Consider the following 57,671-nt stretch of genomic DNA (forward strand, 5'->3'; position numbering starts at 1 on the left):
TTTTCTTCTTTATATTTGGGAACTAGCTCACAAAAACGATACCTACTAATTGTAGCACTATTTTATGAAATTGGTATGAGTCTTTCAAGGTTTTGACAAAAGCAGGAATAGCAGGAAGAGCAATTTGTCTTAGAACCTCAGCAGCACTTTGGCCGACTGACAAATTCTGAGCCTGCAAAGCTTCCATCCAATCAGGGATGGCTGGTTCACCTATTTTTCGTAACAGCTTAATAGCTGGATCAAGTGCCGTTTCATCGTTACTCTTTAACTTCTCGGTGAGGGAGGCAATCTGTTTGGGATTAGCTGTGGGTTCGTCCTTAATTCCAGCCGCAGCATTGCGAGTCAACAGCAAAGGGGATGTGAAAGATAGAAACGAGAGGGCAATTACGGCAACTAATCTTTGTCGGTAGTGCTTCGTCATGGGCCAGAATCCTTGTATTTGATGAGCCGTCTCAGCCATTTGAATAATTGTGTATACATTCTCATCAAACTGTTTCAGGACTCCGGGCGATCTAAATTTGTGCTTGTCTGTTGTGAAATCGATCGCCCTAAATACTGCTTAAAAAGCGCCACTTTAAGAAGATTCTGGTTCTTTCCTTGAAAAACCCTTCTTTACGTGTAACTCTTGCTGGGAATTTGAATATACGAATCGGGCATTTCATTCTGCTGGTGAATCGCAAAGAAACGGCGCTCAATTTCTTTGAGAACTGCTGCATCATAATAAATCATGCCACACTCAACACAAATCTCTACTGGCGTGTTAGGAACTAGCAAGTATTTACCTTTATGACTGTAAAGGTAATCGATTCTACGTTCCTCATAGCGGTTGCTACCGCAAGTATTGCATCGGATTTCTCGCATGGGTCTATCCTCTAGTTCTAGGGTTAATAAAATTGGGGGGACTGGGAATATATACAGTTATAATTGCTACTCTTTCACCGCGCCAACCACAGACTATATGAATAGGAATCTCACCTGCATAACCTAATATTAGACAACTTTCACCTCGACCAGTGTTAGGATATTGCTCAAGGATCTCTCCGTTGAGTAAAGCTTCCTCAACCTGAGTAAAGGTTAACCCATCAGCCTGACGCTCGATATCTCCATGACCTGTGTAAACATACAGATTTTGGCGAACTCTTGCTTTAATTTCCTCTACTTTCATTTATACTTAAGTCTAAGGCATAATTAGAGAATCACTATTTTATCATATTTGATGATTTCCGAACCCCTTACCCTCTCAACAAGCAATCCGGTTTTAGCAGCCAAAGGATTAACTCGTCGTTTTGGTGGTTTAATTGCCGTAAACAACGTATCTTTTACAGTTGAAAAACACGAAATTTTTGGATTAATCGGCCCTAACGGCGCGGGCAAGACAACTCTATTTAATCTAATGACTGGACTGATACCTGCTTCTAGCGGCAACCTGATTTATCAAAATGAAAATATTTCCCAATTGAAGCCTTATCAAATTGCTAATAAAGGTATTGCCAGAACTTTTCAAAATATCCGGTTGTTTGGGGAACTTTCTGCTGTGGAAAATGTGGCGATCGCCCGACACATCCACAGTCGATCGGGAAATCCAGTTTTATCGGTGCTAGCGGGGATTTTCGGGTTGCCAGCATCTAACGCAATGGAACGCAAAACCCAGCGAAAAGCCTTAGAATTGTTGGATTTAGTCGGATTGGGCGATCGCGCGGGCGAACAAGCCAAAAACTTGGCCTACGGCGACCAGAGGCGCTTAGAAATTGCCCGCGCTTTAGCCCTAGAACCGCAAATATTGCTGTTAGATGAACCTGCCGCAGGGATGAATCCCAGTGAAAAGCACAAATTAAGCGAATTTATCCGAGAAGTGCGCCAACAATTCAATTTAACTGTAATATTGATCGAGCATCATGTACCGCTAGTTATGGGGTTGTGCGATCGCATTGCCGTCTTGCATTTCGGTCAGCTTATTGCTTTGGGAGAACCTGCTGTTGTGAGGAATGACCCGGCGGTAATTGAGGCTTATTTGGGAGATGACACGTAGAAATTGTAAATGTTTCTCAGGCTCAGGCGGGGAACGAGTAAAATTAATAGTTAGCCTTAAATGAATCTTCCAGCCCTCTTAAGAGTAATTCAGCTATGAGCCAGGTTTCAGCCCCTGGAGGACTGCTGGAAAAGAGACAGTTTGGTCATCAAAAATCAAGTCACAAAAAATGCAACATAGCCCACCCAAAACAACCCAAAACATCCTCTTAGAACTCAAAAATGTTTCTGTAAGTTATGGGGGAATTCAAGCCATACAAAATATTAATCTCACGATTAATGCAGGCGAGGTTGTCAGTCTCATCGGTGCCAACGGTGCGGGCAAAAGTACCACCCTGAGAGCGATTTCTAAAATAGTTAATTTGCGGCAAGGACAAATTCTTTATAGCGGGCGCGATATTAGCCGCCGCCAAGCTCACGAAGTTGTGAAATTGGGAATCGCTCACAGTCCAGAAGGGCGGCGGGTTTTGGCGCAGCAAACGGTGTTGACTAACTTGGAATTGGGGGCCTATATTCGATCGGACTCGGCGGCAGTAAAAGCAGATTTAGAGCGCCAATTTGAGATATTTCCGCGCTTAGCAGAAAGACGCCGCCAGCTAGCAGGAACCCTCAGCGGCGGGGAACAGCAAATGCTGGCGATCGCCCGCGCTCTGATGAGTCGCCCGAAGCTGCTATTATTAGACGAGCCTAGTTTAGGCTTAGCACCTGCGATCGTCAAAGAAATTTTTGCAATTATTCAAAACCTCCGCTCCACAGGCGTTACAATCCTCTTAGTCGAACAAAACGCCAGTTTAGCACTGCAAATTGCCGATCGGGGTTACGTACTAGAAGCTGGTAATATTACCCTCACAGGTATAGGAGCGGATTTGCTAAACGACGAGCGAGTCAGGAGCGCATATTTAGGTTGACTTGGTTAATTTTTGGAATTTTGACCGCTTTCTTTGAAGCCGTCAAAGACGTTTTTGGCAAACAAAACCTCAAAAAAAGTGACGAATATGTTGTAGCTTGGTCTCTCTCATGTTTTTCAGTCATCTTTTTGATTCCCTGGGTATTATATACAGGAATTCCGCCATTAAACTCTCAATTTTGGCTCGCCCTATTAATCGGAGGTAGCATCAACGCTGTCACAGCCCTCCTCTACATCAAAGCCATCAAAGTATCTGATTTATCCCTGACAATACCGCTGGTAGCTTTGACACCCTTATTCATGTTGGTAACTTCACCGTTAATTGTCGGTGAATATCCCAATCTTTTTGATTATATTGGCATTTTACTAATCGTAGCAGGCTCTTATTTATTAAATCTCAAAGAGAAATCTAAAGGATATTTAGCCCCATTCAAAGCACTGATCGAGGAACCAGGCCCCAAATTCATGTTAATCGTAGCCTTTCTCTGGAGTATTGCCTCAAATTGTGACAAAATAGGAGTTACAAATTCCCACCCTATTTTTTGGGTATTCTCTTTGTTTGGTACAATGACTGTCTTGCTACTGCCAGTTTTATTGTACAAAACCCCAAATCCAGGGCTAAAAATTATCAAACAATTACCAATGCTAGCTGCTATGGGGTTTTTCAATGCTATTGGAATAATTTTTCAAATGCAAGCTTTGACATTAACTTTGGTAGTGCAAGTGATCGCAATTAAGCGTACTAGCGTGTTAATGGGTGTATTGTTCGGTCATTTCATTTTTAAGGAAAAAGATATTCAAGAAAGATTATTAGGGGCCGGAATCATGATTTTGGGAGTTTTATTTATCAGTTTATAGGTTGAGATTTCCGGGACTTTGACGCTCATTCTCTCCCCGAATGTAGGGGCGGTGCCCCCGTGCCCGCCCTTTCTCGGTTGGGCGGGAATGTCCGGGTTGGGAAACACGCCCTAGCCTTTATTTATGTATAAGTCATGTTATAGTAAAGGCGATCGCACTTCCTCTCACTATTTATTAACATAAAAAAATTAATGCACAAAATAGCCGCCACACCCGGAGGTTGGAGCCCTCAAGCAGAAGGAGTAATTTTTATTCAGCAAACCCCAGCACCAATAGTATTTATTAGTGCTGCTGACACCGACATTCAAACTCTCGCAGCCGCCGCATCCAAAATGCCGGCAAAATTTCCCAAAGTGCGGGCAGTAAACCTGCTTCAGTTGCAGCAACAACTAACAATTGATACTTATGCCGAGGAAGTTTTAGAACGCGCCGAGGTCATAATCTTAAGACTGTTAGGAGGGCGTTCTTATTGGTCTTACGGGTTAGAAATCCTGCGAGAAACTGTGGAGAAAACTAACGCAGCACTGATTGTAATGCCGGGAGAAGACAGTCCAGATCCAGATTTAATCAGCCATTCAAATGTATCGCTATCAGCAGTCAATCAACTTTGGCGCTATTTCACAGAAGGCGGAGTCCAAAACTTTGTTAATGCACTAAAATTTGCTGCCGATACTTGCCTGAAAACTGCTTATAATCCGCCTCTACCTCAAACAGTTTCCCGCGTCGGAATTTATGATGGGAAAAAGCCAATTGACTCGTCCCCAACTTGCGAACACGGGGACATTACTTCTAAATCTAAAGTAGGAATTTTATTTTATCGGGCTCATTATTTATCAGGAAACTTAGCACCAATTGATGCACTTTGTCAAGCTCTATCCGAGCGAAACTTAGTGCCAGTTCCCGTCTTTGTGTCTTCTCTGCGGGAACCAGATTTGCAAATAGAATTGCTGGAATACTTCCAGCCAAAAGAATCAGAACCCATTCAATTATTGCTCAACACCACAAGTTTTGCAGTCTCCGGTTTCAGCAGCCAAGAACCGGAACAAAACAGCTTAAAATCCTTAGACGTTCCCGTATTGCAAGCAATCTTCAGCGGTGGCGGTTTGGAACAGTGGGAAACTGAGTTACAAGGACTTTCGCCCCGCGATGTGGCGATGAATGTAGCATTGCCGGAAGTAGACGGAAAAATCATTACTAGGGCTGTTTCTTTTAAAGCCGTACAGACTTGGAACAGCGAATTAGAAACAGATGTAGTAGGCTATGTAGCAGCGGGCGATCGCATTTCATTTGTAGCAGATTTAACCGCTAATTGGGTGAAAATGAAACAAACCCCAGCCGCCAACAGACGCATCGCCATAATTTTAGCAAATTACCCCACTCGCAATGCGCGCTTAGCCAACGGCGTCGGCTTAGATACGCCCGCTAGCTGTGTCGAAATCCTCAAAGCTATGCAGGAAGCTGGCTATCAAATTGAAAACATCCCTGCTAGCGGCAATGAGTTAATTGAACTCCTGACTTCTGGCGTGACAAATGACCCGGAAGGACGCGAATTGCGGCCTGTTCATCAATCTTTGGATTTGGCAGAATATGAAGAATATTTTGCTAGTTTGCCGCAGCAAGTGCAAGATGGGATTTGTAAAAGATGGGGGCTTCCGGGAAGCTATGCACAAGATTTTATAAGTAACAATACGTCTTTTCCGATTCCGGGGATTCAGTTTGGGAATGTGTTTGTGGGAATTCAACCATCGCGGGGATACGAACTTGACCCAAGTTTGAACTATCATGCACCAGACTTAGAACCCACTCACAATTATCTAGCTTACTATTATTGGCTGCGAGAAAAGTTTGGAATTGACGCTATAATTCATGCCGGAAAACACGGCAATTTAGAATGGCTTCCCGGTAAAAGTATAGCATTGTCTAACCAATGTTATCCAGAAGTAGCATTAGGCGCGATGCCGAATTTTTATCCCTTCATTGTCAACGATCCGGGGGAAGGTTCCCAAGCAAAAAGACGATCGCAAGCCGTGATAATCGACCACCTGACACCGCCGATGACTCGCGCCGAACTCTACGGGCCTTTGCAGCAGTTGGAAACCTTAATTGATGAGTATTGCGAAGCCCAAAGTTTAGATCCGTCCAGATTGCCCATGATTCGCGATCGCATTCTCGCCCTCACCAACAAAGAAAACTTGGATCGAGAGTTAGGAATACAACTAAATAAATCGGAATTTACAGAATTTATCACCCGCACAGACGGCTATCTTTGCGAACTCAAAGAATCCCAAATTCGCGACGGATTGCACATTTTTGGGCAGTGTCCCGAAGGTAGACAGTTGAGAGATTTGATAATTGCGATCGCCCGCCATCCCACCAACGGGCGATCGGGCTTAACGCGCGCCCTAGCTGAAGACTCAGGCTACGATTTCGACCCCTTAACCTGCGATTCAACCTCGATAATTCAGCACCGCACAGCAGGCGATTTAAAAGCAGAACTCGAAGAAAAAGCCGCTGAATTAGTAGATAATTTAATCGAAAACATCCGCGTTAATCCGCGTTCATCTGCGGTTAAAAATATCCAACTAGGAGAAGCAACCCAACAAGAATTAGACTGGATAAGTAACTATCTTTTACCTTCACTCCTCCAAACAGACCAAGAAATTACCAACCTTTTGCGCGGACTAGATGGGCGGCACATACCAAGCGGCGCATCCGGCGCGCCCACGCGCGGCAGACCAGATGTATTGCCCACCGGTCGGAATTTTTACTCAGTAGATATCCGCGCTATTCCCACAGAAACGGCCTGGAGAGTTGGCAGAGTTGCTGCAGAAACTTTAATCGAAAGATACACCCAAGAAAACGGCGAATATCCGAAAACTTTGGGTTTGTCAGTGTGGGGAACATCCACCATGCGGACGGGGGGAGATGACATCGCCGAAGCCTTGGCGCTGATAGGAGTTCAACCAGTTTGGGATGGGCCTTCGCGCCGGGTTGTAGATTTTGAAATCTTGCCAGTTTCTGTTTTGGGGCGGCCGCGCGTTGATGTTACTTTGCGAATCTCTGGCTTTTTCCGCGATGCTTTTTTTAATTTAATTGATTTGTTTGACAGTGCAGTAAAAGCTGTGGCAGATTTAGACGAATCGGAAGAAAATAATCCTTTAGCAGCACAAGTTCAAGCAGAGATTCAGTATTGGGAATCTACAGGTTTGAGTCAGGAAGAGGCGCAAGGGCGATCGCAATTTCGAGTCTTTGGCTCAAAACCGGGTGCTTACGGCGCAGGACTTCAAGGCATAATTGAAGCTCAAAACTGGACAGACGACAGCGATTTAGCAAAAGCTTACATTAATTGGAGCAGTTACGCCTATACCTCCTCTAGTTCCTCTAATTTGCCGGGAGATATAGCAGGAGTTAAACAGAGTGAATGGGGATGTTCTGCACCCGAAGCATTTGAAAAACGCCTCGGCCAAATGCAAATAGTTCTGCAAAACCAAGACAACCGCGAACACGACATCCTAGACTCGGATGATTATTATCAATTCCAAGGCGGAATGACTGCCGCAATTCGCAATTTGCAAGGCAAAAACCCTGAAACCTATTTCGGAGACAATTCAATTCCTGAAAATCCGAAAGTGCGGCAATTGCGGGAGGAAATTGCGCGGGTTTATCGCAGCAGGGCTGTGAATCCCAAATGGATAGAAGGTGCGATGCGCCACGGTTACAAAGGTGCTTTTGAAATTGCAGCAACTGTTGATTTTTTGTTTGCTTACGATGCTACGGCAAATTGTGTAGAGGATTTTATGTATGAAGGAATCGCAGAGGCTTACATTTTTGATGAGAAAGTGCAGACATTTATTCAAGAAAACAATCCTTGGGCACTGCGAGATATGGCGGAAAGATTGCTAGAAGCTCGTCAGCGGGGGTTATGGCAGAGTGCGAAGCAGGATACATTGGATAAATTGAGGTCGATCGCGCTGGAAGCCGAAGCAGTCATCGAATCCCATACATAAATACTCAAAACGTCACCATCGCCGCTGCAGACGAATGGCTGGTTGCGGTAATATCTACTAATGTTTCGCGATCGCTGAAAGCTTTATGATTCGCCGCTACATTGCTAGCATCAGCACCAGCATCTTAAAACGTACCTGCGCCGCAACCGCCTTGCTAGCCTTAACTTTGGGATGTTCGTCTACCAAGCCGCCCAACACCGCAGCGCCATCGGGTTCGATCGAATCCGCAGTCCTAGCGCAGTCGTCAACTTCTCTGTTAGCCCGAAACCCCAACAAATCCAAAAAATCCGTCAGCGTTTCTTCATGCCCTCAAAACGATGGCTTCACCGAGGCCGTTAACTTTGCCACCCAAGCTTCTAATTTGGCTCAATCAGCCAATTCAAAACAAGACTGGGACGAAGTAGCCGCCCTGTGGGTGCAGGCCGTCGCTTGGATGCAAGCCGTTCCCGCCGGCAGTCCCAGACGGGCGTTTGCTGAGAAAAAAGTAATCGAGTACATGAGAAACCTGGTGTATTCCCAGCAGCAAGCGAGCGCAACCAGATCGCAAGCCAGTACAGTCAGCTTCAGCAGCGATTTGCTAAACGAACAACTACAACTTTACCTATCCTACGTTGCTGCGGTCGGGCCGCCAGATGTTTTGATTGTCGGTAGTTCCCGGGCATTGCAGGGCGTCGATCCCAAACAGCTAAAACAATCTTTGGCCCAAAGGGGCCGTCCGAGCTTAAAAGTATTTAACTTTTCAGTCAACGGCGCAACTGCACAAGTAGTTGACTTTCAACTGCGGCGGCTTTTGAAGCCGGAGCATTTGCCTCAAATGATTGTCTGGGCGGATGGTGTGCGGGCATTTAACAGCGGCCGGGACGATCGCACTTTTAATTCGATCGTCGATTCTGAAGGCAGCCAACTTTTAGCAGCAGGCATTCGCCCCGAACTAGAGTTGGATGAACCCAACGAGATTCCGCTGTGTTACAGATTCCCGCAGCCCTGCGCTAACAACACTTTCCGCAAAGCATTGGCATCTGTCGATCGACCTTTCAGGGGCGGGCAAGATGCCCACCCCAAAATCAAATTCCCGTCCAGTGGAACAGGCATCTTGCCCGTTGCTGACACCCACCCTACACTCAAATTCCTGTCCAGTAAAACGGGCATCTTGCCCGTTGCTGACACCCACCCTACACTCAAATTCCTGTCCAGTGGAACGGGCATCTTGCCCGTTGCTGAGAATGCTGCAAGATATGAGTTAAAACCGATCGCAGCGAATGCAGCAACCCAAAAAGCACAATTGATTCCAGTCTCGCGACGCACAACAGTAGCCATCAGACAACTCAACCAATTGGCAGATTCGATCGACTCTAACGGATTCATGGCTATGTCGGGCAGGTACAATCCCAACACTTATTATCGAGAACGCGCTTACGTTTCAGGCCAGTACGATCGCGACTACGAAAACTTCAACCTCGGAGGCAAACAAGCAACAGCCTTTAATTCAGTTGTAGCATTTACCAAAGCTCGAAAAATTCCCCTTATTTTCGTCAATTTGCCCCTCACAGACGACTACTTAGACGGGACTCGCTTGTGGGCAGAACAGCAGTTTCGGCAGCGAATGCAGCAACTCTCGCGGCAAAAAGGCTTCGCTTTCCGCGACTTTTCGCAGCGGTGGCCGGGCCGTAACGACTATTTTGTTGACCCCAGCCACCTCAACCGCTTTGGGGCGATCGCAGTTTCTCGCCTACTCGCGGCTGATTCCAGCATTATCTGGCCGCGGCCCAAATCCAGCCGCAGCGACGGGTGAAGGAAGAAGGAAGAAGGAAGATGTAGAAATGCAGTCATAATAATATTTTTTATTCCCGGCTTTCTTTTTACCAGGCAGAGCCTGGTAACGCAGATCCACAGGCTCTGCCTCGCAATGCTCAAAAATAGTTTAAAATCTAACCTGATGTCCAAAACCAATTTGTGCGATCGAACATTTTAAGATATTTCACTCAGCCTAAAATCTAACAATCAAAAATCCAAAATCGGTAGATTGTGAGCTCACTCTAAAATCTAACAATCCCAAATCCCAAATCCCAAATCTAAAATCGATAGATTGTGAGTTCACTCTAAAATCTAACAATCCCAAATCCCAAATCTAAAATCGATAGGTTGTGCAACTAAAACAAGTAATTATCGCCCACAAAGCCAGAGATACCCTCAGCCAGCGGTGGGCAGAACAGTGTTCCCGCCAATTAGAAAGTCGCGGGTGTCAGGTTTTAATGGGGCCCAGTGGCCCGAAAGATAACCCGTATCCGGTTTTTTTAGCTTCTAGTAACAGCCCAATTGATTTAGCGGTGGTGCTCGGCGGCGACGGTACGGCCCTAGCTGCCGCGCGGAATTTGGCGGCAGATGGCATCCCGATTTTGGCAGCGAATGTGGGGGGACATCTGGGGTTTTTAACCGAGTCTTTTGAGGATTTCCAAAATACTGAGGAGATTTGGGACAGACTTTCGGAAGATAGGTATGCTGTGCAGAAGCGGATGATGTTGCAGGCAACAGTTTTTGAGGGAAACAGAAGCAATCTCGAACCCCAAAGCGATCGATTTTTGGCACTAAATGAAATGTGTGTCAAACCTGCTTCAGCCGATCGAATGCCGAGCTGTATTCTAGAAATGGAAGTTGATGGCGAAGTAGTCGATCAGTATCAAGGCGACGGTTTAATTGTGGCAACTCCCACCGGTTCGACTTGCTACACCGCATCTGCCAACGGGCCGATTATGCACTCGGGAATGGAGGCGATCGCAGTTACTCCGATTTGCCCTTTGAGTTTATCCAGCCGGGCGATCGTCCTCCCGCCGGGTTCAGTCGTCAGCATTTGGCCTTTAGCAGATTACGAACTCAGTACCAAACTCTGGACAGACGGCATTTTAGGTACTGCAATTTGGCCGGGACAGCGCGTAGACGTGCGGAGGGCAGACTGCGAAGCCCAGTTTATTATTTTGCGGGAAAACTATTCTTATTACAACACTTTGAGGGAAAAACTTCACTGGGCAGGAGCCAGAATTCGCTACAGCAACAATCACCGCAATTAATCCGAATCATCCACCATGAAACTGCCTTAACCCCTAGGACACGTAAGCGTGAAAAAACCTGTTAAATCACCAACAATCTAGATACAAAAACCGCCCTCAGCCAACCCATAATCTCTGTACTTTGTTAAGATCGCTCAATATCTTGACAAACAGCCTGATCCATGCAGATTTCCCAAAAATCAACCAGACCTTTCAACCCTCAAGATACATATCCCTGTCCCGTGTGCCGCACCGGTCAAATTTCTACCATGCCGATGATGGACGCCCTAGCTTGCAACTTCTGCCAGCACATTTATACCGCAAGCGTTGAAAGACAATCGCTCCAAATGGCCGATCGCCAACCGCCCGTAACTTGGCACTGGAACGGCAAACAGTGGATAGGAGCCCACCTCGAAGGCGTAGAATTCGGATGGCCCTACTTTGCAGCGGCTTTTGGTCTAATTTTCCTTCCCACTACCTTGCTCGGACTTTCAGCTTACTATTTTCCCCCGGTTCCCGGCAGCCGGTTGTCGTGGCTGCCCGTAGCTTGGACAGGCTTAGCTTTTTTGTCGCATTTAGGCATTGTGCTGTGGTTGGTAGGTGAATTTTATCAATTCCCGGTGGTCACTTACTTCAGAGCTTGGGGGCGCAGGATTAGCCGGCGCTAGCTTAAATGCTCTCTAACAGCCGATCGCCCTCCGGCGGTCCACCGACATCGATCCAGGTAAAATTAGAGGCGATCGCAAAATTCAATTCCCAATCAGCACTGAAACAGCTATAATCGTTAGCTATTCTAAATAGTCAGATACAAACGCATTGCGATTTGTGAGGAGACGAATGAACATACTTGGAATCTCGGCGTACTATCACGACAGCGCCGCAGCCTTAATTCGCGACGGAGAAATTATAGCAGCAGCGCAGGAAGAAAGATTTTCCCGCAAAAAGCATGACGCCAGATTCCCTAAGAATGCGATCGCTTATTGCTTGAAAGAAGCGAAAATAGATTTGCGGGAACTCGATCACATAGTCTTTTACGACAAACCTTTAGTCAAATTCGAGCGCCTTCTCGAAACCTATTTAGCCTACGCACCCCAAGGTTTTCGCTCTTTCCTAGCAGCCATGCCGATATGGCTCAAAGAAAAGCTTTACCTCAAAACCATGCTCAAAAGAGATCTGGCAGCAATAGCAAACTGCAAAACGAATAAACTGCCATCTCTGCTATTTACCGAACACCACCAATCGCACGCAGCATCGGCATTTTTTCCCAGCCCCTTTGAAAAAGCAGCCGTTTTGTGCCTCGACGGCGTGGGCGAGTGGGCCACAACCTCAGTTTGGTTGGGAGACGGGAACCAACTGACACCTCAGTGGGAAATCGATTTTCCCCACTCCTTGGGTTTGCTTTATTCAGCTTTCACCTATTACACCGGCTTCAAAGTTAACTCTGGTGAATACAAACTCATGGGTTTAGCTCCTTATGGCGAACCCAAGTATGTAGACAAAATTCTCAACTATTTAATCGACCTCAAAGATGACGGAACTTTTCGTTTGAACATGGATTATTTCAACTATACAGTTGGCTTAACCATGACAAACAAGAAGTTTGACGAACTGTTTGAAGGGCCCCCACGTCAAGCTGAAGGAAAATTGACTCAGCGAGAAATGGACATTGCTGCTTCCATTCAAGTTGTTACCGAAGAAGTTGTTTTGCGGCTTTGCAGAACAGTTAAAAAAGAATTGGATGTCGATTATCTTTGTATGGCGGGCGGCGTTGCTCTCAACTGTGTCGCTAACGGCAGACTCTTGCGGGAAGGTATTTTCAAAGATATTTGGATTCAGCCGGCGGCAGGAGATGCTGGCGGTGCTTTGGGCGCGGCTTTGGCGATTTGGTATCAGTATTGCGAACAAACTCGCACTGTGAGCGCCAACACGACAGCAAATAGTATAGAATCCCTCAAAATTGAACTTGTCACCACAAACTCAGCGGTTGAGGAGAGGACTGAAGTTCTCACTGCCAACCCAGCGGTGGCAACTGTGGCGAAGTCGGTTGCTCATTTAACTTGTCACGATCAAATGCGCGGCTCATATTTGGGCCCAAGGTTTACTGACGCAGAAATTATCGAATATTTGGATGCTGTCAAAGCTAGCTATCACCGATTGGACGATGCCGAATTAATGCCGCAGTTGGCGGAAATTTTGGAACAGGGAAATGTGGTGGGATGGTTCCAAGGGCGGATGGAATTTGGGCCGCGGGCTCTGGGCGGTCGATCGATCATTGGCGATCCCCGCAGTGCTAAAATGCAGTCCGTGATGAACCTGAAAATAAAATATCGGGAATCATTTCGACCTTTTGCGCCGTCAATCTTAGCCGAACGAGTTGCGGATTATTTCGAGATTGACCATTCTAGCCCTTATATGCTATTGGTAGCACCTGTCAAGTCCAGTCTCCGTATTCCGATGACTCCCGAACAAGAGCAGTTGTTTGGCATTGAAAAGCTCAACATTCCGCGATCGGAGATTCCGGCTGTCACCCACGTCGATTACTCGGCTCGCATCCAAACTGTTCACAAAGAAACCAATCCTCGGTACTATGACTTGATCCGCCATTTTGAAGAGCGATCGGGCTGTTCTATTGTGGTAAATACTTCTTTCAACGTCCGAGGCGAACCCATTGTTTGCACTCCAGAGGATGCTTACCGCTGTTTCATGCGAACCGAAATGGACTATCTGGTTTTGGAAAATTACTTGCTTCCAAAGTCCGAACAAATTCCTTGGAAACAAGATGATGCTTGGAAAAATGAATTTGAACTAGATTAGTCATTAGTTATTAGTTATTAGTTGGAACGAATAACTAATAACTAATTCCCAATTCCCAATTCCCAACTCCCCATTTCTAATGAGCGACGAAATTAAAAAACTCGACAAAAAAGGCTTGCGCGATTTCGGGCTGCTAATTGGCAGCTTGATTGCAGTGCTGTTCGGTTTAGCAGTACCTTTACTGCGGCGGCATTCTCTACCTTGGTGGCCTTGGGCAATCTGCGGAGTGCTGGTGCTGCTAGCATTGGTTGCGCCGAAATCGCTGAATCCCGTTTATCACGGGTGGATGCGCTTTGGAATTATTCTTAACAAAATCGAAACGCCGATCGTCCTAGGGATAGTTTTTTACCTGATAGTTTGGCCGATGGGAGTTATTAAAAACTTCTTGGGCGAAGATGCCATGCGGCGAAAACTCAATCCGAAAATGGATACTTACCGCGTCCCAAGTAAAGCAAGAACAAAAGTTAGTATGGAGCGTCCTTTCTAAGTGTTTGAATCAACATTAGATTTTCTCAAAGATTTGTGGGCGTTTATGAAAGAACGCCAAAAGTATTGGCTGTTGCCGCTCATTGTGACTTTAGTCTTTTTGGGAGCTTTGATTGTATTGAGTCAGGGTTCTGTGATTGCTCCATTTATTTACACGCTGTTTTGAAATAATGAGCAAGTTGAAAAATTTGGGTGTCAATTTGGGTTTGACACTCGGCGGTTTATTGATGGGGGTGGTAATTGGTGAAGTTGGGTTGCGAGTTGCTAGAGTTGAGGGCTATCCAAAAATAGGAGATTTCGTAGAGTCGGCGCCAACTCGTTTCCACACTTCCGATCCAAATGTGGGCTGGAAGCTGAAACCGGGTGCGTCGGGGGAGTGGAATGGGGAAGGTGCGAGTTTTGTGCAGGTGAATAGCGAGGGTTTGCGCGATCGCGAACATACAAAAGCAAAACCTCCAAATACTTTGCGCGTGGCGGTTTTGGGCGATTCTTTCACCGAAGCAATTCACGTACCTGTCGAACAAACTTTCTGGTCGAAATTGGAGCGAAAGTTAGGCAACTGCGAGGCCGTTAAGGGACGCAAAAATGTTGAGGTCATGAATTTCGGGGTGCAGGGCTACGGTACTGCTCAACAATTAATTATGCTGCGAAAAAAAGTGTGGGATTACAGTCCTGATATTGTAATTCTTGCTTTTTTTATTGGCAATGATGTGATAAATAATTCTCCGAAACTGGAATACGATCGCTACCGACCATTTTTTGCTTATGATGCTAGCGGCAAGTTAGTACCGGATATGTCTTTTCGCAATCTGGCGCCGATCGATCGCAACGAAAGAGCAGTTTCCTTTGTAGACCGGATGCCCAGTTTGATCGTCAACAATTCGCGCATTTTGCAGGTCATTAAAAAAGTAGACTTAGAGCGGAAAAAGCGGGAGTTATCGGGGCACTTTACCACTTTAAGTACCCTGAACCTCAAGAAACCTCAAGATGCAGCTTGGCAAGAGGCTTGGAAGGTGACAGAGGGTTTGATTGTGACGATGCGGAATGAAGTCGTGCAGAAAAATGCTGATTTCTTGGTTGTGACAATCGGCGATCCGATGCAAGTTCGACCGGAGGCAGAGAGGCGAAAAAATTTTATGAGAAAGAACAACATTCAGGATTTGTTTTATCCCGATAGGCGGCTGGAAAAATTGGGCGCGCGCGAGGGTTTTCGGGTACTTAATTTATCCGAACAGATCCAAGGTTACACTGAAAAATATCAAGTTTGCGCCCACGGTTTTGAGAATTCTGTACCCTGTGGGGGTCACTGGAATGAACTCGGACACCGACTGGCTAGTATCCTGATTAACCGAAATTTGTGCGAAAATTTGAAGCAGTCTCAACTCCCCAAAAAACCCTAAGCCGTCAAATTTTATGAAAGATTCAACGGTACTCAAAAAAAGCAAAAATATATTAATTATAATCGCGGTTAATGTGGCGATCGCCTTTATTTGTCTGGAAGCTTTATCGCTTGCTTTTTATTTTATCAACCAAAAACAGTTTTTTTATACCAGAACTAAAGCCAAAGAAAAAGTAGTAGAAGATATTGAAAGGATCGGCATTAGACTTGATGAATCTATCGTAGAAAGACTGCACCCACTTTTTGGCTATGTACTCAAACAAGGTGCTTTCACTAATGAAAAATTAAAGTTAAAAGTCAACAAACACGGTTTTTTTTCACTCTACGAATATCCGTTTATTAAAACCAATAGAAATCAAGTTATTATCGGAGTTTTTGGCGGTTCAGTTGCGAATAACTTTGCAGTCGATGAATACGTAAATCGCCGATTGTCTAACAAATTGAAGACTTATCCAGAATTTGCCAACAAGGAAATTATTGTTTTAAATTTTGGCAACGGTGGCTACAAACAGCCCCAACAATTATTAATTTTAAATTACTTTCTGGCGTTGGGTCAAGAATTAGATTTAGTCATCAATATTGACGGTTTTAACGAAGTAGCACTGTCAAATTTAAACAACAAAGCCCAAGTAGAAATAGGAATGCCCAGCGTTCAGCACATACAGCCTCTGACTGGTTTAGCCAACAACAGCTTGTCACCGGAAGCGATGAGTTCGATCGTGCAAATTAACGAAAACAAAAAACAGTTGAAAGCAGGTATTGACAAATTGCAAACTTGTCAACTTGCTTTGTGTCACGCTGTTACCTCGCTACAGGTGCAACAATTAGTCAACAATTACCAGCAAGCCGTTGTCAAGTACGATTCGCAAGTCAAACAATCCAACCCAGACACGGCAAATAGCGGTATAGTATATATTCCCAAAGCTGACTTTGTTTTGCAGGATGCCGCTGCTTTTGACAAAATGGCATCGATGTGGTATCAATCGTCGATCGGGATGAATCAAATTTTATCAAGTAGAAAGATTAAGTATTTTCACTTTATCCAGCCCAACCAGTATTATCCCACTAAGCGAGCGTTTACCGCCAAGGAAAACGAAATTGCGATCGACCAAAATAGCCCTTACATTGAAGGTGTGAAAAAAGGTTATCCGGTGCTATTGTCCAAAGTCGATGATTTGCAAAAAGCTGGGGTTGATGTTTTTAACGCAGTGAATATTTTAGATAATACAAAAGAGACGGTTTACAAAGATGCCTGCTGCCACTATAATTCAGTGGGAGAAGAAGTATTGGTAAACTATGTTTCTAGTTCCATTATTAAAGTAGTAAGAGAGTCGAAATAGAGGTTTATGAAAAATTTAAAATTCCTAAAAAAAGGACAAGAATTTCTCAAGATAACTTTGATTAATTTAGGGCTTTTACTGGTTTTCCTCGAACTTGGCTCCTTGGGATGGTATTTTGTCAAGAACAAGCAATTTTTCTATACGAGAGAAAAGACGCAAGATAAATCTGCCTTGGGAATTAATTTAGAAGGAGTGCGACTCAATGAGTCTATAGTCGAAAGATTTCATCCTTTTTTTGGGTTTATTCAGAAACCAGGCCTTGACTTTCGCCCCGGTTTTAAAAATAACAACTATGGGTTTATCTCACCTTACGATTACCCTTTCAAAAAGACTAAACCCAATCAATTTATTATCGGAGTTTTTGGCGGTTCTGTGGCTTCTAATTATGGAATATTTGAAGTTCAAAATAAAATTTTACCTCAATACCTCAAGCAGCTTCCGGGTTGGAAAGATAAAGAATTTGTAATTTTGTCTTTTGCTACCGGCGGCTACAAACAACCCCAGCAATTATTGATTTTAAACTATTTTTTGGCTTTAGGGCAAGAACTGGATCTGGTCGTCAATATAGATGGTTTTAATGAAGTAGCACTTTCTAACTTAAACAATAAAAATCAAGTCGATTTGGCGATGCCAAGCATTCAGCATATTTTGCCGCTGACTAGCTTGGCGAATAATAGCCTTTCTACCAAAGCGATGAAAGCAACTATCAGAATCCAAGAAAATAAAGCTAGGATTAATCAGGGTTTGGAACGTTTGCAAAACTGTTCTTTCGCTGCGTGCGATGCTTTGACTTCTGTTTACGTTCAAAATCTAGTTAATAACTATAAAACCGATGTTATTAAGTTTGAAAAAGAACGGACTAAACAAAAAAAAGATGACAGTGGAAGCGTTATTTATATCAATACTAATAAGTCGGTTTTACAGGATTCAGTAGCTTTTCAAGAAATGGCGTTAAATTGGGCAAAAAGTTCAATTTTTATGCACAAAGTTCTGTCTGCTAGTAATGTGCCTTATTTTCATGTTCTTCAGCCTAATCAATACTATCAGACGAAAAGAGTGTTTGGTGAAACCGAAAAGCAGATTGCTTTTAACAAGGATACTCCTTATGCTAAAGCTGTGGAAATTGGATATCCGGCTCTTTTCAAAAAGTTTCCTAATTTGGAAAAAAATAATATCAATTTAGTGAATGCTGTTAATGTTTTTGACAAGACTAAAGAGGCTGTTTATGTAGATAGCTGCTGCCACTACAATCAAGCTGGAGAGGTGGTTTTCAGCAATTATGTAGGTCGTTCTATTCTGGAATCTTTGCGGAAAGATGAGGCTAGAAGCAAAAAGAAGTAGGTCTAAAATATCCGCTGAATGGTTGATGTAGGGTGCGGCTAGCGCACCTTACCGCTGAGTTTAAATTTTAGGTTTTTGGTTGGGTTTTAGATCGATCGCCCGCTGAGTCGATCGGCATCACCAAGATTTTATCAACTCGGTTCCCGTCCATATCGACTACTTCCACGCGCAAACCATTCCACTCAAAATGCTCGGCTGCTGTGGGAATTTTGCCCAAATTAGTAATCACAAAACCGCCCATTGTGTGGTAACTTCCTTTGTGTTCTGCTGACTCTTCGATTCCAAACAGCTCAAAAAAATCTTCGACTGCTAGCATTCCGTCTAACAGCCAAGAACCGTCTTCGCGCTGTACGGCTTGAGGCTCGTCTGCATCTTCAATAGAGGGAAAGTCCCCCACCAATTCGACTAAAATGTCGTTGACTGTAACCAATCCTTGAATGACGCCGTATTCGTCTACTACCAAGGCAATTTGATTGCTAGATTGTTTGAACAGTTCTAATACTTTTAGACCCCGCGTGCTTTCCGGTACAAATAACGGTCGCCGTAAAGAAGCGCTTAAATCCAGGGGTTGACCAGTTAAAGTCCGCGACAGCATATCAGTAACGTGTACTAAACCGACAACGTTGTCGAGTCCTCCCTGACACACGGGAAACCGAGAATGACCGCTGCCGAGCATTTTTTGGCGATTTTCTTCTACTGAGTCGTCGAGGTCGAGCCAAGTAAGATCGGGACGCGGGGTCATTAAGGCGCTGACTCGCCGATCGCCCAAACGAAACACTCTTTCTACCATATCTTGTTCGGCTTCTTCAAAGGTTCCGGCTTCGGTTCCTTGCTCGATTAAAACTTTAATTTCCTCTTCTGTAACTTGCGGTTCTGTCGAGGGTGATATCCTCATCAGTCGCATCACTAAGTCAGTGGAATGACTTAACAAATAAACCGCAGGAGCGCCAATTTTTGAGAGCATTCGCATGGGAATTGCTACGCTTGAGGCGATCGGCTCCGGGTTGTTGAGCGCCAGCCGCTTCGGCACAAGTTCGCCGATAATTAGGGTTAGATAAGTGATGGTTAAAACTGCTACTACTGAGGCGATCGTCTGAGAATAGGGCGCGAGGGCAGGAATCAGCCGCAACAAAGGCTCTACTCTTCTAGAAATCGTCGTTTCTCCGAAAGCGCCCGACAGAATGGCCAGCATCGTAATCCCGATTTGAACTGTCGGCAAGAACTGATTGGGGGCATTAGCCAGATCCAAGGCTACGCGGGCATTGGCTGAACCTTGGTTGGCCATCTGTTGCAGTCTCACCTTCCGTACAGAGATGATGGCCATCTCTGACATCACAAACAAGCCATTGAGGAAAATCAGCAGGAGAACAATCAGAATATCGGTACTTGGGGACATTTCTAAAATTTTCGGTAGTAACGGCGAAGCGCTCTGCCCGGTTAAAGGAGAGGTCTGGAAGCTGCTAATCTCGATCGCAAAATCGAAATTTTTTCTAAACCTGTCACTAGATTAACGGAACTGGCTCAATCGCGATCGCAGGATCGACATATTAAAGCAGAAATCTATCTCCAGTTAAGTTCCCAGGCGTCAACAGCAGAGCGGCACAATCATGGATGTTTGTCGTACAATCTCCTTAACAGGCAAAGGGAAAGAGCCTTAGCCGATCAGGGATTAAAATTAAAAGCGCATGACTTTCTCTTCAATAATTCGTACCCTCGGGCGATCGCCCCTAGCCACAGAACTCCTCAACAAGCTCAAGCGCCATCGCTGCTTGCAACTGTCCGGCATAGCTCGCTTGCCCAAAGGTTTAGTAGCTTCCGCCCTCGCACAGCAAGAAGGGCGGAGTTTACTGGTAGTGACGGCAACTCTAGAAGAAGCCGGTCGTTGGGTGGCAGGGCTGGAGGCGATGGGCTGGCAAACCGTACATTTTTACCCGACTTCGGAAGCTTCGCCCTACGAGCTATCTTACTCCGACGAGAATGAAATGACGTGGGGGCAAATGCAGGTGCTGGCGGATTTGGTGGATAAGGAAGAAAAAACCGCCAATCAGTCGAAGCCAATCGCGATTGTAGCTACCGAAAGAGCTCTCCAGTCTCACTTGCCGCCACCTGATGCTTTTGAACCCTACTGTCTGACGCTGAAGCGAGGTGCGGTTCAAGACTCGAAGATACTAGATCGCCAACTCGTTTCGATGGGGTACGATCGGGTGGCTCTGGTGGAAATGGAGGGTCAATGGAGCCGTCGGGGTGATATTGTCGATGTATTTCCGGTGGCGGCTGAGTTGCCGGTGCGGCTGGAGTGGTTTGGGGATGATTTAGAGCAAATTCGGGAGTTCGATCCGTCTTCCCAGCGATCGCTCGATAAGGTCGATCGCTTAGTTTTAACTCCTACTAATTTTAACGCAATTATTAAAGCAGTTTTAGCTGAAAAAAATATTGACGAAATTAACCAACTAGGCTCTGTAGACACAGAAAATGAAGCCGAAAAATTTGTCCGCAGGCTGTTGGGCTTAGCTTTCGAGAAACCTGCATCTTTGTTAGATTATTTGCCAAAAAATACTTTAGTTGTAGTTGACGAACCGCAAGGGTGCGAAGGTCACAGCGACCGCTGGTTTGAGAATGCACAGGAACAGTGGAATAGTTGTAATCGCGAATCGGAAGTTGCTGGTGAGGGAACAGAAAAATTGCCAATTTCTAACTTGAAAGTTCCGAAAATTCACCGCACTTTTGCAGAATCTATGGCAGATGCTGCAGCTTTCGACAGGCTAGAACTTTCAGAATTGGCAGAAGATTCTACTACTAAAAAAATTCAAAACTCTGCCGAGAGTGACCAGCTACCGTCTGCGATTAATTTGGCTTCTCGGCCTGTGCCGGTGATGCCTCACCAATTTGCTAAGTTGTCTCAAATGCTCAGGGAAGAGCGCGATCGAGGTTTTACCATTTTTCTGGTTTCTGCTCAACCCAGCCGTTCTGTTTCTCTGCTGTCGGAACACGACTGTCCGGCTCAGTTTGTGGTGAATCCGCGCGATTATTTGGCGATCGACAAGTTGCAATTGCAGCACGTTCCGGTTGCTTTGAAGTACAGCGGGCTGGCAGAATTGGAAGGTTTTATTCTGCCGACTTTTCGGATTGTTTTAATTACCGATCGGGAATTTTACGGTCAGCATTCTCTTGCTACTTTTAGCTACGTCCGCAAGCGCCGCCGTGCTGCTTCTAAGCAAGTAGACCCGAATAAATTAAGCCCTGGTGATTATGTGGTTCACCGCCAGCACGGAGTGGGTAAATTTCTCAAGTTGGAACGTTTGACGATCGATCGGGAAACTCGCGAATATTTATTGATTCAATACGCTGACGGTACTCTGAGAGTGGCGGCAGATCAATTGGGGGCTTTGTCGAGGTTTCGGACTGTAGGCGATAAAGTACCGGATTTAAACAAGCTGACAGGCCAAACTTGGGAAAAAACTAAAACAAAGGTTCGCAAAGCTGTTAAAAAATTGGCAGTGGATTTGCTGAATCTTTATGCTAAAAGAGCTAAACAAACAGGTTACGCTTTTCCTCCTGATATGCCTTGGCAACAAGAATTAGAGGATTCTTTTCCTTACCAGCCAACCCCCGATCAGTTAAAGGCAACTCAGGATGTGAAACGCGACATGGAGGGCGATCGACCGATGGATCGCTTGGTCTGCGGCGATGTCGGTTTTGGCAAGACAGAAGTGGCTCTGAGAGCGATTTTTAAGGCGGTCACGGCGGGCAAGCAGGTGGCTTTGCTCGCGCCGACAACGATTTTGACCCAACAGCACTATCACACGCTCTCGGAGCGTTTTTCCCCTTATCCGATCGAAGTTGGTTTGCTCAATCGCTTTCGCACTGAAACCGAGCGCCGGGAGATTCACAAGCGTTTGGCGACTGGGGAATTAGATGTGATTGTCGGTACTCAAGCTGTTTTGAGCAAAGCGATTAAATTTCGGGATTTGGGCTTGTTGGTGGTGGATGAAGAACAGCGGTTTGGAGTTAAGCAAAAGGAAGCGATTAAAGCTCTCAAAACAGAGGTAGATGTTCTGACTCTGACAGCAACGCCGATTCCCCGGACTTTGTATATGTCGCTGTCGGGGATTCGCGAGATGAGTTTGATTTCGACTCCGCCTCCCAGCAGGCGCCCGATTCAGACGCATTTGGCTCCCTATAACCCGGAAGTGGTGCGATCGGCAATTCGTCAAGAATTGGACAGGGGCGGTCAGGTTTTTTACGTGGTGCCGCGGATTGAGGGGATTGATGAGTTGGCCGCTCAGTTGCAGGAGATGGTTCCGTCTGCCAGAATTGCGATCGCCCACGGTCAAATGGATGCTTCGGAATTAGAATCGGTCATGCTGACTTTCAGTGCGGCAGATTTCGATATTTTGGTGTGTACGACGATTATTGAGTCGGGTTTGGATATTCCGCGAGTCAATACTATTTTAATTGAAGACGCGCAGAAGTTTGGTTTGGGTCAGCTTTACCAGTTGCGGGGACGGGTGGGACGCGCGGGGATTCAAGCTCATGCTTGGCTGTTTTATCCGAAGCAGAACAAGCTGTCTGATGCTGCAAGGCAGAGGCTGCGCGCAATTCAAGAGTTTGCCCAGTTGGGTTCGGGCTATCAGTTGGCCGTCCGAGATATGGAAATTCGCGGTTCGGGTGATGTTTTGGGTACTGAACAATCTGGTCAAATGGAGGCGATCGGTTTTGATTTGTATGCTGAAATGTTAGAGGAGGCTATTCGGGAAATTAAGGGTCAGGAAATTCCGAAAGTGGAGGACGCGCAAATTGACCTAACTTTGACGGCGTTTATTCCTGCCGATTACATCGCAGATTTGGATCAAAAGATGAGCGCTTACCGGTCTGTGGCTTCTGCTAATACTCCTGAAGAATTACAGCAGATTCAGGCTGATTGGTGCGATCGTTATGGGCCAATTCCTCTTCCAGCCCAGCAACTTATCCGTGTGGTCGAACTAAAACAAATTGCTAAAAAAATCGGTTTTTCTCGGATTAAACCGGAGAATAAGCAGAACATAGTTTTGGAAACTGCGATGGAAGAGCCTGCTTGGAATTTGCTCAAGGCTAATTTGCCGGAACATTTGCGCTCTCGTTTTGTCTACAGCAAGGGGAAGGTTACTATTCGAGGTATGGCGGTTTTGACGGCCCAAAAGCAATTGGATAATTTGATTGATTGGCTGGGTAAAATGCAGGGCGCTTTGCCGGAAGCAAATGTTTGATTTTAATATATAATCCTCAAATCTCGCGCACCGCCGAAACCACAGAATAATACCGATGGAACCATAAAAAATATTACTGCTGTTTTCATGATGGTTTTAGCGACAGAAAGGATTAAAATCGTGAAAAAGTTAGTGAGTATTTTTTTGGCGATCGCGCTAGTGCAAGGAGTCCCAATGGCGGTTCAATCTCAACAAATAATTGACCCGATCGATCGGGTTGTGAGTGCAGGATTGATGAATAAAGATGCTAGTGGTAATTTTAATGCTGAGGGCTTTGTAAGTCGCGCCGATTTGGCGATGATTTTAGTGAAAACTTTTGGTTTGGAACGCCGGAAAACCGCTCAGAAACCGGATAGGGAAGTGCCGGACGTACCGAAGAGTTACTGGGCTTACAGTGCAATTCAAACTGCTTTGAAAACGGGAACGATGAGTGGATATCGCGATGGAATGTTTTTCCCAAATCAAAGGGTGACTCGCGCTGAAGCTTTGGCGATTTTTGCTCAAGCTTACGGGGTTTTTCAGTTTCCCGATCCCAGCATTTCCGAGATTTTAGCTAAGTATCCAGATGCAGGCGAAATCCCTAGTTGGGCTAGAAAGTCTATAGCTACTGCACTTTATGAAGGGTTTGTTAATGTTGATATCGCAACTAATAAGATTAATCCTTTGAAACCGATGACTCGTGGGGATATCGCTTACGCTTTGAGCAAGTATTTGGAGCGGCAGATAAGGCCGAGTTCTTTGCCTGTCCCGGACGAGGAGCCTCCCGATCGCGGCGTGGGAAGGTGATAGTGTTGAGTTGTGAGTTAAAAAGTCGATCGCCCGCCATGCAAAATCCCGGAGCTTTGGTGACTGTAAAAGCAGCCATCAAACCCCCAGGATTTAAAGTTTTCCTCTTAAACGAGGCTCAAATTATCCCCAGTGAGCTTTAACTCAATCAGCAGTAGCCAATTCGGTACTGCCACCACCGCGCTTCCGCGTCAGGGTATTGAAAAGCATCTGACCAACTGCTTTAATCAAATTGCCTTCTAACTCCATGAACATCTTCATGTTCATGCCAAAAGCTGCATTAGCTTCGTCAACAATTCGCTCTGCTGTTGCTTCGTCAATCGGCAGTTCATTCATTGCCTGACGGTAGTTAGCCTTGAATTCTTTTTCATCAGGAATATCCTGGAATTCATAGAAAGCAGTGCCTTCTCCGTCGGAAAGATTCATCCCGCGCTGGGCAATTCCCTTCAGGATTTGTCCGCCGGATAAATCGCCAAGGTAGCGAGTGTAAGAGTGAGCTACTAACAGTTCCGGTGCGGTCGCCGAAATCTCGCGAATTCGCTCCACATAAGCTTTAGCTGCGGCTGACGGAGCTACTTGTTCGCGCCAATTGGCACCGTAGTAGTAAAATAAATCTTTTTCTAAGCTTTGTTTGCGATTCAACTCAGAAAAGTAAATTTTTGAAACAACCGGATGCTGCTTTTGGCGTTCCATTTCCTCTTCCATTGCCGAGTAGACAAAGTAGAGGTTTCCTACTAACTTCCGGTAAGAAGTTTTTTCTACAACGCCTTTTAAAAAACACTTGACAAAACCGACGTTTTCTGCCATTGTGTGGGACTTTTTGGTTCCCTCACGCAATTTGGTCGCTAAATTGATGCTCATGCTATATTTGTCCAACCTTCTATTTTTGTGGTAGCTGATGGATGCGCCAAAAATCTAAAAATTACCTAAGTGTTTACCTTAGATCGATTTGATGAGAGATTGTATTAATTTTTATAACAAAACCTAGAAACATCAAACGGCCCTGATGCCCGATCGCCCGAAAGGGCAGAAGGCATCAGGGCCGCAAAAGTTTAGTCATTAGTCCTCAGCTATTAGCTGTTAGCTAACGACTGACGACTAATGATTAATTTAGATGTCCAAGTCGAGGAGGTTGAGTTTGGGGCCGTAGGTTTCGATGAATTCGCGGCGGGGGGCGACACGATCGCCCATTAAGATCGTAAAGATGCGATCGGCCTCAGCAGCGTCTTCAATCTCCACCCGTTTCAGCGTCCGAGTTTCTGGGTTCATCGTCGTATCCCACAACTGTGTCGGCATCATTTCACCCAAACCTTTGAACCGCTGAATGGTGTAATTAGCATTCGCCGGAAATTCATTGCGGATGAGATTGTTCATTTCGCGATCGCTGTAACAGTAGTAATGATTGCGTCCCCGTTCCACTTTATAGAGAGGAGGACAAGCAATATAGATGTAACCTTGGTCTACAAGTGCGCGCTGATAGCGGTAGAAGAAAGTCAGCAACAGCGTGCGGATGTGAGCACCATCTACGTCAGCGTCAGTCATAATTACGATGTGGTGATACCGCAATTGACCCGGATCGAATTCTTCGCCTTTGATGCCCAAACCCAGGGCTGTAATTAACGATTGAATTTCGTTATTTTTGTAGATTTTGGCGTCGTCGGTTTTCTCAATGTTGAGAATTTTACCGCGCAAAGGCAGGATTGCTTGGAATTGGCGATCGCGCCCTTGTTTTGCCGATCCGCCTGCAGAATCCCCTTCCACCAGGTATATCTCAGACAGAGCGGGGTCTCTGGAACTACAGTCCGCCAATTTTCCAGGCAAAGGAGACGATTCTAAGACAGATTTTCGGCGCACTAAATCGCGGGCACGGCGGGCGGCTTCAGCGGCCTTAAATGCCTGAATTGCTTTTTCCAAAATAGCGTCAGCTACTTGGGGGCGAAACTCCAAATATTCTGTTAATACTTCGCCTACCAAGGAATCAACAATTCCCCGAACTTCTGTATTTCCCAACTTAGTTTTAGTTTGACCTTCAAATTCCGGGTCTGGGACTTTGACCGAAATTACTGCTGTCAAACCTTCGCGCACGTTTTCGCCGGCGAGGTTGGGCTCATTTTCTTTAATTTTGTTGCGCTTGCGGGCGATCGAATTCATCGTCCGCGTCAAAACAGCCTTCAAACCTTCTAAGTGCGTGCCACCGTCGATCGTCCGAATGTTGTTAGCAAAACCTAGAACGTTGTCGCTAAAAGCATCAACGCACCACTGCAAAGCCACTTCTATCTGCACGTTGTTGCGTTCTCCTTGCACGTAGATCACTTCTTCGTGCAGAGGCTGCTTTTCGCGGTTCATGTAGGCGATATATTCCTTGATTCCGCCCTCATAACAGTATGTTTCGACGCGAGGTTCGCTACTTTTAAGCAGTTCCAAACGGTGGTCGCTAAACGTAATTCTCACGCCCGCATTCAAGTAACCCAATTCTCGCAAGCGCCCGGCGAGTATAGTGTAATCAAATTCAATGCCAGTGCTAAATATGTGAGTATCTGGCAAGAAAGAAACTGAAGTGCCGGTGCGAGTACCTTTGTTGGGCTTGGCAGTAAGTTCAGTAACTGGATTGCCTCTTTCGTAGCGCTGTAAATGTTCTTTTTGGTCGCGCCAAACTGTCACTTCTACCCACTCGGACAGCGCGTTAACAACAGAAATACCTACACCGTGCAATCCTCCAGAAACCTTGTAGCCACCACCGCCAAATTTACCCCCGGCGTGAAGTACAGTCATTACTGTTTCTATTCCTGATTTGCCAGTCTTGGCAACGATGCCGGTGGGAATGCCCCGGCCGTCGTCTGTCACGGTAACGGAACCGTCGGCGTTGATGTCAATCTCGATGTGAGTGCAGTGGCCAGCCAGCGCCTCATCTATGGAATTGTCCACAACCTCGTAAACTAGATGGTGGAGTCCTCGCGGGCCGGTGGTACCGATGTACATCCCCGGTCGTTTACGGACTGCTTCGAGACCTTCGAGAACTTGAATCTGGTCGGCGCTGTAGCTGCTGGTCATACAAAAATAGCTCCAATAATGAGGCCTAAAGCCCCGAAAGCTTCTAAAATGGGAAAACTCCTAAAATTATAGCACAAAACGGTTAAAGGCGATGCTAGGGCTTTCTGAAGGGAAATTTATCGGGGGGAGGGAGGGGAATAGTTTTGAGATTACTCAAAGGCTCCAGGGGCCGATCGCGGTGAATCAGTGGATGGAGAGAGGCGAAAGCATGGAGAGGAGAGGATTTGAGAGTTTTTATAGGGAAATGTGCGACAGCTTATGCCTAAATTAATTACGATTTGCGGAGCGACGGCGACGGGGAAGTCGGGAGTGGCTTTGGCTTTGGCGGGGCGACTGCAATCCTCGATCCTGAGTGCGGACTCCCGTCAAGTGTACCGCGAATTTGACATCGGAACCGCAAAACCGACGGCGGTCGATCGCACTTGTGTACCGCATCACTTAATTGACATCTGCGATCCGACAGAAACTCTGACACTAGCAGAGTACCAGCAGCAAGCTCAAAAATTAATTGCTGATGTCGATTTTCCTGTTTCTCCCCCCCTGTTGTTGGTGGGAGGGACGGGCTTATATATTAAATCGATTGTGCGCGGTTTAAAAATTCCGAGGGTAGCACCGATGCCCGAATTGCGATCGCAACTTGCCGAACTCGGACAATCTCAATGTTACGCGATGTTGCAGCAGGTCGATCGCTCTGCGGCTGAGAAAATTCACCTCAATGATCCAGTAAGAACTTTAAGAGCACTGGAAGTATTTTATGTCACCGGTCGCCCTATTTCGGAACAGCAGGGCGAAAATCCTCCCAATTATCCTATTTTACAAATTGGGTTGGATTGCGCGATCGATGTTTTGGTCGATCGTATCAAACAGCGCACCGAACAAATGCTAGAACGCGGCTGGATCGCGGAAGTAGAATATTTGTGTAAAAAATACGGCTGCGACTTGCCACTGTTGAACACGCTGGGCTATCAGGAAATCAAACAATATTTGGCTGGCGACATTAAGCTTGAAGAAGCCAAAGAATTAACAATTTTGCACACGCGGCAATTTGCGAAGAGACAGCGGACTTGGTTTCGAGCGTATCCTGAAATTGAATGGTTTGATGTTAGCACGCCAGATTTGCTAGAAAGAGTTTGGCAGAGAGTTGAAGAGTTTGAGGGACGCAGATAAAGACGGATGTAATATCAATTTTTCGTTCGCAGGCTCTGCCTGGGAATGCCTGAATCCGAGGCTCTGCCTCGCAGAAATAGGGAAGCATAGCCTCCGGTTCTGCGTTCCTAGGCAGAGCCTATCAACGAGGGGAAATCCGTCAATTAAGTGTACAAACCCGCCACATATTCGCCGTAACCGTTATAGGGCAAAGTTGGGCGAGTTTCCCACGACCAACTGTTACCGGGACCGACTATCCGTTCACTTGCCTGCGACCATCTGGGGTGCGGCTTGTCGGGTTCGACATTTGCTTCAAAAGCATATTCGTTGGGACCAATTGTATTCCAAAAAGTGGCGGGCTGTTGTTCGACAAATTCAATTTTTACGATCGACTTTGCGCCCTTAAAACCGTATTTCCAAGGAATCACTTGCCGCAGTGGCGCACCATTTTGCTTAGGTAGCCTTCGGCCATACAAGCCTGTGGCAAAAAATGCTAAATCGTTCGCCATTTCTTCAATTCGCAGACCTTCGGTATAAGGCCAAGGATAAAATTGCGACATCAAACCGGGACCGGGAGTAATTTTGGGGTCGTAAAATGAGGTGAAGCGAACGAATTTAGCCTTCGATTGCGGTTCGACATCGGCCATCAGTAATTTCATGGGGAATCCGACCCAAGGAACTACCATCGCCCACGCTTCTACACAGCGAAATCGATAAACTCGTTCTTCGATAGGGAATTTCTTTTCGAGGTCGTCAATATCATAAGTTCGGGGATTTTTTACTAAACCGCTTACTTCTACTTTCCAGTTTTCTGTTGGCAAAGCTTGAGCGGCTTGCCAAATAGATTTTGTGCCGCCGTATTCGTAAAAATTGTTGTATTTTGTAGCTAAGCCTTCGTCGGTAATTGCTCGATCGACTTTCGCAAAGGCGGGATTCCGGCTCAATTCCGAATATGCTTGGGTTGAGCTTTGATCCAAAGCAGTTTTTGAGCTAGCATTACTTTGGCAGCCTGTCAGCGGTACCAGCGAAGCAGCCACGCCTGCGCCAATTAAATTTGTCATGAAGCGGCGGCGGTTGAGAAAGGCTGTTTCTGGGGTAATTTGGTTGTCGAGAATTTCCCAAGATTTGGGTACGCGAATTAACGGCATAAGTAATAGTTAAAAGTTAGTAGTTAGTTTGGCTAAATTTGCCAATTTTTTAATCGGTTAGTCGATTTGAAATTTGAAGTTTTAGATTAACTCCATAGGAGAAAGAATCGCGGATATTTCGCAATGCCTCGCGATTGCTTTGCTGCGATCGCACTGAAAGTATTCGCAATGACAGTATAACGTAATTCGGTAACAGCAAATCCAGCCGAGCGCTCGATCGCGCGAGCAATCGAGCGACCTATTAAACCTTGCTCGCAGGAAAGTCAGCAATAATTTACGTGCGATCGACCAAAGCCATTGTGGCGAAAATCTGGGAAACAATTATGATCAAGCAAAGATTCCAATTATTTAATTTGTCCACAGGAAGCGGCACGCACCGCCCCGCTTTCCTCCCCCACCAGCAATAATGTCGGACGGGGGTCTCCAGCGGAAAGACAAATGAGTTACTGCACCAATCCCAATTGCCAGAATCCCCAAAATCTCGATCGCGCGACAGTATGCAAAAGTTGCGAGTCAAACTTGCTGCTAAAAGGCCGCTACCGAGTCTTTCACACTCTCGGTCAAAGTCTCACTTGCCGCACCTTCTTAGCAGTCGATGAAGACCAACCTTCGCAACCCCGCTGCGTTATTCAACAGTTCTGCGGCTCAGCAGCAGCAGACCGTGGCACACAGGCAAACCGGACATTTCGCGGCTCAGCCTCAGTTCTCGACGAGTTAGGGAAACATCCGCAAATACCGAAACTGCTGGCATCTTTTGAACTCGAAGGCTGCCAGTATTTAGTCCAAGAATACATCGAAGGCCGCAATTTAGCCGATCGGCTTTCAGAAAAAGGTGTTGTTAAAGAAATTCAAATTTGGTATCTGCTAAGCGAATTATTGCCAGTCCTGCAATTTGTTCACGACAATCAACTGATTCACGGAGATATCAAACCGTCGAATATTATTCACCGCAAAACTCCCCAAGCATCCCCAGCTTTGGCAGGGAAAGAGGATTTACATTCCGTGTCCCAAGAAAGTGCCTCTGGGCTAGTTTTAGTCGATTTCGGGGCGGCAATTCCGGCTAATAGCGGGCCGCTGAAAACAGAAACGGTCACAGGTTCTGCTGAATACGCGGCCCCGGAACAAATTAAGGGCAAAGCGATTAAGAGCAGTGACATCTACAGTTTGGGTGTCACTTGCATTCACTTGTTAACGGGAATGTCGCCCTTTGATTTGTTTGACATCAAAGCCGAAAGTTGGACTTGGAGAGATTATTTGAAAGTACCAGTTTCGGCGCGACTCGGCCGCATTCTGGATAAAATGGTGCAGCGAGAACCATCAAAACGCTATCGCTCGACCGAGGCAATTCTCACAGACATGAAATACGGCCCGGCACCGGTAGACGTGATTCTCAGCAAACCCAAGTGGACTTTGGCCATGTGGGGAGCAAGTGCGGTTGCCCTGCTGTCCGTAGTGCTGGGTGTTCGCTTGCCCTCTCCTGCACCGCAGGCTTTCACTTCTTCTGAGCCTGTTTCTAGCATTCCCGAAATTCGGTTTAATCCGCCCCCGATGCAGGATTTCAAGGGTGAGGCATTGCAATCCCGGCCAGCAGTGCGGACTCTGGCGGATCAAGACAAAAACCCGGTTTGGGCGGTAGCAGTCGCTCCCAACGGTCGCGTGATTGTCAGCGGGAACAACGACGGCACAATTCACCTGCTGCACAAGCGTCACGGCAAGCTGCTCAAGGTTTTAGCAGGACATTTGGGACCGGTGTGGTCGGTGGCTGTCAGTCCCGACGGCAGGACGATCGCCAGCGGTGGCGTTGACGGTACGATTAAATTGTGGAATTTCTATTCGGGCAAGTTAATTCAGACTTTGGACGGACACCAAGACGGCGTGTTCTCGGTGGTTTTCAGTCCCGACGGCCAAGCCCTGGCCACTGTAGGTAAGGACAAAACTTTGAAGTTGTGGCAAGTCGAAGGCGGGGCCGAGTTGGAAACTCTCCAGGGGGTTCTTGACGAGGTGCAGTCGGTGGCTTTCAGTGCCGATCGAGAAACTTTGGCGATCGGCAGCAGCGACGGTAAGATCAGCCTGTGGAACTGGCAGACTGGGGAATTCAAAGACACTTTTTGGGGTCATTCCGAGGGGGTTTGGTCTCTGGCCATCAGCCCGGACGGTCAAACTCTCGCCAGCGGCAGTTGGGACAAGACGGTGAAGTTGTGGGATATCAGCGCAAATAATCAGTTCCGGCAGTCCAACGGTTCTCTGCTACGGACTTTGATCGGCCATTCCGACAAGGTTAAGTCCTTGGCTTTCAGTCCCGACGGAAACAAGCTGGCCAGCGCCGATTTGAGCGGGACTATCAAGCTGTGGCGGATGGGTTCCGGCGAAATCGCGGGCACGCTGAAGGGTCATTCTACCTGGGTGGAATTGGCTTTTAATCCTCAAGACAAAACTCTGATCAGTGGCAGTTTTGACGACACGATTAAGGTGTGGCGACTGTCTCCTTAATTTGTTCGATTTTCCGCGCTATAAAATTATAAGAATCCCCAACCAGAATCTTTGATTTTGGTTGGGGATTCTTATAATCGGCGATTGAAATCGCTGCTATACAAACTTATATTCACTCCAAGCTGACTAAAGTATATATTTAGGCAGTCCCGCCGTTAACGCGGATATTTTGTCCGGTAATCCACCGGGCTTGTTGGCTGCACAAAAAAGCCGTCACATCGGCAATATCTTCAACTTCTCCGAGTCTTCCCAAAGCAGCCATTTGAGTAAATCTTTGTATTTGTTCGGCGGTTTTGCCGACTGTAAAGAGTTCTGTATCCGTTGGGCCCGGAGAAATCACATTAACTGTAATTTGGCGATCGCCCAATTCCTTCGCTAGCGATCGAGTTAGCTGTTCCACCGCGCCTTTTGTCGCCACGTAAGCCCCGTAAGTTGGCAGTAGCATCGCCGTTGTCGAACTGGAAAAATTGACAATTCTTCCTCCGTCTGCCATCCGTTTAGCAGCTTCTTGACAAGCAAAAAACGTGCCTTTGACGTTAATTGCAAAAAGATTATCAAACTCTGCTTCGGTAACTTCCGCTACAGGTTTGTAAAGAATTACTCCTGCATTATTGACTAAAATATCGACTTGTGAATATGTTTCCAGAGTGCGATCGAACAAATCGCGAATTTCTGCGGTTTTGCTGACATCGGCTTGCACGGCTAATGCTTTGCCGCCTGCTGCTTCAATCGCTGACACAACTTCTTTTGCTTGCTCAGATCCTCTGGCGTAGTTGACGACCACTGATGCGCCTTCTTCGGATAATCGGAGGGCGATCGCGCGTCCAATTCCCCGCGATGCACCAGTCACAATTGCCACTTTTCCTGCTAGTGATGCCATGTGATTTCTTCTGCAATTAGCGTTGATGCTGGTTCAAAATAATCATACTATTTTTTCCGCATTCCGGTACACAAACAAATTTGAAATTTCACACAGTCAGAATATCCCTCGAAATCGCGGTTGCTAACTAACACTTGTGGTAAAGTAGTATCGGCTGTTAAAGTAAAATCTATGACCGTAAATTCCGAGTTAGCAGAGCAGTATTTGTCAGCGGGCGAGACCCTCCAGAAATCAGAAAAACTTGAGGAGGCGATCGCTCAATATCAAAAATTACTAGCCATTCAGCCGGATAGTGCGATCGCACTTAACAAGATAGCTGAAATTTATTATACGCAACAGAAATATGCAGAGGCGATCGCCTCCTGTTACCAAGCACTTCGCCAGCAACCCAATTTCGCCCCCGCCTACAAAACTCTAGGCAATATCCTGCAAGCCCAAGGCAAAATAGACGCGGCAATTCGCGCCTACTCCAAGGCGATCGAATTTGATCCTAATTTTGTCGAAGCCTATGTTAACTTGGGCAGTATGTTTTACAAACAAGGCCAGCTCGATGACGCCATAACTTACTATCAAAAATCTATTGTTATTCAACCAGATTTAGCCGTCGCTTATTGGAATTTAGGCAAAAGTTTGGAAGAGCAAGGTCGAATCAATGAAGGTTTATTTTATCAAAAAAAAGCTCTACATTTACAGCCGGAGTTAGAAGCGAGAAGCAATTCAGTAAAAAATCACACTTACTGAAGAGGAATGTTATAGTCAAAATAATTCAATCATTAACGATGCAAGCTGGATCAACATGGAAATTAGCCAGAATCCGCTCGAATTCCTAACGGCTAAAGTACAAGAAACTGTTGCCGATACCCAAAACTTAGCCAACGAAATCGCTGCTAAAGTTGAGGAAAATGCAACTGTATTAACGGCGTGGGTACAATCAGCGCCAAGTTCAATGGTTAGTGCTGGGGCGATCGCCACTCAAGAAGCTTTTAAAATAGCACATAACATCCGTTTTGAGAACCTGCCAATAAATCTGCAATCGAAATTTGCGAGGGCTGGAATGCGTGACGGCATCCGAAATGTGCAAGAAGCAGCAAAAGTATTTGAATCAATACCCGCCCAAATTCGTGCCCAAGGCCCAGAAGCAATTCGCAACTTCTGTCAAGATAAAGATTGGAGTCACATCCAAGCGCACGTCAATGGGGGCGGAAGCGAAGCTGCTAACGGGATTTTTGAACATTTTCGAGTGAATCGTGCTCGCGGTGGTGCAGACATGACTGCTGCAGAATTAGCAGTCGCTAAGCAAGTTTTAGCGGATGCAGCGTTTAAAGCAGCAGTTGCCGAAATCGTTGGGGCTGCAATGAAAGGGGCGATCGCCGCAGCAGTAATTGAGTTAATATTTTCGATATTAGAAAATTCGTTATTGTGCGTTGAAGGCAAAATTACGCAATCAGAGTTAGTCGAACAAGTCGCCACTGCCACCGCCAAAGCTGGCATTGCTGGCGGTGTTATTACTGGCATTCTGTTAACACTGTGCATGATATTTCCCCCCATTGCCGCCCTTTTAGGTGCCGCAGCGATGCCCTTGGCAGTTGCAGGTATTGGTTTTATGGGAATTCGCGCCTGGGAAATCTTTTGTCACGGCGATCGACTATTTGGTATTACTGAACAAACACAAAAATTTCTGGGGATGACTGAAGCGAAAACATAGTAAAACTTTAACTCTCATTAGATACCCGACTTCTTCAACAAGTCGGGCATCTAGGTATTCTAAATGATTGGGAAACATAAATAGTATGGATTCAGTCGAAAAAACTCAAGATCAGCAGCATCCGCAATACAAGCGCGATCGAGCCAGTGTCGATACTTTATTAGCAGGAGAAGCAACCGACTACAATTTATCGGAATTAGCAAGATTGATAATTCGCTACCGAGGCTTTCCCGGCGCTAGAGATATTCAATCGGACTTAAAAAAAGTCTTGCAAAAATGGAATCATACCGAAGAAAGTCTTTACGAACAAACCCGTAAAATTCACGCCACAGGTGAAGTTTACAGGAAACAAAAAAGCGATCAAGAAGATTGGGTCTAATCTCAAATCTGCAACTGGTTCCCAGGAAGAGCCTGGGAACCAGTTGCAGTCAACTGTTAACTATTTTCAAACCATCTCTGGTGAAACTTGCATTGCCGGCTGCGGCTGGAACTGGAACAGCGAATAAACCACATTGCGGCGGATATCCGTCATCATGTCCAAAAACAGCTCGTAACCTTCAGTTTTGTACTCGATTAACGGGTCTTTCTGACCGTAACCGCGCAGCCCTACAGACTCGCGCAAAGCATCCATTTGTTGCAAGTGTTCCCGCCACAAAGTATCAATTTGCTGCAAAATAAAGAACCGTTCCGCATCTCGCATCAATTCAGCTCGGATTGCATTAACTTCCGCTTCTTTAATGTCGTAAGCATTGCGGACTTGTTCGTGCAGGAATGTTTTAATTTCCTCAACGGACAAATCTTCTAGTTGATCCGGTGTCATGTCAGCCAGCAGATAAACAAATTCCTTCACTTTGCTGACAAGTTTGTCGAGTTCCCATTCTTCCGAAGGTAAATCGGGATTGATGTATGCTCCCACAATGTCGTCCATCGTCTGTTCGGCATACTTAATTACCTGTTCCTTGGAGTCCAAACCTTCCAATACTCGGCGACGTTCTGCATAGATTGCTCGACGCTGATTGTTCATCACTTCGTCGTATTCAAATACCTGCTTGCGGATATCGTAATAGTAGGTTTCGACTTTTTTCTGAGCGCCTTCGAGGGAACGAGTCAGCATTCCAGATTCGATCGGCATATCTTCCTCAACACCGAAAGCCTTCATCAAACCGGCAACCCGTTCACCGCCGAAAATCCTCAGCAAATTGTCTTCCAAACTCAAGAAAAACCGCGTAGAACCAGGGTCTCCTTGGCGTCCCGCCCGGCCGCGCAACTGATTATCGATCCGACGCGATTCGTGGCGTTCGGTACCGATAACGTGCAAGCCTCCCAACTGCACGACTTCATCGTGTTCGGTGCTGGTAAAAGCATCGTACTCGCGGCGAGTTAAATTGTAAGCTTCCCGCAATTTTTGAATTACCGGGTCTTTTGTCGGCGCTTTTTCCGAAGCTACAGCCACGATATCATCGGCTTGCAATTCCGAGAGCGATCGCTCGCCGTACTCCTTCACCGCCAATTCCACGGCTGCTTTGAGCATTTGCTCGGCATCTTTCGATAATTGCGTCGGGAAAATCTGCGCCGAAGCTTTCCAAGACTTTACCTTTTTCGCAGTTTGACCAAAACCTTGAGGTGCGGGGCGGCCACTAATACCAGGCACTTGCACCACCGAAAACCCCTCGTCATCCTCTGGTTGCACGATCCGGGGCATAAAATACTCCCGCAACTTCAGGCGCGCCATGTACTCAGAATTACCGCCCAAAATAATATCAGTACCGCGTCCCGCCATGTTTGTCGCGATCGTCACAGCGCCTTTGCGTCCGGCTTGAGCGATAATTTCTGATTCCCGTTCCACATTTTCCGGTTTAGCATTAAGCAAATTGTGAGGAATTTTCCTCTCCAGCAGCAGCCGCGACAGCAACTCCGACTTTTCCACACTCGTAGTGCCCACCAGCACCGGCCGACCGATCTCGTGCATTTCCGCGCATTCTTGGGCGATCGCATTCCACTTCCCAGCCTCCGCCTTGTAAACCATATCCGAAAGGTCAGTCCGGCTGGTAATCCGGTTAGTGGGAATCAGCGTCACTTCCAGATTGTAAATCTTCTCAAACTCCGTCTCTTCAGTCTTCGCCGTCCCAGTCATCCCCGACAGCTTCGGATAAAGCAAAAAGAAATTCTGATAAGTAATTGTCGCCAGCGTCTGAGTTTCCGGCTGAATTTCCGCCCGTTCCTTCGCTTCGATCGCCTGGTGCAAACCGTCACTCCAGCGCCGTCCCGGCATCACCCGGCCCGTAAATTCATCCACAATCACGACTTCGCGATCGGGAGTGACGATATAGTTAATATCCTTAATAAACAATTCCTTCGCCTTAATCGCATTAAAAATGTAATGCGCCCAAGGGTCAGCCGGGTCGTACAAATCCGTAACACCCAACAACCGCTCAGCTTCACCAAAGCCTTCATCGGTCAACAGCACATTCCGAGCCTTTTCGTCAACCTCGTAATGTTCTTCATTTTCCTTTCTCAGAGCAGCAGCTACCTCAGCCGCCCGTATATACTTCTCACTGGGGCGTTCCACCTGGCCGGAAATAATCAAAGGCGTCCGTGCTTCATCAATCAGCACCGAGTCAACCTCGTCAATCACGCAGAAATTAAAAGGACGCTGCACTACATCTTCCATGACAGTAGCCATGTTGTCGCGCAAATAATCAAAGCCGACTTCGCTGTTAGTGGCGTAGGTAATATCGCAGCTATAATTTTTCTTTCGTTCCACCTGATCCATGCCCTGCTGAATCAGTCCCACAGTCAATCCCAGGAAGCGGTGTACCTGTCCCATCCATTCGGCGTCCCGCCTTGCGAGATAATCGTTGACGGTGATGATGTGTACGCCTTTACCGTTGAGGGCGTTGAGGTAAGCTGGCAGCGTCGCCACGAGAGTTTTGCCTTCACCGGTTTTCATTTCGGCAATTTGGCCTTTGTGCAGGATAATGCCCCCGAGGAGTTGGACATCAAAGTGGCGCATTCCTAAAACCCGTTGTCCCGCTTCCCGCACCACTGCAAAAGCCTCCGGCAAGATTTCGTCTAGGATCTCTTTCTCTTCGTTGAGAGATTTAGCTTTTGCCAGACGTTCTTGAAACTCCGCCGTTTTGCCTCTGAGGCCGTCGTCTGAGAGGGCGCGGATGTCTTCTTCCAAAATATTGATATCAGCTACCCAAGGCTGAAATTTTCTCAGTTTGCGCGCGTTGGGATCGCCTAGCAGATTTTTAAACATGGCAGGAGAGGCAGATTTTTAATAATTTAGCTATTAGCTTTCAGGGTTACGGGCTGTAGTGTTAGCCACAACATATACCCTCCCCGATTGTAGCAACCATTGGCTCTCCTGGGCCGTCGCTGCGGGCGATCGCCAGCGATCGAGCGATTTTAGATTTTAGATTTTAGATTTTAGATTGAATAATTGACCTCTGTTCCCAGTTATTAAGGGGATGGAGGGCGCTAATAGTCAAACAGCAGACCGATCGCATTTTTGGTGAAAAGTCCGAAAGTGCGATCGGGTTTTACTGGCGCAAAAGCTACATACTTCTAAAAAGGCACTGGCGATCGATTTCCCTCACCCGCCACCAAATCCCACAACACATCAATACCTGAGCCGACATATTCTGTATTCTGATGGCGATCGATCCATTGCACGACAGCAGTCAAAACGTCACTAGATTTCAGACCCAACTTACCCAAGGCAGATGCTGCCTCACTACGCACCCAGTCATCCCCATCTTCCAGACGTAACATCAGAGCATTGATGACAGTTTCTGAAGCATTTCCCAACTTACCCAAGGCCTCTGCCGCCTCACCACGCACCCAGTCATTCCCATCTTCCAAACGTAACATCAGAGCATTGATGACAGTTTCTGAAGCATTTCCCAACTTACCCAAGGCCTCTGCTGCCGAGCTACGCACTGAGTTATCCCCATCTTCCAGACGTAACATCAGAGCATTGATGACAGTTTCTGAAGCATTTCCCAAGTTACCCAAGGTTGATGCTGCCGAGGTACGCACCCAGTCATCCCCATCTTCCAGACGTAACAGCAAGGCACTGATCACGGCTTCAGAAGCATTTCCCAAGTTGCCCAAGGCATTTGCTGCCGAGTAACGCACTGAGTTGTCCGCATCTTCGAGACGTAGCAGCAGAGCATTGATGACGGGTTCTGAAGCATTTCCCAAGTTGCCCAAGGCCTGTGCTGCCAAGGCACGCGCCGAGTTACCCTCATCTTTGAGACATAACAGCAAGCCACTGATCACGGCTTCAGAAGCATTTCTCAAGTTGCCCAAGGCCTCTGCTGCCAAGGCACGCGCCGAGTTATCCTCATCTTCGAGACGTAACAGCCAGCCACTGATCACGGCTTCTGAAGCATTTTCTGAAGCATTTCCCAAGTTGCCCAAGGCCTCTGCTGCCTCACTACGCACCCAGTTATCCCCATCTTCGAGACGTAACAGCAAGCCACTGATCACGGGTTCTGAAGCATTTCCCAAGTTGCCCAAGGCATTTGCTGCCCACCTACGCACCCGCTTATCCTCATCTTCTAGACGTAACAGCAAGCCACTGATGACGGGTTCTGAAGCATTTCCCAAGTTGCCCAAGGCCTTTGCTGCATCACTACGCACCCTGTTATCCCCATCTTCCAGACGTAGTAGCAGAGCATTGATGACAGTTTCTGAAGCATTTCCCAAGTTGCCCAGGGCAGATGCTGCGTTACCACGCACATCCTCATCCGCATCTTTGAGACATAACAGCAGGGGGTTAATGACCCTTTCTGAAGCATTTCCCAACCAGCCGAAAGCTCGTGCTGCCTGACGACGCACACCCTTATTCGCATCTTCGATACGTAACAACAGGGAACTGATAACGGCTTCTTTTTCCCCTAATGCTGCTTGATATTCCTCCAATCGATTTTCACCAACGCCTCTTGCTTTCAAAAGTTGCAAAGTTTGCGCCTCAAACTCAGTCTCATTCATACTGCAAAGGATTTGAAAAACCTGAGAGCGAACCCTCTCACCAACCAGTGCCTCATCCCTTACTTCCAACTCAACCAACTTCTGCAAAATCTCCACAGTTAGACTGGAATCTGCCACCTTTAACTCTTTAATATTTTCAGCAATGCAACTGCCAGCAAAAAACAAATCGCGGTGCAACCATTGCTCATGATCGCTATTTGCAGCCCTAATTGCCTGCATCGCTTTAGCCGCTTTCTTGGGTTTTTGTTGAGCAATCAACAACAGCAACACTTCCCGCCAGTGGGGGTCATGCAAATGCTCTCGAATATGATTGAGAACAATCTCAAAATCACCGTCATCATCTGCCTGATAGCCGATTTCCTGAGCGCACAAATATTCTTGAAAAGTTTTGTGTACAAAAGCGTACAAATCTTGTCCTTGTTCGTTGAGCAATCCCGTCCGCTGTTGAATAAAATCAACAAATCGTTTAGCTTCCTCTTTTGCCTGGAACCGTTCAACCTGTTTTTTGGTTTTAATATTCTGAGTTAACTGCTCTAACAAATCATCCTTGGCAATCAGCGTCCCGCCTTCAGGTTTATCCGTACTACCCTGAGTGTGAATCCAATAGGCGAGAATTTCCATCTGCCGCCGTAAGTCGTCTGCATCTAAACATTTGAATCCCGACTGTTCAGTCAGGTTTTTGTTAGCATCCCAATTCTTTAACAGCGTCTCCACAGCTTTTTCATAAAGCTTGTGGCGTGACCTCGGCAGTACAGCTTGATAGCGGTGAATCAAAGCAATGATTGTCAGCAATAGCGGATTTCTCGCCAACAATTTAATGCGGTCATTTTCATCCAGAGCTTTTTTAATGCTATCTTTGCGACGTTGAGCTTCCGCCGAATCTGGAACGCGGCTGTCGTACCAACGATTAATAAACTCATCAACCTTAGCATCATCAAACAGTTGTAACTGATAGTGTTCAAACTCCGAAGTATTAAAAAAATCGCGTTTGTAACCAGCAGGGCGAGAAGTAATAATTGCCAGATTTTGATGATACTGCTCCAAAAAACTCTCAATCTGCTGCACCACCGCATAGCGCTTGGATTCTTCCACAACCTCATCCAATCCATCCAACAAAATCATCGCCCTACCGTCTGCCAGCCAATACTCAAAAAAGCCTTCTGGCAGCGGTTTCACGGACATAGTTTTCTCGGCAAACTGGCGGGCATAGTCGAGGATGTTGATATCTGAAAGCCTAGCAAAATCCCTAATTTTAATCAAAATCGGCAAGCAATCTATCCCAGAAGGCAAGCCGATTTTTTCGGGATGATCCTGAGCCAACATCACTGCAAAAAAGCTCAGTAAAGTTGTTTTGCCAGAACCAGGAGCGCCCAGAAACACAAATTTATTTGATTGATTTTGATTCAATAATTGTGATGCTAAAAACTTCCTCCCAGAGCGAGTTTCTCTCTGCATCTGTTGCAGGCTTTTGCTTTCTCCCAATTCTTGGATATCCAAGCGACTATAAATATTTACCTCTTCCAAGACATCCGGCATTACAAAAATCTGAGCCAATTTTTCCGATTTTTCGATTGCCTGATCTTCGACTGCAATGCCAGCAAACTTAACATCGTCAAAGCAGTTAGCCAGTTGCTTCAAATAGTCTGCTTTGGCAACTTTAAACCTTAAATAACTACTTGTTTTATGAAAATAGGTTTCAGCAAAAACCTCCAACCAATCATGCAGTCTTTCGGGAGCGAATCTGTCTTTAATTTTCTTGTGTTCTGGGACTGTCTCATTAAAGGCTGCAACTAAAAACTCAACTTGAGGCTTTCCTTGGTCGTTGAAAGGTTTCAGGAGTTCTGGAAGTGCTGCACCCGTCAAGAAACTTTTAAGAAAATCTTCGACTACACCCTGTTCGCAAGCAGAGAATAATTTATTTTTATCGGCAGTTTTGAGCGCACAAATACAAGCTTTTTCAAAATCGCTAGGATGCAATTTTTTCATAGCTTCTTTGAATCCTATTTCGGCAATTTTAGGCGCGATTGCTTGTGCTAGCTTTAAGCCTAATGCTCCCATTTCAAATGTCATGGTAAATTTAATAAATATTTGTGTTTAATATAGTTTACACTGGTATTATTATCAATGTCAGTGATATTTAAAATTTGATTGTGTGGTGGGCATCTGAACCCTTTAAGAGAGCCTTCGCTACGCTCAGGATGACAGAATTGCCTGACAGTCTGTAAGTCCTAAATGTTTTTGTGGCATTAATTTCAGTAACAGGCAAGATGCTTGTTCCACAAGAGATTAATGTTTTTGTTGGATTAATTTCAGCAACAGGCAAGATGCCTGTTCCACAAGAGATTAATGTTTTTGTGGGGTGGGCATCTTGCCCGCCCCGATCGCCCTTATTGAAAATGCTGTCACATCTCAGGTCTGATTAACCTTCGTTTGAAACAGGCCTGGGCACTTCGTAAGTCAAAAAGTCATAGGCCATTTTCGTATTCGGAAAAATTGCCTGGGCTTCCTTGAGCAAATCATCCAGGACGATCGCATTCCCCGGAGCGTAACGCGGGCTAAAATGTGTCATAATTAACTGTTTCACCCCAGCCGTCAAAGCTACTTGAGCCGCCATTGTGGAAGTTGAATGCAGGCGATCGAAGGCCATTTGAGCATCTTGATGAGCAAAAGTCGCTTCATGCACCAACAAATCAGCATCCTTCGCCAATTCCACGGCCCCGTCACAAAAAACCGTGTCTGTACAATACACAAACTTGCGCCCGATTTGATCCGGGCCACAAAAATCAGTACCTTTAAACTGTCGCCCGTCCTCTAACTTTACCGTTTTTCCTTGTTTTAATTGACCGTAAAGCGGCCCGGAAGGAATACCCACAGCCTTCGCTTTTTCTACATCAAAATGTCCCGGACGATCTTTCTCAGTTACTCGATAACCAAAAGCAGTAACTCGGTGCTTCAAAGGGCCACAGCTAACAATATATTCGTCATCTTCATAGATGACTCCCTCGTGAATTTTGTGTACCTTAACCGGGTAAGAAAAATGAGTTTGAGAATAGCGAACACCAGCTTGCAAATATTCTTCAAGTCCCGGAGGCCCGTAAAGATCGATGCGCTTGACATTCCCCGCCAAACCGCAGCTAGCCAGCAAACCCATTAAGCCGAAAATATGGTCGCCGTGCAGGTGAGTGATGAAAATGCGGCTTAGTTGGCTGACTTTGAGATCGCTGCGGAGAAACTGGTGCTGAGTTCCTTCGCCACAGTCAAACAGCCAGAGTTCCGCTCGCTGGGGCAACCGGAGGGCGATGCTGGAAACGTTGCGCGATCGAGTGGGGACGCCTGAGCTAGTTCCGAGAAATGTAATCTGCAAGAGTCAAATCACCTCAATTAAGTCTTAAAAAATATGTTACATATATCCAGAGTGCGACAAATCCGACATATAGGAAATAGTCGCAGGCAGGAACCGGGATAAATCGCTGTTCCTGCGAACATCTCTTCGCTAAAATCATTTTTGACAAGCGTACAGAGTGATCCACCCAATTCTAACGTTTTGTTTCTTCCGTTCCCCTTCCTTTTTCCCTTGCCTTCCCTTAAAAATTCTTAAACTCATACAGCACAGGAGGAAAATTTTCAAATGCAGTCAGGAGTATTTTTTGGTTCCGTTTTTTCGACATTAAAAAAACGCTACTTTTGGATTTCGCTGTTGTTTTGGCTGGCAATGGTAGCCCCAGCACAGGCCGCGCTGATCTTGCGAGTGGCGGTACAAGACGGGGCAAGTCAGGTAAAAGTCGGCAGTTCTACTAAGGCTGCAATCCGCGACGGTAGCGGGCGCAATTTGGGCGAATTGCCAGCAAACAGTTCTCAGTCAGCTCAATTTCGATCGGGAACAGTGGCAATTGGTCGCTGGGCCGCCAACCAAGTTTGGATCGAGCCCACGGGGAACGGTTATGTTTGGATTGGCGATCGTTGGTATCGGGGACGCACGCTTCTAGTTCCCCAAAAAGGAGGCTTGACTGCCGTCAACTACGTCGATATCGAACAATATCTCTACAGCGTTCTCGGCGCCGAGATGAGTGGCAATTGGCCTCAAGAGGCTTTGAAAGCCCAAGCAGTCGCCGCCCGTTCCTACGCTATCCACCAACGCCTCAAAAGCGAAACCGACCTTTACGACGTGGACAGCACTCAGTCTTCGCAGGTTTACAAAGGACTGCAAACAGAATCTTCTGGCACTTATTCCGCAGTCGATGCAACCGCCGGTCAAGTTCTGGCCTACAACGGTCAGATAATTTTAGCCGCTTTCCACTCTGCGTCTGGGGGCCATACTGAAAATGTCGAGGATGTTTGGACGGAACCCTTGCCTTACCTGCGTGCTGTTCCTGACTTCGACCAAGGAGCGCCGGTTTACCAATGGAAAGAAAATTTTTCTCGGGCTCAAATCAGCAGTAAGATTTCTGGCGTGGGCAATGTGATCTCGATGAAGCCAGAACGCACTACCGCTCACGGGAGCGTTTTGAGGATGAAAGTAGTTGGAGATGGCGGTTCTAGGGTCATGACTGGCGCAGATTTACGCCGGGTTTTAAATTTGAGGAGCACGCGGTTTACCGTGATTCCTCAATATGGGGGCGGTGGGAACCCAAGGAACAGTGGTCAAGCTCCTACCGGTTTTCAAGTTGCTGGCAAAGGTTTCGGCCATGCTGTAGGAATGAGCCAATGGGGGGCCTACAATTTGGCCAGACAAGGATACGGCTACCAGCAGATTTTGTTGCACTATTACCGAGGTGCTACTTTGGCTAGAATTGCAGTGCAGTAACTGCTGGGAATTGGGAATTGGGAATTGGGAATTGGGAATTGGGAATTAGGAATTGGGTCGAAAAGCATTGGTAATTGGGAACTTGGAAGTGGGGCGAAAAGCCTCTTCGCCGAAAAGCATTGGTTATTAGAGCCAACAACAAATAACCAATAACTACTAACTACTGCCAACTGCCAACTAACTACATTAAGGATTGCTATGCAAAAGTGGGAGTATTTATTTGTGGATGCGAATATGTATCCTTTTGGAAACAAGCTGATTAGTTTATATGTAAACGGTGAAGAACAGCGAGATTGGAAACAAGGCTCGCTGCATCTATTTGTCAATCATTTGGGCGAGGAGGGATGGGAACTTGTGGCTCTGGATCACGACTCGAAATATGACCAAAATTGTTTGATTTTTAAACGCCCTAAGCTTATTTAATAAAACTCGGATTAGAAAAACTTCTGAGATCAATAAAGATTGATATTTTCTACAATTCTTAGCAACGAGCTAAAAGCCCGTTCCCCAACAAAAATATTTTATTGTGGAACAGGCATACTGCCTATTCTTGAAAATGGTGCAACATTTCACTACAACCTAACTTAACAACAAAGAACTGTTTTTTTCATTAGTATTACAAGTTGTCCGAGCGATCGAGCCTGCGCTGCCATTCGGCATCTATTTTGGCTGACTGTTCTAGTTCTTGTTGGGTTAATTCTGTTTCTGTTGTATAAGCTAAGTCTTCTCCAGTCAGAACGTTTTCTGCGGCAAATTCCCGGGCGTAGGCCAGTTTTTTGAGTAAGTTGGCATCGGGTTCGTTTAATAACATTGCTCGCTGCTGACGCTCTTGATTGCGGGCTTCTATCCGGCTATTTTTCCACTGAATCCAGAAGTAGCGAATTAAAGGAATTGCGAGAAATCCGACACCGTAAATCAGGAGCATGGGATAAACAGCGCTGACGAAACCGATAAATCCACCGGCGAGCAAATTATTAGTTAATAGATTCCCCAAAACTAACGCACCGACAAGATTGACGGCTCCTAACCCTGCTGCGAGCATGATTTGGCCGGAACTGGCGTTGCTGAAACGCCACAGCATTTCTCGCAAATAAGCTGCTACTGGTTCAGAATTTCTCTCGGTGGCTGTGGTTTGCAATTGCGGGAAGTGGTAGACTATTTGCCCTTCGGGACTGACTTCGGGACGGCCATCAAAACGGGCGAGGGCTGGTAACATATATTCTTCGTATTCTCGGGCGTACCCTTGTCCGAGATTGTCTAGATACGGGGCAATTTGTTCGGCGGCGACTGCGCCTCGGTTGTTGCGAATTGCAGTGGCAATATTGCTCCACTTACGCTCTTCTAGATTGTAATTGGGATTGCCGTCTCCAAATAGAAAGGAGAAAACTGCTTCTAGAAAACTCATCTGGGGTTTTTGGCCAGTTAAGCGCGATCGCTGCTGGTAGTATGGTTGGTCATGGTTCCAGTAAAATATCCAGATTAAGTCGTTCCAGAAGTAGGGAAAAAAGGAAAAGCCGCCGCCTCTGCCGCCCCCGCCGCCACCCTCTCCTCCTCCTCCACCACCGTTATTGCTGTCGCCGCTGGAGAGTAAAATCGTGATAGCAACAAAAATTAAGAGGATGGAAGCTACCAGCACTATGCCGAAAGATATCCTAATCAGATAAAATAAAATGCGCCAGATTTTTTGCCACCATTCCTGCAACTGCAAGCGCAAGAATTTGTTTCGCAAAATATCTCGAAAGTTCTTGGGAAATAGGTAGGCTATGTCGCCGGATTCTGCTACTTGCAGGCTGCCGCCTGCTTCGGAGGCGAGAGTTAACAGTTCTCGCTGGGCAAAATTGACATCTAATCCAGCTTTTGCCGCCACGTCTCCAACCGTAACGCGGTAGCCAAGTTGTTCGACTGCTTGCATAATGGTGGGATTCGGAGCCATAGGTTTCTCTCTGTGAAAATTACCCGGTTATTTTTATTATATATTGCGGGAATTCGAGCTGGTTTTGGCGATCGCCTTTCTGATTTTTTTTGAGGCTGCCCTTGACTTTGGGGCAAAATATTGCTAGTGTTTTGCCGAATAACTTTTAAGTATGGGCTGAACTCGGATAGCTTAATAAAACTTTGTGATTGAATTTCTCCTCTGCAGGCTATTTGCTTGTTTGCTCTGAGGGTCAACGACGGGGATGGTGAGTACAGTTAGTAGGGTACGGTGCGCGATCGTCGCCCGTTGGTGTTAGCTTTCGCGATCCGAAGGAAAGCCATCGAAGAGGATTGTCCCTGCACCCTCCAGCAGAACTTTTTCCACTGTTGCGGGTTTTTGTAAGTTTTGTGTAGAGTACGAGAGAGAGGTTAAAGAAATCTGGTTTTTTTGCAAGTCTTGCAAGACTTATATAAAATAGATAGAACTTGCGAGAGTGTTAAACCCAAGGGCGTGTTTTAAGGTTCGCAGTTGCGATCGACTAAACTTTTTAGCGCCCTCAACACAACGGTCCACTACAACAGTGGCGCAATTATTAATAGGAAAACTTTACAGGCTAATTTTTCTGATTAGCCGCTAACCAAAGAATCGCATATGCCAAGAACTCAACGCAACGATAACTTTATTGACAAAAGTTTCACGGTAATGGCTGATATCATTCTGAAGATGATGCCGGCGAAAAAGCAGGCGAAGGAAGCTTTTGCTTATTACCGGGATGGTATGTCAGCTCAAGCAGATGGTGAATATGCTGAAGCGCTGGAAAATTATCAGGAAGCGCTGAAGTTGGAGGAAGATCCTTACGATCGCAGTTATGTCTTGTACAATATGGGGCTGATCTATACTAGCAACGGCGAACACGATAAAGGTTTGCAATATTACAGCGAAGCCCTGGAACTCAATCCGAGAATGCCACAAGCGCTGAATAATATTGCTGTGATTTACCACTATCAAGGGGAAAAAGAAAAGGAAGCGGGCAATCTTGAAGCGGCGGAAGGGCTGTTTGATAAAGCGGCAGATTATTGGAAGGAGGCTATTCGCTTGGCTCCCAACAATTACATTGAGGTGCAAAATTGGCTGAAGACAACAGGTCGATCGCAAATTGATGTGTATTTTTAACTATGATGGGAATGGGGCATAGGGCATGGAGCATTAGTTATTTGTTCTATGTTTGTTGTTGGTTATTGTTTATAATAAGCAATTCCCCATTCCCCATTCCCAATTCCCCATTCCCAATTTTTATGATTGACAGAGAAGAAGTTCGGAAAGTAGCGAATTTAGCGAGATTGGAATTAACGCCGGAAGAAGAAGAGCAGTTTACTGGTCAACTTAACGGTATTTTGGATTATTTCGAGCAGTTGAGCGAACTCGATACGAGTAAGGTGCAGCCGACAACGCGGGCGATCGATGTGAGTAACGTGATGCGATCGGACGATTTGCAACCTTTTCCTAAACGAGAAAGTATTTTGGAGGGAGCCCCCGATCGCGATGGGGAGTTTTTTAAAGTGCCTAAGATTATGTAGGGTTCCCCTACGCATCTAACTGAGGAAAATCACTTGAGGGGCTGGCTCCCATGCCAACCCCACAAGCAGATTAAACTAAGTGTGGAACAAGTAATAAGTAAGCCCGGTAAAAGCCACCCCACAAGCAGATTAAACTGATAGAAACTCAAAACAATCTTACTAATAGGGATAAATCTGTAAAGTTCATTCTTGGGGTGACAAATAGTCATGTACATATTAATTGGTGGAGCAGGAATGATGGGGCTGGGTTTAGCCCAGCAGCTATTAAAACTCGGTCATACGGTTGCAATCATCGATGCCGACCCGCTTGCGTGTCGCTTTGCTCGTGAAAAAATCGGAGTGATGGCATTTGAAGGCAGTGCGGTGAGTACAACGGTTCTTCTGGAAGCGGGAATTAAACAAGCAAACGCAGTCGTTGCAGCACTCAGCGATGATGCACTGAATTTAGCGCTGATCACCCTATCCAGGAGCTATGGCATTTCCCATATTGTGGTGCGAATGCGCGATCGCGAATTCATGGAAGCCTATCGCCTTGCCGGAGCCAGTCACATCATCAGCACGATTGATTTGGCAGTCGCAACAATGGCAAATGCGATTGAATACCCTCAAATCGAATCGATGATGCACTTTGAACAAGGACAAGTTGAGGTGCTAAAGCTGCCAGTTCCCGGCGATTGCAATGTGGCAGGTCGCACCGTTGCTCAAATTGCTCAAGACCCTGGTTTTCCAACAGGTTCTCTGATTATTGGTTATCAATGCCATGCCTGCGCCAATCTGGAGATTCCAAACGGCAATACTGTTCTAGAAGCAGGTTCTACCATTCTCGTCGTCACCCGTCCAGAGCTAGTTCACCAGATGATTGATTATCTCGGCATTCGCGCTAGTCATCTGCCAACGTTAGAAGTTTCTCATCCAAATCTTTGATGTAAGGCTCAACCAGATCCTCTGGAACAATTCGCTTGCGGAGGGCATCGCTAACTGCTCCTTTTTCTGCTAGAAGCAATCGCCGTCGAATCGTATCTAGCCCGCTGCGATCGCCCTGTACTTGCCCTGCCCGATGTTTATTGTAGAGATCGCGCAGCACTCGCTCAGAGTGTGCTACTCGTGCTTGATATGATGCCCATAACTCCTCGTAAACCGCCTTCGGCAACACCCCAGATTTCAGCAAACTATCTAGCTCATCTTGAGCCGCTTTGGAAGCGATCAACTGAATCTGTAACTGCCCAGCTTCCTGCATTACATCAGAAACACGGCTAATTTTTAGTCGTTTTACTATCCACGGTAAACTTAATCCCTGTCCGACCAAAGAGAATAAAACTGCACCGAACACCAGGGCAATGATGTTATCCCGTCCTGGTAGGGTCAAGGGAATGGCAACAGCTAAGGCCATTGAGAGAGACCCTTTAATATTCCCTAAAACCAAAATGTGCTGCCAGCGTAGCGGAATGGGGCGATCGAACCAACGCAGCCCCGCTAATAACAAATAGACCGAGAGAATCCGTCCCAGTTGATAGGCCAGAATGACCAATAAAATGGATGGCAAAATTCTCCACAGCGTCAGCGGGTTAATTTCAATTCCAATCAGCAGGAAAATAAACGTATTGACGCCAAAACCAGCGTATTCCCAGAAACTCAGCAAGGTAATCCGATCCGAGGCAGACGAACTGCGAGGCAGCCCGAGGTTGCCAAAAACAAGTCCGGTGATGACCACCGCCACTGCGCCCGATACGCCTAAAAATTGTCCGATTTGGAAGGTGCCCAATGCGAGAGCGACGGTTAGCAAAAGGCTACTCAACGGATCGTTTAAGCGAACAAAGATCGGCACGCTCAAGTAACCTAAAACACCCCCAACCAGTGCCCCACCTAAGGCAACCACGAGCAGTTCCTTCACGCCTTGTATAGCGGTGAGAGAGCCTGTCGCATAAATTACCAAAACCAAATTAAATGAAATTAGAGCAGCCGCATCATTGAACAGAGTTTCTCCCTCAACAATGGTGGACAATCGAGAAGGCACACGGATCTCTTTAAAAACCGCGATCATCGAGACTGTATCAGTGTTTGCCAGAATGACTCCGATTAGCAATGCCGGAATCCAGTCTAGCCCCAGCCCAAATTTAACCAGAACAGCGATAATTGCTGAGGAAAAGATCGATCCTGGACCCGCCAGCAGGGCGATCGGCTTAAAGGTGCTGCGGAGACGGCTGATATCCGTATTGATAGCTGCTTCAAAAATCAGAATGGGTAGAAAAAGATTTAATACTAAAGATGGGTCTAAACCAATTCGACGCGACAATAGCTCCGTAATGGGCAAGCCTGCTAACACTAAGCCCGTCACGTAGGGAATTCGCAACCGTTGGGTTACGAGTGCAACAAAAGTTGCAATCAGCAGCAGAATGATCAAGATGATTACCAATTCAGGAATGGCTCCTGCCGTTTGGCTATTTGTAGCAGGATCGCTGCCCAAGGGAGGTGCTTGCGCTACAATCCGCTCGATCGCCGATACTCCTCTCATAAACTCGTTTTCCTCAAATAAATTGACAGATTAACTACCGTTTTAGTCTACAGAAAACGGTTCACTCTGCTGTACACGTAACTGCAATTTATGTGGTGTATTTGGATGAATGCCGATGAAGCTGAAATAGGATTTCTGGGTTGGTTGGGCGATCGGATCGTTTTTAGAGTGCAATTTTTTTGGTAGATCTGGATGATTTCCCAACCCTTACAGGATGCTAATTGCTCTTAATTGTGCTGGTTTTTAATTTTTTTTAACAGTCTCTTCTGAAGTGTTGCCGACCCGATCGCGCTTGCCGCTAAGGCGGGTAGTGGAAGTTGTCGATCCGTATGTCAGGAATAGGAGAGCGATCGCCCAAAATCATCGACCTTCCAATTTTTGAGTGGGTTTTGGACGTTCTGATTCGCGGGACTAAATTCCTCGAAGGTAATCGTCCTTTCTTACCTTGAATTTACCTCGGCATCACAGACACGCCACGTCAGAATCTCCCAACGTTTAAGGACAGATTCAGCAATCACGATCTCATTTTCTCTTGCCTCCATGACGAGCAAATAATCTCCCTGGTTAAATCTGTTATTGTAAACTCTTGCTTGTTCTTCTGGCACCAACCATCCTTGAAGTGCGCCATACAGACCGCCAGCAGTTGCAGCAATCCCACTTCCAAAGAAAGTTGCTAAAATGCTTTCCACCGCTACAGCCTGACCAATACCGGGAATTAGCAGGCTGCTGAGTCCAAGAATTAAGGCTAGTGAACCTAGTCGTATGCTGCCTAAGATTGCGCCTACTTGTGCGCCTGCTGCTCTTGTGATTAAAATTTTCTGCACGCCCAGAGAGTCCAAATCATCATTGTCAGAAGGTTTAGCAATCACTGAAATTTTGTGCATGGGGAAGCCCCTACTTTTTAGCTCAACTAGCGCCTGCTTTGCGTTTCGATGATTAGTAAATAGGCCGCTAGCACGTTTGAGATTTTGGTAATTCATGAGAAATATTCAATATTTAACGCTACAAAATTGGTAAATAGTGTGTAAAGTCGCTTGCAAGGGTTGCATCACAAAAACCACTTAGTTCAGAGGTGCAAAACGCTTTAGCAAAGCTGACAAAGGAATCATGGGCAGTCCGAATCCGATACAAATTAAGCCTTGGATTGGGTTCAAAGCTTCTGTGTCGAATAACTGATTCATAATGCCCAATTGGCTAAATAGGAATTGGAGAATGAAAATAGCCCCAATGCCGATCGCTACCGCGTAGCCAACTGATTCATCTTTACCGCGCAGTTTGGCGGCGATCGCCGGAACGAAGCGACTGATACTTAACAGGTAAAAAGCTTCTGCCGCCACCAATGCTTGAATTGCCATCGTCCGGGCTAGAGCTTCATTGCCTGTGGTTTGGACGATCCATTCAAACATCCCAAAGATCGCAATCCAGTTAAATACCGAAACTGTCAGAATCCGAGCGGTCAGCCTGCGAGAAAGAAGCGGTTCATTGGCAGGTCGAGGCGGCTGTTGCATGACATCGGGAGAGGGCGGCTCAAATGCCAACGGTAAGCTCAACGCAACTGAACTGACCATATTCAACCAGAGAATTTGTACTGGCAAAATGGGTAGCGGGGTTGCCAAAAGTACGGCAATCAAGATGGTCATGGACTCTCCACCATTCACGGGCAGGATGAAGGCGATCGCCCGCAGCAGATTCTTATAAACCGTGCGCCCTTCCTCAACGGCTTTCTCGATCGAAGCAAAGTTGTCATCCGTCAGAATCATATCTGCGGCTTCTTTTGTGACTTCAGTACCCGTGATGCCCATCGCTACGCCAATATCAGCTTGCTTCAGGGCGGGAGCATCGTTAACTCCATCTCCAGTCATTGCCACAATCTCGCCCTTAGACTGAAGTGCTTCGACAATGCGGAGCTTTTGTTCTGGTGCGACACGAGCAAACACGCTGCTTTGTTCGACAGCATTGGCTAACTGCTGCTGATTCATTTGAGCGAGTTCTTGACCGGTAAAAACGGGAGCCTCTTGGGTTTGATTTAGGCCCATTTGGTGCGCGATCGCTGCTGCTGTTTTGGCATGGTCGCCGGTAATCATCTTGACCTGAATTCCCGCAGACCGACAGGCTTCAATTGCTTGAATGGCTTCGGGGCGAGGCGGGTCGATCATGCCTTGCAGACCCAAAAAAGTTAATCCTTGCTCAATATCAGAATGCTCAATAGAAGATTGAGAAGCGGGTACAACTTTCTTGGCCAGTGCTAGAACTCGCAGCCCTTTTTTCGCCATCCTCTCTACAGCTTGCTCGATCGGCGCCCTGTTGATGGCGATCGCCTCTCCCTCTTCATCGAGCATCTGGTCACACCGCTTGAGAATTTCCTCAATTGAACCCTTGACATAAATCAACCGTTGTGGGCGATCGTCATGTAAGGTTGCCATGTATTGAAACTGAGATTCAAACGGCAGTGTATCGAGCCGGCAAAGCGCTTCCTCGAGTTTCTCAGCAATTAACCCAGCTTTTTGGGCTACCGCAACCAGGGCCCCTTCCGTTGGACTACCGATCGCAGTCCAGTTCCCGTCTTGCACGTCTAGATAAGAATCGTTGCACAACAATCCTGCTTGCAGGCATTCATATAAAGCAGGTGCGTTCGCCAGGTCAACGGAGCGTCCATTTACAGAAATTTTCCCATCTGGTGCATATCCTCCACCGCTAACCCGATATCGCTTTCCACCGGCATCGATCTCTTGAACAGTCATTTGATTCTCAGTCAAGGTTCCGGTTTTGTCGGAACAAATCACGGTGGTGCTGCCCAGCGTCTCAATTGCCGGAAGTTTGCGAATAATGGCGTGCTGCTTTGCCATTTGGGAAACCCCGATCGCCAGTGTCACCGTTAAAATCGCGGGTAAGCCTTCAGGAATTGCGCTGACGGCAAGCGCCACAGATGCCTTGAACACCTCAACCCAAGAAAATTTCTGGGCAATGCCTGCGACAAAGGTGAAGGCAGCCAAACCTAAAATGACATAGAGCAAGGTTTTGCTAAATTTGTCAATTTTGCGACTCAGTGGGGTTTCCAGTGTGGTACTTTGCTGCATGAGTTGGGAGATGTGTCCGGTCTCGGTCCTGTCGCCAATGCTGACGACCAGTCCGCGTCCCTGTCCAAACGTCACCAGGCTTCCGGTATAGGCCATGTTCGTGCGATCGGCCAGTGCAGCGTCTGCCTCTAGCGCCTGGGATTGCTTCTGAACCGGGACAGATTCTCCCGTTAACGCTGACTCATCGACCTGTAAGTCACGGACTTCGATCAGCCGTAGATCCGCAGACACTTTATCCCCAGAAGACAGCAAGACGAGATCGCCAGGAACCAGTTCGCTTGATGAAACCACTTGCTTTTGACCGTTGCGGAGAATGGTTGCCTCAGTTGCAACAGATTTTGCTAAAGCGGCGATCGCATTCTCTGCCTTTGACTCTTGAACAAAACCAATGGTGGCATTCGTCAGAGCAACCCCAAAAATTACCGCTGAATCAATCCACTCTTTCAGAAATGCTGTCACTATGCCAGAGGCTAATAAAATGTAGATTAGCGGCTGATTCAGTTGCTGAAAAAATCGCAACCAGGCACTTTGCTGCTTCTGAGCCGTTAGTTGATTGGGACCGAGGAGCTCGCACCGTTGGGCTGACACATCGGAAGATAGACCTATTTCCAGGTCAGTCTCTAAAAGCCGAGCCACTTTCTCGACAGAGAGGTGATGCCAAGAGTGTTCTACTAATTTTTCTACATTCGTTGCAGTCATAACGTTTCTTGTCAAGCCAAATGCTTCTCTGTTGTTTCGTCTTGGTTCTAGCGTCATTGATGAATGTGAGGGAAAAGTGATGGACTGATTTCTGTTACTCACATTTGGATCACATTTGCTTCCTAGACTTAGGAACAGAACCGATTGAGATAGCTTATGGACTTGCAAAGCTTAGTTCACTGGATTTGATTGTTGCCTTTTAATAGGGTTGTAAAAAGCATTCCTTTTGATAGATGAACTATCCTACATTCACTTGTTAACTTGAAAGGCTCAAAGACTTCATGCTGAGGTTTATCGGCAAAATTGCGTTTCACAACAAACAAAACAAACAAAAAATATGCAATTATTAAAGCTATTTGTGCAAGCAATCAGCGTCAGCACTGTTGCAATTTTGGGTTTGGGTGCTTGCACTTCCCCCAATACTTCACAGACAACTGTTCCATCTACTTCTGCTCCCACAACTGCCACTGAAAATACGACGGCTCCAACCGCTTCTTCCCCTGCAACCACGACCGCACAAACGCCTCAGAATCAAGACATTGACGATATTGCCGATCGCGTAGAAGAGGCCTTAGACTCCGATGGCACCCTCAAGCAATTCGATTTGGACGCAGACGATCGGGATAATTCGCTTGTGTTAACAGGGCGCGTTCAAACGGCCGAACAAAAAGCATTGGCAGAACAAATTGCTCGGCAAGCTGCACCGAATATTTCCATCAATAACGAAATCGTCACTCAGTAGTTCCTAACAGTGAAGTGGCAAGAGCATTGGGCGCTTCTTGCCACTTAAAAAATTGCGTGATCGTAGTGAGGAAACCTATAAATTTAACAACCTTATTTGACTGGATGCGATCGCAATATTGAAACAATAAACTTATTCAACGATCTCGTAACGGACTAACTGGCGAACATTTTGACGTGATAATTGGAGTTCTTGGGCGATCGCTGCCTCTATCTGGGTGGCGTCAGTCATTGGCAATTCTAATTCCAATCGCTTCAAAATGGGTTCTGCTGTTTCTACCGCAACCTGGGTTGTTCCTTGTTTTCGGTTAATCACCGCATTGATCAGCAATATATTGACAGACACCGTTGCTTTAAGCTGGGTATCTGCCTGAAGTTTATTCTCTGCGATCTGGGGTTGTTGTAATTCTTGAGCCATTAGGAAACTCGAACCAACCCAAAACGCGATCGCCACAAACGGTAGTGGCAACCAAAATTCTGCGCCTGATGCTTTTAGCCAACGTTTAGTAACCTGCCACATATTCTATACCTATCTGTTTTAAACGCTGGGCCCGCGATCTGTTTGCACTTAGTGGAGCGATCGCTCTGCTGAAACCCTACTCAAGAGAGATGCGTAAACTATTCGAGTTCTATACAAACAGCAATCAGCGATGTGGGCTGAACAAAATTACAGCAGTTCCAATCAGGGAAATTGTAACACCAAGCAAGTCCCACTTATCTGGCTTAACTCCTTCAATGAGCCACAACCAAACCAGAGATGTAAGAATGTAAATACCTCCATAAGCAGCATATACTCTTCCAGCATTTGAAGCATTGACTTGAGTTAGAGAAAGCGCAAAACTGATTAAAGCTAAAATGCCTGGAAAAATCCACAAAATACTCTTTTCAAGTCTCACCCATGCCCAGAAAGCGTAACATCCAGAAATTTCTCCTAGAGCTGCAAGTAGAAAAAAAGTAAGTGTTGGCATTTTTAGATTAATACTTTAAATAGGTAAATTTCATCAGCATATCAACAGCAATTCTCGTTTTGAAACCCTTGCACTATAAATTGAGCTTTCAAACCTAGATTGCTAAAGAGGGAATAAGGGTTTCAGATAGCGAAATTCTTCAAAATAGCGAGTTTGGATGGGAATCACTCTCATAATCTTGCATAATGAAACCTGCTGTCACCATACCTCTTATGTCAGATCAACTTATGTCAGATCTACCTGCACCAGAAATCGAACTGCTCCATGCGGCGTACGCAGCCTTCAACGCGCGAGACATTGACGCTGCCCTTGCCCTCATGACTCCGGACGTGGCTTGGCCGAAAGCGTTCAAAGGCGGTTTTGTCCGCGGACCTGAAGAAGTTCGCGCTTACTGGACGGAGCAATGGAGCGAGATCGATCCGCACGTCGAGCCGGTTTCCTTTTACTCGGAGGAGATCGGGCGCATTTTGGTCGATGTGCATCAGGTCGTGCGTGACTTGGCTGGAGCAGTTCTTGTCGACGAGCACGTGGGTCATCGATTCACCCTCGAGCACGGCTTGATTCAAGCCATGGAAGTCTGTCCATCTCCATCGTCCACCCCAGAGTCCTCACCAGTTCAAACTTCTCTGCCAAAGTCATAATGAGAATTGCTGGCCTATCAATATATCAATGTTTATAAGCCAAATTAAAGAAATATATGAGAATCCTACTTGTGGAGGACGACCCAAAGCAACTGATGCCGCTGCAAACGGTACTAGCTCAAGCAGGACATAGCGTGGATGGGGTAAAAGATGGAGAGACGGCACAGTGGCTCTTATCAGAAAAAGATTATGATTTGTTGATTTTGGACTGGATGTTGCCACATATCAGCGGGGTAAATCTCTGTCGTCAATATCGAGCCGCAGGGAAAACAGCGCCGATTTTGATGATCACCGCAAGAGACACCACCTCTGAAAAAGTGACCGGGTTAGACGCCGGTGCAGATGACTACCTGGTGAAACCGATCGATTTGGTTGAATTCATGGCACGAGTGCGGGCATTAAGACGGCGATCGCCCCTTTGGCAAGGAGATACGCTCAGCCTTGAGGATCTACACCTCCACCTCGATACTCTTACTGTTGAGCGACAAGGTGCAACCGTTTCCCTCTCCAGTCGAGAGTTTCAGTTGTTGGAGTATTTTATGCGTCATCCCCGACAGGTTTTAACTCGCACTCAAATTGAACAAGGCGTGTGGGAATGGGGGACTGAACCAGAGAGCAATGCAATCACGGTTTTAGTTCGCAAACTCCGCCAACGCTTGCAGGCTGTAGGATCGGCAGACTGGATTGAGAGCATTTACGGTATGGGTTATCGCCTCGCTTCCCCTCTCAAGTGACGATCGTAAAGCCAAGTCATGTTTAATCAAAGTCGTCGCAATCTGGCTCGTTGGTTCACCCTCTCAATGGGAAGCATTCTCGTGCTGTTTGCTGGGGCGATCTATCAGATTGAGGTAAAAGATAAACTAGAGGCGCTTGACCGACTTCTCTATGACAAAACTAGAGTCATGGCTGCCAGCGTGCATTATGAAGTTCGCAAAAACCAGAACCAGGTCGATCTGAGTCATGTCCCCTTGTTAGGCAGTGGGTCTCATCCCCTTGCAGAAGATCTGATGTATGTGCGCTGGTTTAACGCCCAAAGGCGGCTGGTTCGTTTTTTTGGGAC

47 protein-coding genes (1 of these 47 running past the window's edge) are annotated in these 57,671 nt (G+C 46.4%); 30 read left to right on the plus strand and 17 right to left on the minus strand.

Annotation, left to right across the window (positions count from 1 at the left end):
* Positions 1–22 precede the first annotated feature (22 nt).
* From QUA23_RS22180 to QUA23_RS22190, 3 genes are all read right to left on the minus strand, one after another.
* A complete protein-coding gene (locus QUA23_RS22180) occupies positions 23–421 on the minus strand; it encodes a hypothetical protein (protein ID WP_333078236.1) in 399 nt (132 codons plus the stop codon).
* Positions 422–612: 191 nt separating this feature from the next.
* Complete coding sequence (locus QUA23_RS22185) at positions 613–861, minus strand: type II toxin-antitoxin system MqsA family antitoxin (RefSeq protein ID WP_333078237.1); 249 nt, start codon at positions 859–861, stop codon at positions 613–615.
* A 4-nt stretch (positions 862–865) separates the two neighbouring features.
* Complete coding sequence (locus QUA23_RS22190; RefSeq protein ID WP_333078238.1) at positions 866–1,165, minus strand: DUF4258 domain-containing protein; 300 nt, start codon at positions 1,163–1,165, stop codon at positions 866–868.
* 51 nt (positions 1,166–1,216) lie between these two features.
* On the opposite strand from QUA23_RS22190, the gene QUA23_RS22195 reads away from it, so the two are divergent.
* The 13 genes from QUA23_RS22195 to QUA23_RS22255 all read left to right on the plus strand — a co-directional run bounded on the left by QUA23_RS22195 (position 1,217) and on the right by QUA23_RS22255 (position 18,224).
* Positions 1,217–2,029 (plus strand): ABC transporter ATP-binding protein, encoded by an 813-nt coding sequence (locus QUA23_RS22195; protein WP_333078239.1) that lies wholly within the window; start codon positions 1,217–1,219, stop codon positions 2,027–2,029.
* A 169-nt stretch (positions 2,030–2,198) separates the two neighbouring features.
* Complete coding sequence (locus QUA23_RS22200) at positions 2,199–2,936, plus strand: ABC transporter ATP-binding protein (RefSeq protein ID WP_333078240.1); 738 nt, start codon at positions 2,199–2,201, stop codon at positions 2,934–2,936.
* Positions 2,933–3,793, plus strand: coding sequence for an EamA family transporter (locus tag QUA23_RS22205; RefSeq protein ID WP_333078241.1), 861 nt, complete (start codon positions 2,933–2,935; stop codon positions 3,791–3,793). The genes QUA23_RS22200 and QUA23_RS22205 overlap by 4 nt, the downstream gene beginning before the upstream one ends.
* 191 nt (positions 3,794–3,984) lie before the next feature.
* A complete protein-coding gene (cobN, locus tag QUA23_RS22210) occupies positions 3,985–7,800 on the plus strand; it encodes a cobaltochelatase subunit CobN (protein ID WP_333078242.1) in 3,816 nt (1,271 codons plus the stop codon).
* A gap of 85 nt (positions 7,801–7,885) precedes the next feature.
* Complete coding sequence (locus QUA23_RS22215; protein WP_333078243.1) at positions 7,886–9,592, plus strand: hypothetical protein; 1,707 nt, start codon at positions 7,886–7,888, stop codon at positions 9,590–9,592.
* A 352-nt stretch (positions 9,593–9,944) separates the two neighbouring features.
* Entirely contained in the window at positions 9,945–10,865 is a 921-nt protein-coding gene (locus tag QUA23_RS22220; RefSeq protein ID WP_333078244.1) for an NAD(+) kinase, read from the plus strand.
* A 161-nt stretch (positions 10,866–11,026) separates the two neighbouring features.
* The gene (locus tag QUA23_RS22225; RefSeq protein WP_333078245.1) at positions 11,027–11,512 is read left to right on the plus strand and encodes a hypothetical protein; all 486 of its coding nucleotides are present in this window, start codon (positions 11,027–11,029) and stop codon (positions 11,510–11,512) included.
* Between the two features lie 169 nt (positions 11,513–11,681).
* Complete coding sequence (locus tag QUA23_RS22230) at positions 11,682–13,658, plus strand: carbamoyltransferase (RefSeq protein ID WP_333078246.1); 1,977 nt, start codon at positions 11,682–11,684, stop codon at positions 13,656–13,658.
* 79 nt (positions 13,659–13,737) lie between these two features.
* Positions 13,738–14,145 (plus strand): SxtJ family membrane protein, encoded by a 408-nt coding sequence (locus QUA23_RS22235; RefSeq protein ID WP_333078247.1) that lies wholly within the window; start codon positions 13,738–13,740, stop codon positions 14,143–14,145.
* On the plus strand, positions 14,146–14,310 hold the full coding sequence (locus QUA23_RS22240) for a DUF5989 family protein (RefSeq protein WP_190734603.1): 165 nt from the start codon (positions 14,146–14,148) through the stop codon (positions 14,308–14,310).
* Between the two features lie 4 nt (positions 14,311–14,314).
* Entirely contained in the window at positions 14,315–15,544 is a 1,230-nt protein-coding gene (locus QUA23_RS22245; RefSeq protein WP_333078250.1) for an SGNH/GDSL hydrolase family protein, read from the plus strand.
* 13 nt (positions 15,545–15,557) lie between these two features.
* A complete protein-coding gene (locus tag QUA23_RS22250; protein WP_333078251.1) occupies positions 15,558–16,883 on the plus strand; it encodes a hypothetical protein in 1,326 nt (441 codons plus the stop codon).
* 6 nt (positions 16,884–16,889) lie between these two features.
* Positions 16,890–18,224, plus strand: a complete 1,335-nt coding sequence (locus tag QUA23_RS22255) for a hypothetical protein (protein WP_333078253.1) — start codon at positions 16,890–16,892, stop codon at positions 18,222–18,224.
* A gap of 67 nt (positions 18,225–18,291) precedes the next feature.
* On the opposite strand, the gene QUA23_RS22260 is transcribed toward QUA23_RS22255, so the two are convergent.
* Positions 18,292–19,620 carry a hemolysin family protein gene (locus QUA23_RS22260; protein ID WP_333078254.1) on the minus strand — a complete coding sequence of 443 codons (1,329 nt, stop codon included), beginning with the start codon at positions 19,618–19,620 and terminating at the stop codon, positions 18,292–18,294.
* Positions 19,621–19,909: 289 nt separating this feature from the next.
* On the opposite strand from QUA23_RS22260, the gene mfd reads away from it, so the two are divergent.
* The gene (mfd, locus tag QUA23_RS22265; RefSeq protein WP_333078255.1) at positions 19,910–23,470 is read left to right on the plus strand and encodes a transcription-repair coupling factor; all 3,561 of its coding nucleotides are present in this window, start codon (positions 19,910–19,912) and stop codon (positions 23,468–23,470) included.
* Between the two features lie 120 nt (positions 23,471–23,590).
* Positions 23,591–24,256, plus strand: a complete 666-nt coding sequence (locus QUA23_RS22270) for an S-layer homology domain-containing protein (protein ID WP_333078257.1) — start codon at positions 23,591–23,593, stop codon at positions 24,254–24,256.
* Positions 24,257–24,400: 144 nt separating this feature from the next.
* Here QUA23_RS22270 and QUA23_RS22275 read toward each other — a convergent pair whose 3' ends face one another.
* On the minus strand, positions 24,401–25,117 hold the full coding sequence (locus QUA23_RS22275; protein ID WP_333078259.1) for a heme oxygenase (biliverdin-producing): 717 nt from the start codon (positions 25,115–25,117) through the stop codon (positions 24,401–24,403).
* Between the two features lie 249 nt (positions 25,118–25,366).
* The gene (gyrB, locus tag QUA23_RS22280; protein WP_333078261.1) at positions 25,367–27,307 is read right to left on the minus strand and encodes a DNA topoisomerase (ATP-hydrolyzing) subunit B; all 1,941 of its coding nucleotides are present in this window, start codon (positions 27,305–27,307) and stop codon (positions 25,367–25,369) included.
* Between the two features lie 258 nt (positions 27,308–27,565).
* On the opposite strand from gyrB, the gene miaA reads away from it, so the two are divergent.
* Positions 27,566–28,474: a tRNA (adenosine(37)-N6)-dimethylallyltransferase MiaA gene (miaA, locus tag QUA23_RS22285; protein WP_333078263.1), complete on the plus strand. Its 909-nt coding sequence runs from the start codon at positions 27,566–27,568 to the stop codon at positions 28,472–28,474.
* A gap of 143 nt (positions 28,475–28,617) precedes the next feature.
* Here the strand turns inward: miaA and msrP are convergent, their stop codons facing one another.
* The gene (gene msrP, locus QUA23_RS22290) at positions 28,618–29,601 is read right to left on the minus strand and encodes a protein-methionine-sulfoxide reductase catalytic subunit MsrP (RefSeq protein WP_333078264.1); all 984 of its coding nucleotides are present in this window, start codon (positions 29,599–29,601) and stop codon (positions 28,618–28,620) included.
* A gap of 248 nt (positions 29,602–29,849) precedes the next feature.
* On the opposite strand from msrP, the gene QUA23_RS22295 reads away from it, so the two are divergent.
* Complete coding sequence (locus tag QUA23_RS22295) at positions 29,850–30,008, plus strand: hypothetical protein (RefSeq protein WP_333069542.1); 159 nt, start codon at positions 29,850–29,852, stop codon at positions 30,006–30,008.
* A gap of 31 nt (positions 30,009–30,039) precedes the next feature.
* Positions 30,040–32,091, plus strand: a complete 2,052-nt coding sequence (locus tag QUA23_RS22300) for a serine/threonine-protein kinase (RefSeq protein WP_333078267.1) — start codon at positions 30,040–30,042, stop codon at positions 32,089–32,091.
* 139 nt (positions 32,092–32,230) lie between these two features.
* Here QUA23_RS22300 and QUA23_RS22305 read toward each other — a convergent pair whose 3' ends face one another.
* Positions 32,231–32,971: an SDR family oxidoreductase gene (locus QUA23_RS22305; protein WP_333078269.1), complete on the minus strand. Its 741-nt coding sequence runs from the start codon at positions 32,969–32,971 to the stop codon at positions 32,231–32,233.
* Positions 32,972–33,142: 171 nt separating this feature from the next.
* Here QUA23_RS22305 and QUA23_RS22310 point away from each other — a divergent pair, with 171 nt between their 5' ends.
* The 3 genes from QUA23_RS22310 (at position 33,143) to QUA23_RS22320 (ending at position 35,055) form a co-directional block, all read left to right on the plus strand.
* A complete protein-coding gene (locus QUA23_RS22310) occupies positions 33,143–33,712 on the plus strand; it encodes a tetratricopeptide repeat protein (RefSeq protein WP_333078271.1) in 570 nt (189 codons plus the stop codon).
* A gap of 55 nt (positions 33,713–33,767) precedes the next feature.
* A complete protein-coding gene (locus QUA23_RS22315; RefSeq protein WP_333078273.1) occupies positions 33,768–34,676 on the plus strand; it encodes a hypothetical protein in 909 nt (302 codons plus the stop codon).
* A gap of 85 nt (positions 34,677–34,761) precedes the next feature.
* Complete coding sequence (locus QUA23_RS22320; protein WP_333078275.1) at positions 34,762–35,055, plus strand: DUF3288 family protein; 294 nt, start codon at positions 34,762–34,764, stop codon at positions 35,053–35,055.
* A 66-nt stretch (positions 35,056–35,121) separates the two neighbouring features.
* On the opposite strand, the gene secA is transcribed toward QUA23_RS22320, so the two are convergent.
* The 3 genes from secA to QUA23_RS22335 form a co-directional block, all read right to left on the minus strand.
* Positions 35,122–37,938, minus strand: a complete 2,817-nt coding sequence (gene secA / locus QUA23_RS22325; protein WP_333078277.1) for a preprotein translocase subunit SecA — start codon at positions 37,936–37,938, stop codon at positions 35,122–35,124.
* Between the two features lie 308 nt (positions 37,939–38,246).
* On the minus strand, positions 38,247–41,747 hold the full coding sequence (locus tag QUA23_RS22330) for a sister chromatid cohesion protein PDS5 (RefSeq protein WP_333078278.1): 3,501 nt from the start codon (positions 41,745–41,747) through the stop codon (positions 38,247–38,249).
* 349 nt (positions 41,748–42,096) lie between these two features.
* Positions 42,097–43,041 (minus strand): ribonuclease Z, encoded by a 945-nt coding sequence (locus tag QUA23_RS22335; RefSeq protein ID WP_333078279.1) that lies wholly within the window; start codon positions 43,039–43,041, stop codon positions 42,097–42,099.
* 264 nt (positions 43,042–43,305) lie between these two features.
* Here QUA23_RS22335 and QUA23_RS22340 point away from each other — a divergent pair, with 264 nt between their 5' ends.
* Positions 43,306–44,481 carry a SpoIID/LytB domain-containing protein gene (locus QUA23_RS22340; protein WP_333078281.1) on the plus strand — a complete coding sequence of 392 codons (1,176 nt, stop codon included), beginning with the start codon at positions 43,306–43,308 and terminating at the stop codon, positions 44,479–44,481.
* Positions 44,482–44,679: 198 nt separating this feature from the next.
* The gene (locus QUA23_RS22345) at positions 44,680–44,904 is read left to right on the plus strand and encodes a hypothetical protein (RefSeq protein ID WP_015174403.1); all 225 of its coding nucleotides are present in this window, start codon (positions 44,680–44,682) and stop codon (positions 44,902–44,904) included.
* Between the two features lie 193 nt (positions 44,905–45,097).
* Here the strand turns inward: QUA23_RS22345 and QUA23_RS22350 are convergent, their stop codons facing one another.
* Positions 45,098–46,414, minus strand: coding sequence for a hypothetical protein (locus QUA23_RS22350; protein WP_333078283.1), 1,317 nt, complete (start codon positions 46,412–46,414; stop codon positions 45,098–45,100).
* Positions 46,415–47,047: 633 nt separating this feature from the next.
* Between QUA23_RS22350 and QUA23_RS22355 the strand changes: the two genes are divergently transcribed.
* From QUA23_RS22355 to QUA23_RS22365, 3 genes are all read left to right on the plus strand, one after another.
* Positions 47,048–47,569: a photosystem I assembly protein Ycf3 gene (locus QUA23_RS22355; RefSeq protein ID WP_333078285.1), complete on the plus strand. Its 522-nt coding sequence runs from the start codon at positions 47,048–47,050 to the stop codon at positions 47,567–47,569.
* 122 nt (positions 47,570–47,691) lie between these two features.
* Positions 47,692–47,973 carry an Asp-tRNA(Asn)/Glu-tRNA(Gln) amidotransferase subunit GatC gene (gatC, locus tag QUA23_RS22360; protein WP_190663714.1) on the plus strand — a complete coding sequence of 94 codons (282 nt, stop codon included), beginning with the start codon at positions 47,692–47,694 and terminating at the stop codon, positions 47,971–47,973.
* Between the two features lie 207 nt (positions 47,974–48,180).
* Positions 48,181–48,897, plus strand: a complete 717-nt coding sequence (locus QUA23_RS22365) for a TrkA family potassium uptake protein (protein ID WP_333059500.1) — start codon at positions 48,181–48,183, stop codon at positions 48,895–48,897.
* Here the strand turns inward: QUA23_RS22365 and QUA23_RS22370 are convergent.
* From QUA23_RS22370 to QUA23_RS22380, 3 genes are all read right to left on the minus strand, one after another.
* Positions 48,854–50,485 (minus strand): sodium:proton antiporter, encoded by a 1,632-nt coding sequence (locus QUA23_RS22370; RefSeq protein ID WP_333078286.1) that lies wholly within the window; start codon positions 50,483–50,485, stop codon positions 48,854–48,856. The genes QUA23_RS22365 and QUA23_RS22370 overlap by 44 nt on opposite strands.
* 440 nt (positions 50,486–50,925) lie before the next feature.
* Complete coding sequence (locus QUA23_RS22375; protein ID WP_333078287.1) at positions 50,926–51,465, minus strand: hypothetical protein; 540 nt, start codon at positions 51,463–51,465, stop codon at positions 50,926–50,928.
* Between the two features lie 81 nt (positions 51,466–51,546).
* Positions 51,547–54,261, minus strand: a complete 2,715-nt coding sequence (locus QUA23_RS22380) for a cation-transporting P-type ATPase (protein ID WP_333078289.1) — start codon at positions 54,259–54,261, stop codon at positions 51,547–51,549.
* A 337-nt stretch (positions 54,262–54,598) separates the two neighbouring features.
* Here QUA23_RS22380 and QUA23_RS22385 point away from each other — a divergent pair, with 337 nt between their 5' ends.
* Positions 54,599–55,003 carry a BON domain-containing protein gene (locus QUA23_RS22385; protein ID WP_333078290.1) on the plus strand — a complete coding sequence of 135 codons (405 nt, stop codon included), beginning with the start codon at positions 54,599–54,601 and terminating at the stop codon, positions 55,001–55,003.
* Positions 55,004–55,135: 132 nt separating this feature from the next.
* Here QUA23_RS22385 and QUA23_RS22390 read toward each other — a convergent pair whose 3' ends face one another.
* Together QUA23_RS22390 and QUA23_RS22395 are read right to left on the minus strand one after the other, a co-directional pair.
* Positions 55,136–55,522, minus strand: a complete 387-nt coding sequence (locus QUA23_RS22390; protein ID WP_333078292.1) for a hypothetical protein — start codon at positions 55,520–55,522, stop codon at positions 55,136–55,138.
* A gap of 124 nt (positions 55,523–55,646) precedes the next feature.
* Positions 55,647–55,970, minus strand: a complete 324-nt coding sequence (locus QUA23_RS22395) for a YnfA family protein (protein WP_333078293.1) — start codon at positions 55,968–55,970, stop codon at positions 55,647–55,649.
* A gap of 212 nt (positions 55,971–56,182) precedes the next feature.
* Between QUA23_RS22395 and QUA23_RS22400 the strand changes: the two genes are divergently transcribed.
* The 3 genes in view from QUA23_RS22400 to QUA23_RS22410 are tightly spaced (at most 56 nt apart) and all read left to right on the plus strand, a layout consistent with a single transcriptional unit that may run on beyond the window.
* Positions 56,183–56,611: a nuclear transport factor 2 family protein gene (locus QUA23_RS22400; RefSeq protein ID WP_333110513.1), complete on the plus strand. Its 429-nt coding sequence runs from the start codon at positions 56,183–56,185 to the stop codon at positions 56,609–56,611.
* Between the two features lie 56 nt (positions 56,612–56,667).
* Entirely contained in the window at positions 56,668–57,345 is a 678-nt protein-coding gene (gene rppA / locus QUA23_RS22405) for a two-component system response regulator RppA (protein ID WP_333078296.1), read from the plus strand.
* A gap of 18 nt (positions 57,346–57,363) precedes the next feature.
* On the plus strand, positions 57,364–57,671 hold the 5' portion of the coding sequence (locus QUA23_RS22410; RefSeq protein ID WP_333078298.1) for a HAMP domain-containing sensor histidine kinase. 973 nt of this gene lie beyond the right edge of the window; 308 of the gene's 1,281 nt are visible here — the first part of the coding sequence; the start codon lies at positions 57,364–57,366; its stop codon lies off the right edge, out of view.

Origin of the sequence: Microcoleus sp. Pol1C5 (genome assembly GCF_036701115.1) — a bacterium.
Classification (GTDB): Bacteria; Cyanobacteriota; Cyanobacteriia; order Cyanobacteriales; family Microcoleaceae; genus Microcoleus.

Bases quoted from the DNA above. Each gene is read 5' to 3' on its own strand.
- QUA23_RS22180 (WP_333078236.1), bottom strand. From the start codon at position 421: ATGACGAAGCACTACCGACAAAGATTAGTTGCCGTAATTGCCCTCTCG.
- QUA23_RS22185 (WP_333078237.1), bottom strand. From the start codon at position 861: ATGCGAGAAATCCGATGCAATACTTGCGGTAGCAACCGCTATGAGGAA.
- QUA23_RS22190 (WP_333078238.1), bottom strand. From the start codon at position 1,165: ATGAAAGTAGAGGAAATTAAAGCAAGAGTTCGCCAAAATCTGTATGTT.
- QUA23_RS22195 (WP_333078239.1), top strand. From the start codon at position 1,217: ATGATTTCCGAACCCCTTACCCTCTCAACAAGCAATCCGGTTTTAGCA.
- QUA23_RS22200 (WP_333078240.1), top strand. From the start codon at position 2,199: ATGCAACATAGCCCACCCAAAACAACCCAAAACATCCTCTTAGAACTC.
- cobN (WP_333078242.1), top strand. From the start codon at position 3,985: ATGCACAAAATAGCCGCCACACCCGGAGGTTGGAGCCCTCAAGCAGAA.
- QUA23_RS22215 (WP_333078243.1), top strand. From the start codon at position 7,886: ATGATTCGCCGCTACATTGCTAGCATCAGCACCAGCATCTTAAAACGT.
- QUA23_RS22225 (WP_333078245.1), top strand. From the start codon at position 11,027: ATGCAGATTTCCCAAAAATCAACCAGACCTTTCAACCCTCAAGATACA.
- QUA23_RS22230 (WP_333078246.1), top strand. From the start codon at position 11,682: ATGAACATACTTGGAATCTCGGCGTACTATCACGACAGCGCCGCAGCC.
- QUA23_RS22235 (WP_333078247.1), top strand. From the start codon at position 13,738: ATGAGCGACGAAATTAAAAAACTCGACAAAAAAGGCTTGCGCGATTTC.
- QUA23_RS22245 (WP_333078250.1), top strand. From the start codon at position 14,315: ATGAGCAAGTTGAAAAATTTGGGTGTCAATTTGGGTTTGACACTCGGC.
- QUA23_RS22250 (WP_333078251.1), top strand. From the start codon at position 15,558: ATGAAAGATTCAACGGTACTCAAAAAAAGCAAAAATATATTAATTATA.
- QUA23_RS22255 (WP_333078253.1), top strand. From the start codon at position 16,890: ATGAAAAATTTAAAATTCCTAAAAAAAGGACAAGAATTTCTCAAGATA.
- QUA23_RS22260 (WP_333078254.1), bottom strand. From the start codon at position 19,620: ATGTCCCCAAGTACCGATATTCTGATTGTTCTCCTGCTGATTTTCCTC.
- mfd (WP_333078255.1), top strand. From the start codon at position 19,910: ATGACTTTCTCTTCAATAATTCGTACCCTCGGGCGATCGCCCCTAGCC.
- QUA23_RS22275 (WP_333078259.1), bottom strand. From the start codon at position 25,117: ATGAGCATCAATTTAGCGACCAAATTGCGTGAGGGAACCAAAAAGTCC.
- gyrB (WP_333078261.1), bottom strand. From the start codon at position 27,307: ATGACCAGCAGCTACAGCGCCGACCAGATTCAAGTTCTCGAAGGTCTC.
- miaA (WP_333078263.1), top strand. From the start codon at position 27,566: ATGCCTAAATTAATTACGATTTGCGGAGCGACGGCGACGGGGAAGTCG.
- msrP (WP_333078264.1), bottom strand. From the start codon at position 29,601: ATGCCGTTAATTCGCGTACCCAAATCTTGGGAAATTCTCGACAACCAA.
- QUA23_RS22300 (WP_333078267.1), top strand. From the start codon at position 30,040: ATGAGTTACTGCACCAATCCCAATTGCCAGAATCCCCAAAATCTCGAT.
- QUA23_RS22305 (WP_333078269.1), bottom strand. From the start codon at position 32,971: ATGGCATCACTAGCAGGAAAAGTGGCAATTGTGACTGGTGCATCGCGG.
- QUA23_RS22310 (WP_333078271.1), top strand. From the start codon at position 33,143: ATGACCGTAAATTCCGAGTTAGCAGAGCAGTATTTGTCAGCGGGCGAG.
- QUA23_RS22315 (WP_333078273.1), top strand. From the start codon at position 33,768: ATGGAAATTAGCCAGAATCCGCTCGAATTCCTAACGGCTAAAGTACAA.
- QUA23_RS22320 (WP_333078275.1), top strand. From the start codon at position 34,762: ATGGATTCAGTCGAAAAAACTCAAGATCAGCAGCATCCGCAATACAAG.
- secA (WP_333078277.1), bottom strand. From the start codon at position 37,938: ATGTTTAAAAATCTGCTAGGCGATCCCAACGCGCGCAAACTGAGAAAA.
- QUA23_RS22330 (WP_333078278.1), bottom strand. From the start codon at position 41,747: ATGACATTTGAAATGGGAGCATTAGGCTTAAAGCTAGCACAAGCAATC.
- QUA23_RS22340 (WP_333078281.1), top strand. From the start codon at position 43,306: ATGCAGTCAGGAGTATTTTTTGGTTCCGTTTTTTCGACATTAAAAAAA.
- QUA23_RS22345 (WP_015174403.1), top strand. From the start codon at position 44,680: ATGCAAAAGTGGGAGTATTTATTTGTGGATGCGAATATGTATCCTTTT.
- QUA23_RS22350 (WP_333078283.1), bottom strand. From the start codon at position 46,414: ATGGCTCCGAATCCCACCATTATGCAAGCAGTCGAACAACTTGGCTAC.
- QUA23_RS22355 (WP_333078285.1), top strand. From the start codon at position 47,048: ATGCCAAGAACTCAACGCAACGATAACTTTATTGACAAAAGTTTCACG.
- gatC (WP_190663714.1), top strand. From the start codon at position 47,692: ATGATTGACAGAGAAGAAGTTCGGAAAGTAGCGAATTTAGCGAGATTG.
- QUA23_RS22365 (WP_333059500.1), top strand. From the start codon at position 48,181: ATGTACATATTAATTGGTGGAGCAGGAATGATGGGGCTGGGTTTAGCC.
- QUA23_RS22370 (WP_333078286.1), bottom strand. From the start codon at position 50,485: ATGAGAGGAGTATCGGCGATCGAGCGGATTGTAGCGCAAGCACCTCCC.
- QUA23_RS22375 (WP_333078287.1), bottom strand. From the start codon at position 51,465: ATGAATTACCAAAATCTCAAACGTGCTAGCGGCCTATTTACTAATCAT.
- QUA23_RS22380 (WP_333078289.1), bottom strand. From the start codon at position 54,261: ATGACTGCAACGAATGTAGAAAAATTAGTAGAACACTCTTGGCATCAC.
- QUA23_RS22385 (WP_333078290.1), top strand. From the start codon at position 54,599: ATGCAATTATTAAAGCTATTTGTGCAAGCAATCAGCGTCAGCACTGTT.
- QUA23_RS22390 (WP_333078292.1), bottom strand. From the start codon at position 55,522: ATGTGGCAGGTTACTAAACGTTGGCTAAAAGCATCAGGCGCAGAATTT.
- QUA23_RS22395 (WP_333078293.1), bottom strand. From the start codon at position 55,970: ATGCCAACACTTACTTTTTTTCTACTTGCAGCTCTAGGAGAAATTTCT.
- QUA23_RS22400 (WP_333110513.1), top strand. From the start codon at position 56,183: ATGTCAGATCAACTTATGTCAGATCTACCTGCACCAGAAATCGAACTG.
- rppA (WP_333078296.1), top strand. From the start codon at position 56,668: ATGAGAATCCTACTTGTGGAGGACGACCCAAAGCAACTGATGCCGCTG.